Consider the following 57671-nt stretch of genomic DNA (forward strand, 5'->3'; position numbering starts at 1 on the left):
TTAAACTTCGTAATGAATTACGTATGTTCACTCAAGAGACTTGGTATTCATTTTTCGTCTTGCGACGTTAAGAATCCGTATCTTCGAGTGCCCACACAGATTGTCTGATAAATTGTTAAAGAGCAGTGCCGCTTCGCTTTTTCTCAGCGGCGCGGGGTGTGCATATTACGCCATCCCGCTACGAAGTCAAGCATTTAATTTCGCTTTTCTTCGTGAGGTTCTCAGTGGAACCCCGCTGACCCGGCGGCTTGTAATCCGTTGTTCCGTGTCAGTGGAGGCGCATTATAGGGAGTTATTTCAGGCTGACAAGGGGAAATTTAAAATAACTTTCCGAATGCGTATTTTTTCACCAAAACAACCATTAACATGCCATAAAATAAGCAATTTGCCGTTTTTGCAGCCGCAATCACACTCCCTGATGGCATACTAATGAATAAGAAAAAGCGTAAGGAAGAACATTCATGCCTTTAAATGCCCAACAGATAGCTGCCCAAAAGAATCTTTCCTATGTTCTGGCAGAAAAGCTGGCTCAGAGAATATTAAAAGGTGAATACGCACCCGGCGCTATCCTGCCAGGTGAAATTGAGCTGGGCGATCAGTTTGGCGTGAGCCGAACTGCGGTAAGGGAAGCAGTTAAGACATTAACGGCTAAAGGTATGGTATTACCGCGCCCACGTATTGGTACACGCGTTATGCCGCAGGCAAACTGGAACTTCCTCGATCAGGAGCTGCTCACCTGGTGGATGACGGAAGATAATTTCCCACAGGTCATTAAGCACTTTCTGGTGATGCGTATTAGCCTGGAACCTCAAGCTTGTTTACTGGCTGCGACGATTGGTACAGCAGAGCAGAAAGCCCATCTCAATACATTAATGGAAGAGATGGTCGAGCTGAAAAGAAACTTCAGACGCGAACGTTGGATTGAAGTTGATATTGCCTGGCATGAGCACATTTATGAAATGAGCGCGAATCCATTCCTGATATCCTTCGCATCATTGTTCCATTCCGTTTATCAGACCTACTTTACGTCGATTACCTATAACGATGTGGTCAAGCTGGATTTGCACCAGGCCATTGTCGATGCAATAGAAGATAGCGATGGCGAACGCGCATTTGCCGCTTGTCAGGCATTACTGATAGCACCGAACGAGCTCCCGGATAAATAATCTATGTCAGAAAAGAAATCGCGCAGTATGGCTGGATTGCCATGGATAGCCGCCATGGCCTTTTTTATGCAGGCATTAGATGCCACTATCCTCAACACGGCCTTACCCGCAATAGCACATAGTCTTAACCGCTCCCCGCTTGCCATGCAGTCAGCCATTATCAGCTATACCCTGACAGTCGCTATGCTGATCCCGGTGAGTGGATGGTTGGCTGACAGATTCGGGACCCGGCGCGTATTTATGATTGCCGTTAGCCTGTTTACGTTGGGGTCGTTGGCTTGTGCACTTTCCAGCTCATTAAGTGAACTGGTGGTTTTCCGCGTGATACAGGGTATCGGTGGCGCAATGATGATGCCAGTTGCCCGTCTGGCATTATTGCGTGCTTACCCGCGCAGCGAACTACTCCCCGTGCTTAATTTCGTGACCATGCCTGGTCTTGTTGGGCCGATTTTAGGTCCGGTACTGGGTGGTGTGCTGGTAACGTGGGCCAGTTGGCACTGGATCTTCCTGATTAATATTCCCATAGGCATTGCCGGTATCTTCTATGCCCGCAAATATATGCCGAACTTCACCACACCACGCCGCGGCTTCGATATGACCGGTTTCTTTCTCTTTGGTCTAAGCCTGGTGCTGTTTTCCAGCGGTGTTGAATTGTTTGGCGAGAAACTTGTTGCCAGTTGGGTCGCACTTGGCATTATTCTCGCCAGCATTGTGTTACTTCTCGCCTACATCCGTCATGCGCGTCGCCATCCGACACCATTGATTGCGCTTCCCATTTTTAAAACGCGAACCTTTTCTGTTGGCATCGCCGGAAACCTTGCTACTCGCCTGGGGACGGGATGCGTACCTTTCTTAATGCCACTGATGCTGCAGGTAGGCTTTGGATACCCGGCACTCATTGCCGGTTGCATGATGGCTCCGACAGCACTGGGATCAATTCTGGCAAAATCGATGGTGACGCAGGTACTGCGCCGACTCGGCTACCGGACCACACTGGTCGGTATTACAGTGTTTATCGGCCTGATGATTGCACAGTTCTCTTTGCAGTCTCCAGCCATGCCGGTCTGGATGCTAATCCTGCCACTGTTCATTTTAGGTATGGCAATGTCCACCCAGTTTACCTCGATGAATACCATTACTCTGGCAGATTTGACTGATGAGAACGCCAGCAGCGGTAACAGCGTTTTAGCCGTTACGCAGCAGCTGTCTATTAGTTTAGGGGTTGCCATCAGTGCCGCGGTCCTGCGTATCTACGAAGGTATGGAAGGAACCAATACGGTCGAACAGTTCCACTATACCTTTATTACTATGGGCGCGATCACCGTCGTATCGGCGTTGATGTTTATGCTGTTAAGAGCCAAAGATGGGCGCAATCTGATCAAAGAGCGGCATAAGCCTAAACCGACCCCCGCGCCATCAGAACAGGAGTAAGCTGCAAGCGCTGCTGCTGCAATGCGGGCTGTGCCATACGGTGGATTAACACATCAATGGCCAGTTCGCCCAACTCATCTTTCGGTTGGTGAATAGTTGTCAGCGGCGGCGTCATATAGCGCGCCAGTTCTATGTCATCATAACCGACTACCGCCATATCCTGCGGGATACGCAATCCAGACTGATATAAAGCCTGATATGCTCCAACCGCCATCGCGTCATTGCCGGTAAAAACAGCCTGTGGGCGGTCTTTATGCGACAACAGCGTTTGCATAGCTTCAAACCCACCGCCAAACTCGAAGTCACCGGTGATCTCGTAACCGTCCGGGATAGCCAGCCCTGCACGCTTCATTGCCGCACGATACCCCTCCAGACGCAGACGCGCCGGTGTTTTATCCAGAGGGCCCGTGATGCAGGCAATGCGCGTAAACCCTTTTTCGATAAGATGCTGGGTGGCTAAATCCCCACCCAACAGGGAGTTATCCTGAATCAGATCGCTTTCACCATCAAAAGGCGACCAGTCCATCATAACGGTGGGTATAGACGGGTAACGCTGCATGATCTCTCTGGAAGGCTGATGTGTTTCCGTGCAGAGCAGCAGCAAGCCGTCTACCCGCTTTTGCATCAACGTTTCCAGATTACGGTTCATTCGCTGCTCATCACCTTCGGTGTTGCACAACACCAGGCTGTAACCGCGTTCAAAGCAGCTACGTTCAACACCACGAACCAGCTCAGAGTAAAAGGGATTGGTACTGGCTGTGATTAACATGCCAATCGTGCGGGTCTGATTCAGTTTGAGACTACGCGCCAACGCGGAAGGCGCATAGTTAAGCGCTTTGATCGCCGCATCAACTTTGTCAGTGATCGCCTCACTGACAAAGCGATCTTTATTAATGACGTGAGAAACCGTCGACGTGGAAACACCCGCCAGGCGGGCAACGTCCTTCATTGTAGCCAAGCGTTACCTCTGTTGACTTAAAAACGCTTCGATTTCTTCACGCCATGGAACGGAAGGCTGTGCACCTTTACGTGTGACCGCAATCGCCGCGGCAGCATGTGCAAAACGGATGGCTTCCGATAGCGGAGTCTCTTCCAGTAACGCCGTGATTAACGCGCCGTTAAAGGTATCTCCGGCAGCGATAGTATCAACAGCATCCACTTTAAACCCGGGCACTCGACGACCTTCACCGTTTACGCTGGCCCACACACCACGACTACCTAAGGTAATCAGTACAGTATGAATACCCTTCGCGTGCAACGCCTGCGCCGCTTTGGCTGCATCTTCATCGTTTTCTACCCGGATCCCCGTCAGCTTTTCAGCTTCGGTTTCATTTGGGGTAATAATATCCACCAGCGCCAGCAACTCGTCGGATAGTTCACGTGCCGGGGCTGGATTCAGGGCAACCGTAGTCTTGTTTTGCTGCGCTATCTTTGCCGCAGCCAACACGCTTTCGATCGGTGATTCTAATTGCATCAGTAACGCAGACGCCTGAGCAATACGGTCACGCTGTGCTTCGACCAACGCCGGAGAAAGTGCAGCATTCGCGCCGGCATGAATACCGATAACGTTCTCACCTTCAGCATTCACAAAAATCAGCGCCACACCGGTCGATTCACCCGAAATAACGCTAATCGGGGTAATATCAATATTATCGCGGGCTAACTGTTTACGAACACTTTCGCCAATATCGTCATCCCCCGTACAGGCAATGAACGCGATATTCGCGCCACTACGCCCTGCAGCAACCGCTTGATTCGCGCCTTTACCGCCAAACGCCACCTGATATTGGCTACCGGTTACGGTTTCACCCGGTGTCGGGAAAGAGTTAAGGTTGAGGATGTGATCGGCATTAATGCTGCCAAGAACAACGAGGTTGCCTGCGGTTTTCATGTTAGGTATTCCAAGTCAAAGTGCGCCACCGGGTTAGGGTGGCGCGTGCCCTGCTTTTCTTTTTACGCTTTCATCTTCAGAACCAGATCTAACGATGGCGTATTTATGTCTCCATCAGGCCACGAGCGGCCTGAATCGGTATTACTGCTTGATGACCAGCTTCAGGTCAACCGGATATTTAGCCTGAACCTTCTCGCCTTTCAGGACTTTATCCGCAGTCTCAACGCCTTTCGCGCCAATCTGATCCGGCAACTGAGCAATAGTCGCAGCCAGTTTGCCATCATTTACTGCTTTTTCGCCATCAGGTGTGCCGTCAAATCCAACCACCATCACATCAGATTTACCCGCAGTTTGCAGTGCGCGCAATGCACCCAGCGCCATTTCATCGTTCTGGGCAAATACAGCCTGCACATCAGGATGTGCTGTCAGCAGGTTCTGCATAACGTTCAAGCCTTTCGTACGGTCGAAGTCTGCCGGCTGGCTGGCCAGTACGTTAAATTTATGTGCCGCAACGGCCTGCTGGAAACCTTCGCCACGCTCACGCGCCGCAGACGTTCCGGCAATACCCTGCAGTTCGATAACTTTCGCGCCTTCACCGGCTTTTTTCGCGATGTAATCACCCGCAATTTTGCCGCCCAGCACGTTATCAGACGCAATATGGCTTACCACTTCACCTTTAGACGCTACGCGGTCGAGAGTGATAACCGGAATCTTCGCCTGGTTAGCCATCTTCACAGCGTTACCCACGGCATCGGAGTCCGTCGGGTTAATCAGCAGTATTTTAGTACCGCGAACCGTTAAATCCTGAACGTTTGCCAGTTCTTTCGCCGGGTTATTCTGTGAATCCAGAATAACCAGGTTATAGCCCAGCTTATCCGCCTCTTTTTGCGCACCATCTTTCAGGGAGACAAAGAACGGGTTATTAAGCGTGGAGACCACCAGCGCAATGGTATCTTTCGCCATCGCATTCGCGCTCACGGTGGCGCTCAGCGCAACAGCAGAAACCAGGGTAGCCAGTTTTTTCATGTTCATATTTAAGATGTCCTGTAATCGTTGTTACTGCTTTTTGTTGTCTACCAGTACCGCCAGCAAAATCACCACCGCTTTGACGATCATCTGGTAATAGGAGGATACACCTAACAAATTCAAACCATTATTGAGGAAACCAAGAATCAATGCGCCGATCAGCGTCCCAACAATTCGTCCTTTACCACCCGCCAGGCTGGTACCGCCTAATACGACCGCAGCGATAGCATCCAGCTCGTAGCCGGTACCCGCCGTTGGTTGTGCAGAGGAAAGACGTGCCACTTCAATGATACCCGCCAGCGAAGCCAGCAGCCCACAGAGTGAATAGACGATGATTTTGATTTTGCTGACGCTGATACCAGACAGACGCGTTGCCGCTTCGTTACCACCCAGCGCATAGATATAACGGCCCAGACGGGTGTGATGCAGCATGTACCACGCCGCCAGGAAGACAATACCCATAATCCACACCGGCGTCGGGACGCCTAACGGACGACCAATACCAAACCAGCCAAACAGATCGGCATTGTCGGTAAAGCCGGTATTTACCGGACTGCCGTTGGTGTAGACCATGGTTACACCACGCAGCAGCAGCATCATCACCAGCGTAGCGATAAATGCCTGTACGCGACCTTTTGCGACAATCACCCCGGTTAACGCACCAACAGCAGCGCCCAGCGCCAATGCTGCCGCGACGGCGACCAGCGCGTTGACTTCAATTCCTACAATGGAAGCCGCAACCGCACCAGTGAGCGCCAGCAGGGAACCGACGGACAGATCGATACCCGACGTCAGGATGACCAGCGTCATGCCAACGGCCATAATGGCGTTTACCGACGTTTGCTGGAGAATGTTGAACAGGTTATTAACAGTAAAAAAGTTCGGGCTCATGGTGGAAACAATCGCAATCAGCACTAACAGAGCGATGAGCGACTTTTGCTCCAGAAGCCATGCTTTAGTGAAATAACGGCGACCAGAAACAGCCTGGGTTGTCATCTTTTTTACTCCTGATTCACGCGATTAAGCTTGCCCACAGCGGCAGCCATTAATACTTCCTGAGTGGCCTGCTCGCGAGTGAACTCACCGCCGAGATGCCCTTCATGCATAACGATAATTCGATCGCTCATGCCCAATACTTCTGGCATCTCAGAAGAGACCAGAATGATGCTCAGCCCATCGGCTTTAAACTGATTGATAAGCTGGTAGATTTCTTTCTTGGCGCCAACATCAACGCCGCGTGTTGGCTCATCGAGGATCAGCACTTTGGGTCGGGTCATCAAACCGCGTGCAATCGCCACTTTCTGCTGGTTACCGCCAGAAAGCAGGCCGATAGCCTGTTCCATCGATGGCGTTTTCACATTGAACAGACGAATAAAATCACCTACCGCCTGCTGCTCATCTTTATGCTTCAGGCTTCCGCCGGCACGGCTGAAATAGCGCAACGCGGTCAATGACATATTCTCTTTCACCGACATGCCCAGCACTAAACCATCGCGTTTACGGTCTTCAGAAATATAGACGATACCGTTAGCCAGGCCATCCTGCGGCGAACGGGTGACAACTTCATGGCCATCCAGTGTGACGTAACCGCTGGTACGCGGCAGTGCGCCATACAGGACTTTCATCAATTCGGTTCGCCCGGCCCCCATCAGACCCGATACCCCAAGGATCTCGCCTTTGCGCAGCGTGAATGAAACACTGTTCACCCCTGGGCCGCACAGGTTATCGACTTTCAGGCGTACTTCACCCGGCGCTTTATCCAGCCGCGGGTACTGATCTTCCAGCTTACGTCCCACCATCATTTCAATGAGCGAATCTTCGGTTAACGAGGACACTTCACGCTCGGCAATAAACTGTCCATCGCGGAAAACGGTCACGTCATCGCAAATCTCGAAGATCTCTTTCATACGGTGGGAGATATAGACGATACCGCGCCCCTGCGATTTAAGTTCGCGGATCACGCGGAACAGGGATTCCGTTTCGGTATCGGTAAGGGCGTCGGTCGGTTCATCCATAACGATGACCTTCGACTCAAAGCTCAACACTTTGGCAATTTCAACCATCTGCTGATCGCCAATCGACAACTCACCCACCAGCCTGTCGCTTTTAAAACGCAGATTGAGTTTGGCAAGCAGCAGATCGGCTTCGGCATACATCTTCTTCCAGTCTATTTTGCCAAAGCGATTTACAAACTCACGGCCAAGAAAAATGTTCTCAGCGATGGTGAGTTGAGGGATCAGGTTCAGCTCCTGGTGAATAATGCCAATCCCGGCTTCCTGGGAGGATTTTGGGCCGTTGAAGGTGGTTTCTTTCCCCAACCATAATAAAGAACCGGCATCACGGGTATAGATACCGGTCAGTACTTTCATCATGGTGGATTTGCCCGCGCCGTTTTCGCCTACCAGCGCCATTACGCGACCAGGATAGACATTCAATGCGGCGCCAGATAGCGCTTTTACGCCCGGGAACGCTTTATCGATCCCTTTGAGTTGCAGTAATGCGTTCATGATGGCCTCAGAACGTGACGCCAGCACAAAGAATAATATTCGCATACGGAGAACACTCTCCGCTGCGAATTACCGCCTGACTGTCAGCGGTTTGTTTTTTGAAATGCTCATGCGTGGTGTAACGAATTTCTATGGTGTTTCCCTGGTGTTGTTGCAGTTGCTCAATGTGGTTGAGCAACGTTTCGTGGAGTTGCGGATTATGTTGTTTAATTTCCGTCGCGAGAATGGCTGCCTCGACCTGCATTTCACGCGTGACCACATCCAATACCTGCATAAAAGAAGGTACGCCCTGGGTTAATGCCATATCGATACGGGTTGTGCTATTCGGGATGGGTAAACCCGCATCACATACCACCAGCGTATCGGTATGCCCCAGACGGGAGATCACCGATGAAATTTCAGAGTTGAGTACCGTGCCTTTCTTCATTTTCTTTCCCCACTAGCGAAACGTTTCGCTGACGATAAGTTTAGTCTGAAGGGTGCACAGAAAACCACCGCGAGGTTACGAAAATGTGATCGCCATCGAAACGTTTCGCAAGGATTATCATGAGATGAAAAGAAAACTGAGAGGGGTCAAACAAAACGCCCCCTTTCACGATGAAAGAGGGCGTCAACAACATTAAATCTCGACCTGAGTACCGAGTTCAATAACCCGGTTAGGCGGAATTTCAAACTGGTCCGGCGCACGTAGCGCGTTACGCTGCAACAGCAAATACAGCTTACCGCGCAGGCGCAGATACCATGGCCGTTTACCAACAATCAGCGACTCATGCGACATAAAGAAGGAGGTTTCCATCATCCGGCAACTTAAGCCTTCCAGACCACAGCGGTGGAACACTTCCTCAACGTTTGGCGTTTCACGCCAGCCATAACTGGCCACCACGCGCCAGAAGGTAGGCGACAGTTGCTCAATCTGCACTCTACGTACATTGTGTACATAGGGTGCGTCTTCAGTGCGCAACGTCAGCAGAATAACGCGTTCATGCAACACTTTGTTGTGTTTGAGATTATGCAGCAGCGCAAACGGGATGACGTTCAACGCACGGGACATATACACCGCCGTTCCTGGTACACGCACCGGTGGGGATTTCTCCAGCGAGGCAATCATCGCCTCCAGAGAGTTGCCGTGCTCATGCATGCGACGCAGCAGACGGAAGCGTTCGCTTTTCCAGGTCGTCATAATAGTGAACATCACCAGGCCCAGCGAGAGCGGCAACCAGCCGCCTGAAACGAGCTTATCGAGGTTTGCAGAGAATAACGGAACATCGATGCACAGGAACGCGACCAGAATCAGGAAGACGAAGTATTTATTCCAGTGCCAGTTTTGCCGCGCCACAGTCGTCGACAAGATGGACGTCAGCACCATTGTTCCCGTTACCGCAATACCGTACGCAGCAGCCAGATTACTGGAGTGCTCAAAGCTCACTATCACGATAACCACGGCGAAATAAAGCATCCAGTTTACGAAAGGAATATAGATCTGACCCGATTCCATTTCTGAAGTATGGATAATCCGCATCGGCGATAAATACCCCAGACGCACAGCCTGGCGCGTCAGTGAAAATACGCCGGAGATAACCGCCTGAGAGGCGATAACCGTTGCCAGAGCGGCAAGGATCAGCAGTGGAATCAGTGCCCAGTCCGGTGCCAGCAGGAAGAACGGGTTTTTGATCGCTTCGGGATGCTTTAACAACAACGCTCCCTGACCAAAATAATTCAACACCAGCGAAGGCAATACGACGGAGAACCATGCCAGGCGAATCGGTAACTTACCAAAGTGGCCCATATCAGCATACAGCGCTTCAACACCGGTAATCGACAGCACCACCGCGCCCAGCGCAATAAAGGATAGCGTTTTGAATTCCAGGAAGAAATGAACAGCCCAATACGGATTTAGGGCATGCAACACTTCAGGATTCGCAATAATGCTGCGTACACCCAGCACGGCAAGCACGAGGAACCATATCAGCATAATCGGCGCAAACAGCTTACCGACCATGCCGGTACCGTGTTTTTGAATCAAAAACAGCAGGGTAAGTACGATAATAGAGAGAGGAACTATCCAGGTGTCCAGTTGTGGAGCAATAATCTCCAGACCTTCAATCGCCGACATCACCGAAATCGCTGGCGTAATCACCACCTCGCCATAGAAAAAGCTGCCGCCAATCAATCCCATAATCACCAGCATCGAGGTCGTTCGCGCCGACGTATTACGCCCGGCCAACGACATCAACGTCAGGATCCCGCCTTCCCCGGCGTTATCAGCACGCATAACAAATGACAGATATTTAACGGAAACAACCAGGATCAGCAGCCAGAAAATCAGCGAGAGAAAACCAAACACGGCATCACGTTCAACGCCAAAACCAAACTGCCCGGACAAACATTCACGAAGCGTATAAAGTGGGCTGGTACCAATATCACCGTAGACAACCCCAATGGCCGCGAGGGTAATCGCAGACAATGATTGCTTATTATCAGTGCTCATAGACTCGTCTTTCGTTTATACACATCATCGTTCAAGCTACCTCCGCGTTGGCTGCATTCGTTATTCCGCCCATCCCAGGGAATAACTCCATTGCCGCCTTGGTGCAGCTTGATTGATATGGTGTATATATTAGAAATGTGTGCGTCGTCCCTTGGCCCACAAAAAGGCGCACAGTATGCACGATTAATCGCAAAATCGTACCCCTAAATGAGACCAGATTAATCTGGCTCAAAGAAAAATAAACGCGCCTTCAGTCTATTACAGCCCAGGGGCTAAACATCTATACTCGCTGTTTAACGCGGTACATTTGGCGAAAGGACGCCACTTCATTATGGCTCACCCACATTTATTAGCGGAAAGAATTTCCCGTCTGAGCAATGCGCTGGAAAAGGGACTTTATGAACGTAGCCACGCCATTCGCCTGTGTCTGCTGGCCGCACTCAGCGGCGAGAGCGTCTTCTTATTAGGCCCTCCAGGGATCGCGAAAAGCTTAATCGCTCGCCGACTGAAGTTTGCCTTTAAAAATGCCCGAGCTTTCGAATATCTGATGACGCGCTTCTCGACACCTGAAGAGGTCTTTGGCCCGCTATCCATTCAGGCGCTTAAAGACGAAGGTCGCTATGAGCGCTTAACAGCAGGCTACCTTCCGGAAGCCGAAATTGTTTTTCTCGATGAAATCTGGAAAGCAGGCCCGGCCATTCTCAACACCCTGCTTACCGCCATTAACGAACGCCACTTCCGCAACGGTGCACACGAGGAGAAAATCCCGATGCGCCTGCTGGTCGCGGCCTCCAACGAACTACCTGAAGCGGACAGCAGCCTGGAAGCATTGTATGACCGTATGCTGATTCGCCTGTGGCTGGATAAAGTCCAGGACAAGGCTAACTTCCGATCTATGCTGTTAAGCCAGCAGGATGAAAGTGACAACCCTGTTCCAACAACGTTACAAGTGACGGATGAAGAGTACTACCAGTGGCAAAAAGACATTGGCAAAATCACGCTTCCCGATCGTGTATTTGAATTGATTTTCACCCTGCGTCAGCAACTGGATGCGCTACCGAACGCCCCCTACGTCTCTGACCGTCGCTGGAAAAAAGCAATCCGCTTACTCCAGGCCAGCGCCTTCTTTAGCGGGCGCGATGCCGTTGCACCTATCGACCTTATTCTGCTGAAAGATTGCTTATGGTATGACGCGCAAAGCCTGAATCTGATGCAGCAACAAATCGAAATATTGATGACCGGGCACGCCTGGCAGCAGCAGACAATGTTGACTCGCCTTGGGGCAATAATGCAGCGTCGCATCCAGCTACAGCAGCAGCAAAGTGATAAAACAGCGTTCACGGTGATTCGTCAGGGCGGAATGTTCAGCCGCCGTCCTCATTATGATTTACCTCCGGAAGCCAACACTTCCGTACTGACGCTGCTACTGCAAAAACCCCTAAAGCTGCACGATATGGACGTTATCCATATTGCCTTTGAACGCGGCGCTCTGGAGCTGTGGCTGACTAAAGGCGGCGAGATCCGCGGAAAATTAAACGGTATCGGATTTGCCCAGACGCTGAACATGGAAGTCGACAGCGCTCAGCACCTGGTCGTACGCGACGTCAGCTTGCAAGGTTCTCGACTGGCGTTACCCGGTGCATCAGAAGAAGGCATGCCCAGTGAGATAAAACAGCAGCTTGAAGCGCTCGACAACGAATGGCACCAGCAGCACAGCGAATTCAGTGAACAGCAAAAATGTCTGTTTATCCATAGTGACTGGTTAGGCCGCATTGAAGCCAGCCTGCAGGACGTCGGTACACAGATCCGACAGGCACAACAATGCTGACCCTTGATACGCTGAATATCATGCTGGCGGTCGGCGAAGAGGGGATGATCGAAGAGATGATCATCGCACTGCTGGCTTCCCCGCAGATGGCGGTCTTTTTCAAAAAATTTCCCCGGCTAAAAAAAGCGATTACTGACGATGTTCCCCGCTGGCGTGAAGCGTTACGTAGCCGCCTCAAAGATACCCACGTACCGCCGGAGCTAACAGAAGAGGTAATGTGCTATCAGCAAAGCCAGCTCCTCTCCACTCCGCAGTTTATCGTCCAGCTACCGCAAATCTTAGCGCTCCTGCACCGACTCCACTCACCATGGGCTGGGCAAGCGCAGCAACTGGTCGATGACAACAGTACTTTTACGCCCGCACTGCATACACTGTTTCTCCAGCGCTGGCGCCTGAGCCTGGTGGTTCAAACCACCACGCTTAATCAGCAGCTACTGGAAGAAGAACGCGAACAGTTGCTCAGTGAAGTGCAGGAACGGATGACGCTCAGTGGCCAACTGGAACCTGTGCTGGCGGAAAATGACAACGCAGCGGGTCGTTTGTGGGACATGAGCGCAGGTCAAATCAAGCGCGGTGATTATCAGCTGATGGTGAAATACGGTGAGTTTCTAACGCAACAACCCGAACTTCAACGGCTGGCCGAACAGTTGGGGCGCTCCAGAGAAGCGAAATCCGTGCCGCGTAAAGATGCGCCAATGGAAACATTCCGTACGCTGGTGCGTGAACCGGCCACCGTCCCGGAACAGGTGGATGGCATTCAACAAAGCGATGATATCCTGCGTTTACTCCCCCCCGAACTGGCCACGTTGGGTATTACCGAACTGGAATATGAGTTCTATCGGCGGCTGGTGGAAAAGCAGCTCCTGACATACCGCCTGCATGGAGAAGCCTGGCGCGAGAAAGTCACAGAGCGGCCGGTTATACACCAGGATTTTGACGAACAACCTCGTGGACCGTTTATTGTCTGTGTCGATACCTCGGGATCGATGGGCGGATTTAACGAACAGTGTGCGAAAGCCTTTTGCCTCGCACTCATGCGCGTTGCACTCGCCGATAACCGTCGCTGTTTCATCATGCTATTTTCAACAGAAGTCGTGCGCTATGAGCTATCCGGTCCGGAAGGCATTGAGCAGGCAATCCGTTTTTTAAGCCAGCGTTTTCGCGGCGGTACTGACATTGCCAGTTGCTTTCGCGCCATTATTGAACGTATGCAAGGTCGGGAATGGTTTGATGCAGATGCGGTGGTGATTTCGGATTTTATCGCCCAGCGATTACCCGATGAAGTTGTCAACAAAGTGGGGGAATTACAGCGGGTACATCAGCACCGTTTTCATGCGGTCGCGATGTCAGCACACGGCAAACCCGGCATCATGCGCATTTTCGATCATATCTGGCGCTTTGATACCGGGATGCGAAGCCGCCTGCTCAGACGCTGGCGGCGTTAATTTTTTACAGCAGAGAAGCGACGCTTTCACGGACCTGTGCAGGCCACACACCGCACTGAACCTGGCCAATGTGCGGCAACTGCAGCAGCAGCATAGTCAGGCGTGACTGCCCAATACCGCCGCCAATAGTCTGCGGCATTTCGCCACGCAACAGTGCCTGGTGCCACTCCAGACTCAGGCGGTCTTCATCACCGGTCAGAGCAAGCTGGTGTTTCAGCGCATCGGCATCCACGCGGATCCCCATCGAAGACAGTTCAAACGCATCTTCCAGAACAGGGTTCCACACCAGGATATCACCGTTCAGACCAGCATGGCCCAGCTCGGAAGCGGAACTCCAGTCATCATAATCCGGAGCACGAACGTCATGACGGTGACCGTCGCTAAGTTTGCCGCCGATCCCGACCAGGAACACCGCGCCCAGCTCTTTTGCGATCGCACGTTCACGACCTTTTGCATCAAGATCCGGGTAGCGAGATAACAGCTCCTGGCTATGCACAAAGTGGATCTGCTCTGGCAGGAACGGTGCCAGACCAAATTCTTTGCTTACCGCAGCTTCGGTTGCCTTAATTCCCGCCCAGATAGCCTCTACAGTGCTTTTCAGAGTGGAGAATTGACGCTCACCGTCACCCATAACGCGCTCCCAGTCCCACTGGTCAACATAGACCGAGTGAAGCGGAGAGAGACGGTCCTCATCCGGGCGCAGAGCTTTCATATGCGTGTACAGCCCCTCGCCCGCGCTGAAGTCGTGTTGTCCCAGCGTTTGACGCTTCCACTTCGCCAGTGAATGAACCACTTCGAACTGAGCGTCTGGTAATGCTTTCACTTTCACCTGCACCGCTTTTTCACAGCCAGACAAGTTATCCTGCGTGCCATCTCCTACGCGGCTGAGGATCGGTGCCTGAACTTCGATCAGACCTAAACGCTCCTCCAGTTGACGAGAAAAATGAGATTTCACGAAGCTAATTTGACGTTGTTTGGCAATGTAAGCGGTTTTCATTATGTTTACTCCTGTGTCCTGTTGCCTATGATTAAGCAACAGAATGAGGGTAATATTCAATAATCAACAAACAAAAAGCCAGGTTCGATTTTGATTCGTTAAAATTTAACGCTAAAATAGAGTGAATCATCAATCTACATAAGAAAAACCTATGGAAAATTATCAGATCGACAATCTGGACCGCGGCATCCTTGATGCCCTGATGGAAAATGCCCGTACCGCCTACGCCGAACTGGCAAAACAGTTTGGTGTCAGCCCGGGTACCATCCACGTACGCGTTGAAAAGATGAAGCAGGCTGGGATCATTACCGGCGCACGTATTGATGTCAGTCCAAAACAACTGGGTTATGACGTCGGCTGCTTTATTGGCATCATCCTGAAAAGTGCTAAGGATTATCCATCTGCATTAGCCAGACTGGAAAGTCTCGATGAAGTGACCGAGGCGTATTACACCACCGGACATTACAGCATCTTTATTAAGGTGATGTGTAAATCTATCGATGCTCTGCAACAAGTACTTATCAACAAGATCCAAACAATTGATGAAATTCAATCCACAGAAACCTTGATCGTCTTGCAGAACCCGATCATGCGTACTATCAAGCCCTGATCGCTTTTTTTAATCCCCTATTTTTCCACAGGTAGATCCCAGCTCGCTCACAGCGTACAATGCTGCCTCTTCATCGAGGTAGCGATCAATGGCAGATATCACTCTTATCAGCGGCAGCACGCTTGGCAGTGCGGAATATGTAGCAGAACATTTGGCTGAACAGCTGGATGACGCTGGTTTTTCCAGCGAAATACTGCATGGACCGATGCTCGACGAGGTTCCAACTCAAGGGGTCTGGCTGGTAATCAGCTCAACGCACGGTGCGGGAGACATTCCTGATAACCTGCAACCTTTATATGACGCATTGCGCGAGCAGAAACCGGATCTTTCGCAGGTACGCTTTGGTGCCATCGGCATTGGTAGCCGTGAATATGACACGTTCTGCGGTGCGATTGACAAGCTGGAAGCTGAACTGAAGGCCTGCGGGGCGAAACAGATCGGTGAAACGCTCAGGATCAACGTACTGGAACATGAGATTCCGGAAGATCCGGCTGAAATTTGGTTGGGATCCTGGCATCCATTGCTCAGAGATTTGTAAAGATCGTACTTTTTTATGTGGATAACTCTGGTTAAAAGCTTGGATCAACCGGTAGTTATCCAAAGAATAACTGTTGTTCAGTTTTTGAGTTGTGTATAACCCTTCATTCTGATCCCAGCTTATACGGACCAGGATCACCGATCATTCACAGCTAATGATCCTCAACAACCCGTTGATCTTATTCAAAGGATCGCCCTTATCCACAGATAGTTGCGATCCTAATAAGAGATCACAATAAAACAGATCTCTAAATAAAAAGATCTTCTTTTTAATACCCAGGATCCGAGGTCTTTCTCCATCGACTAAAGTTGAGTAGAATCCACGGCCCGGGCTTCAATCCATTTTCACACCGCGTTATGCGAGGCAATTACCATGTTTTATCAGGATCCTTTTGACGTCATCATCATTGGCGGGGGTCATGCAGGCACCGAGGCCGCAATGGCCGCGGCGCGAATGGGTCAACAGACTCTGCTTTTGACACACAATATCGACACTCTGGGGCAAATGAGCTGCAACCCAGCGATTGGCGGCATTGGGAAGGGACACCTGGTAAAAGAAGTGGATGCGCTTGGCGGCCTGATGGCAACCGCGATCGACCATGCCGGTATCCAGTTTAGGATACTAAACGCCAGCAAAGGCCCGGCAGTTCGCGCCACTCGTGCTCAGGCGGATCGCGTGCTCTATCGTCAGGCGGTACGTACTGCGTTGGAGAACCAGCCGAATCTGATGATCTTCCAGCAAGCGGTTGAAGATCTGATTGTTGAAAACGATCGTGTTGTGGGTGCGGTGACTCAGATGGGTCTGAAGTTCCGTGCCAAAGCGGTTGTATTAACCGTAGGGACCTTCCTCGACGGGAAAATTCACATTGGTTTGGACAACTACAGCGGTGGCCGTGCTGGCGATCCGCCGTCTATTCCACTGTCACGTCGCCTGCGTGAGCTTCCGCTGCGCGTTAGTCGTTTGAAAACAGGTACACCGCCGCGTATTGATGCGCGTACCATCGATTTCAGCGTACTTGGCCAGCAAAACAGCGATAACCCGATGCCGGTCTTTTCGTTCCTTGGCGATGTTTCTCAACATCCGCGCCAGATGCCGTGCTACATCACGCATACTAACGAGAAAACCCATGACGTGATCCGTAATAACCTCGATCGTAGCCCGATGTATGCTGGCGTGATCGAAGGTATAGGCCCACGTTACTGCCCGTCGATCGAAGACAAAGTGATGCGCTTTGCCGATCGTAACCAGCACCAGATCTTCCTTGAACCGGAAGGTCTGACGTCTAACGAAATTTACCCGAACGGTATTTCCACCAGCCTGCCGTTTGACGTGCAGATGCAAATTGTCCGCTCCATGCAGGGGATGGAAAACGCCAAAATTGTTCGTCCTGGCTATGCTATTGAATATGATTTCTTCGATCCACGCGACCTGAAGCCAACTCTGGAAAGTAAATTCATTCAGGGTCTGTTCTTTGCCGGTCAGATTAACGGTACAACCGGTTACGAAGAAGCCGCCGCGCAAGGTTTGCTGGCGGGTCTGAACGCCGCACGCCTGTCCGCTGACAAAGAGGGGTGGGCTCCTGCGCGTTCTCAGGCCTATCTTGGTGTGCTGGTGGATGACCTGTGTACGTTGGGCACTAAAGAACCGTACCGCATGTTTACTTCGCGCGCAGAATACCGTTTGATGCTGCGCGAAGATAACGCCGATCTCCGTCTGACCGAAATTGGTCGTGAACTGGGTCTGGTGGGGGATGAACGCTGGGCGCGCTTCAATGAAAAACTGGAACGCATCGAACAAGAACGTCAGCGTTTGAAATCAACCTGGGTGAACCCGCTTGCTGAATCTGCTGCGGAAGTGAACGCGCACCTGGCAACGCCGCTGTCACGCGAGGCCAGTGGTGAAGATCTGCTGCGTCGTCCGGACATGACCTATGCGCAGCTGACATCATTGTCCGCATTTGCACCAGCGCTTGATGATCCTCAGGCGGCTGAACAGGTTGAGATTCAGGTTAAGTACGAAGGTTATATTGCCCGTCAGCAGGATGAAATCGAAAGACAACAGCGCAATGAGAACACGTTGCTGCCTGCGACTCTGGATTATCGTCAGGTTTCCGGTTTGTCGAATGAAGTTATTGCCAAGCTGAACGATCACAAACCTGTGTCAATCGGCCAGGCATCGCGCATTTCTGGTGTCACGCCTGCCGCCATCTCCATTCTGCTGGTTTGGCTGAAAAAACAAGGTATGCTGCGCCGTAGCGCTTAATCACACTATTTGGGCGGGGGCGCTACGCTTGCCCGCCCTGCAAATTTGTCGACCCGATAAGCTATAGCGCAGCGGGTAATTGATTATTAACAGGTAACGACCGTGCTCAACAAACTCTCTCGTCTGCTGGCTGATGCTGGTATTTCTCTTACCGATCACCAGAAAAATCAGCTGATTGCGTATGTCGATATGCTGCACAAATGGAATAAAGCGTACAACCTGACATCGGTGCGGGACCCCAACGAAATGCTGGTGCGCCATATTCTGGACAGCATTGTGGTCGCACCCCATCTGCAGGGCGAACGTTTTATTGATGTCGGCACGGGACCGGGCTTACCGGGAATTCCACTTTCTATCGTGCGTCCTGAGGCGCATTTTACTCTGCTGGATAGTCTGGGAAAACGCGTACGCTTTCTGCGTCAGGTACAACATGAGCTTAAACTGGACAACATCACTCCAGTACAAAGCAGGGTAGAAGAATTCCCTTCTGAGCCACCTTTTGATGGTGTGATAAGCCGTGCTTTTGCGTCTCTTAACGACATGCTGAGCTGGTGCCACCATTTACCCGGTCAAAATGGACGTTTTTATGCTTTAAAAGGGCAATTACCGGAAGATGAGATCGCCACACTGCCTGCGGCGTTCAGCGTAGAATCAGTTGTAAAATTACGGGTTCCACAACTGGATGGTGAGCGCCATTTGGTGGTTATTAAGCCAAACAAAATTTAATATTTATCAAAAAAAACAGAAAAAAAGCGGGCCTTCAGGTGTTAAATACCGGGGGGTATAGGGGGGGGAAGTGGTGTTACATTTCACCTCTGTCTTACTGTTTTGCATCATAACTATAACGTACCGTTTTTTGTTAAAAACGAAACAAGTCAACTGTGAAAATATCAGTCTGCTAAAAATAGAACCTAAGAATCACCGTTTTGTGTTAATTATTTATTATAAATGTCAATGAGCGGTTTTTTTGTTGTTAGGGGCTATTTCTAAAATAGTGACGGTTTTTACGCTTAAATATCAAAAAGATGAAAAGGCATCATTTGCCACGTAAATTAATTGAGCGAAGGTGAATATGTTCAATATGTGATCTGGTGCACGCTTTGTCGCCAGTGTTTACGCGGTATTTGCAGTTTTGCATGATCGTTCACAGTTTGCCAAAAAGTAATAAATGTGGCCTGGAGAAAAATATTTAAACATTTATTCACTTTTTAGCTACTTATTGTTTGAAATCACGAAGGCGCACCGTATAATTTGACCGCTTTTTGATGCTTGACTCTAAGCCATAAAGAACGTTTTATACGACACGCGGCATACCTCGAAGGGAGCAGGAGTAAAAACGTGATGTCTATGTCGCTCTTGAGTCGAAACGTTGCTCGTAAGCTTCTGCTCACACAGCTTCTGGCGGTAATAGCAAGTGGATTGCTGTTTAGCCTCAAAGACCCTTTCTGGGGCATCTCCGCATTATGCGGGGGATTGGCAGTGTTACTGCCTAATATGTTGTTTATGATATTTGCCTGGCGTCACCAGGCACATACACCAGCAAAGGGCCGAGTGGCCTGGTCGTTCGCTTTCGGCGAAGCCTTCAAGGTGTTAGCGATGCTGGTTTTGCTTGTGGTGGCGTTGGCGGTTTTGAAGGCGGTGTTCTTACCGCTGATCGTTACGTGGGTTTTGGTGCTGGTGGTTCAGATACTGGCACCGGCTGTAATTAACAACAAAGGGTAAAAGGCATCATGGCTTCTGAAAATATGACGCCGCAGGAATACATAGGGCACCATCTGAATAACCTTCAGTTGGACCTGCGTACTTTCTCGCTGGTAGATCCGCATAACCCCCCAGCCACCTTCTGGACGCTCAATATTGACTCCATGTTCTTCTCGGTGGTGCTGGGTCTGTTGTTCCTGCTTATGTTCCGTAGCGTGGCCAAAAAGGCAACCAGCGGCGTACCAGGGAAATTTCAGACCGCGATTGAGCTGGTAATCGGCTTTGTTCATGGCAGTGTCAAAGACATGTACCATGGCAAAAGCAAGGTTATCGCACCGCTTGCCCTGACGATCTTCGTCTGGGTCTTCCTGATGAACCTGATGGATTTACTGCCAATCGACCTGCTGCCGTATATTGCTGAGCATATACTGGGCCTGCCGGCGCTGCGCGTAGTTCCGTCTGCGGACGTAAACATCACCCTGTCGATGGCGCTGGGCGTGTTTATCCTGATTCTGTTCTACAGCATCAAAATGAAAGGCATCGGCGGCTTCGCGAAAGAGTTGACGCTGCAGCCGTTCAATCACTGGGCGTTCATTCCTGTCAACTTAATCCTTGAAGGGGTAAGCCTGCTGTCCAAACCAGTTTCTCTTGGTCTGCGACTGTTCGGCAACATGTACGCTGGTGAGCTGATTTTCATTCTGATTGCTGGTCTGTTGCCGTGGTGGTCACAGTGGATTCTGAATGTGCCGTGGGCCATTTTCCACATACTGATTATCACGCTGCAAGCCTTCATCTTCATGGTTCTGACGATTGTCTATCTGTCGATGGCGTCTGAAGAGCATTAATTTACCAACACTACTACGTTTTAACTGAAACAAACTGGAGACTGTCATGGAAAACCTGAATATGGATCTGCTGTACATGGCTGCCGCTGTGATGATGGGTCTGGCGGCAATCGGTGCTGCGATCGGTATCGGCATCCTCGGGGGTAAATTCCTGGAAGGCGCAGCGCGTCAACCTGATCTGATTCCTCTGCTGCGTACTCAGTTCTTTATCGTTATGGGTCTGGTGGATGCTATCCCGATGATCGCTGTAGGTCTGGGTCTGTACGTGATGTTCGCTGTCGCGTAGTAAGCGTTGCTTGAATTAAGAGCAATATCAGAACGTTAACTAGATAGAGGCATTGTGCTGTGAATCTTAACGCAACAATCCTCGGCCAGGCCATCGCGTTTGTCCTGTTCGTTCTGTTCTGCATGAAGTACGTATGGCCGCCATTAATGGCAGCCATCGAAAAACGTCAAAAAGAAATTGCTGACGGTCTTGCTTCTGCTGAACGAGCACATAAGGATCTTGACCTTGCAAAGGCCAGCGCGACTGACCAGCTGAAAAAAGCGAAGGCGGAAGCTCAGGTAATTATCGAGCAGGCAAACAAACGCCGCGCTCAGATCCTGGACGAAGCTAAAACTGAAGCAGAGCAGGAACGTACTAAAATCGTGGCACAAGCGCAGGCGGAAATTGACGCCGAGCGTAAACGTGCTCGCGAAGAGCTGCGTAAGCAAGTTGCTGTCCTGGCTGTTGCTGGCGCCGAGAAGATCATCGAACGTTCCGTGGATGAAGCTGCTAACAGCGACATCGTGGACAAACTTGTCGCTGAACTGTAAGGAGGGAGGGGCTGATGTCTGAATTTATTACGGTAGCTCGCCCCTACGCCAAAGCAGCTTTTGACTTTGCCGTTGAGCACCAAAGCGTTGACCGTTGGCAGGATATGCTGACGTTTGCCGCTGAGGTGACGAAGAACGAACAAATGGCAGAGCTTCTCTCTGGCGCGCTGGCGCCGGAAACGCTCGCTGAGTCGTTTATCGCAATCTGCGGTGAGCAGTTGGACGAAAGCGGTCAAAACCTGATTAAGGTAATGGCTGAAAATAACCGTCTTAATGCGCTCCCGGATGTTCTTGAGCAGTTTATTCACCTGCGTGCAGCCAGTGAGGCTATCTCTGAGGTAGAAGTCACTTCTGCCAATGCACTGAGTGATGAACAGCTTACGAAGATTAGTGCAGCGATGGAAAAACGTCTGTCACGCAAAGTTAAGCTGAATTGCAAAATCGATAAGTCTGTAATGGCAGGCGTAATCATCCGTGCGGGTGATATGGTCATTGATGGCAGCGTACGCGGCCGTCTTGAGCGCCTTGCAGACGTCTTGCAGTCTTAAGGGGACTGGAGCATGCAACTGAATTCCACCGAAATCAGCGAACTGATCAAGCAGCGCATTGCTCAGTTCAGTGTTGTGAGTGAAGCTCACAACGAAGGTACTATTGTTTCTGTAAGTGACGGTGTTATCCGCATCCACGGTCTTGCTGACTGTATGCAGGGGGAAATGATCTCTCTGCCGGGTAACCGTTACGCTATCGCACTGAACCTGGAGCGCGACTCCGTAGGTGCAGTTGTGATGGGTCCATACGCTGACCTCGCCGAAGGCATGAAGGTTAAGTGTACGGGTCGTATTCTGGAAGTTCCGGTTGGCCGTGGCCTGCTGGGTCGTGTGGTGAACACTCTGGGTTCCCCAATTGACGGTAAAGGTCCGGTTGATAACGATGGCTTCTCGCCAATCGAAGTTATCGCACCAGGCGTAATCGAACGTCAGTCCGTAGATCAGCCGGTACAGACCGGTTATAAATCCGTTGATGCCATGATCCCAATCGGTCGTGGCCAGCGTGAGTTGATCATCGGTGACCGTCAGACCGGTAAAACCGCGATGGCAATCGATGCCATCATCAACCAGCGTGACTCCGGCATCAAATGTGTGTACGTGGCTATCGGCCAGAAAGCGTCCACCATTTCTAACGTGGTTCGTAAACTGGAAGAACATGGCGCACTGTCCAACACCATCGTTGTTGTGGCGACCGCGTCTGAATCTGCTGCACTGCAATACCTGGCACCTTATGCCGGTTGCGCAATGGGCGAATACTTCCGTGACCGCGGTGAAGATGCACTGATCGTTTATGATGACCTGTCCAAACAGGCTGTTGCTTACCGTCAGGTTTCCCTGCTGCTCCGTCGTCCACCAGGACGTGAAGCATTCCCAGGCGACGTATTTTACCTCCACTCTCGTCTGCTGGAACGCGCATCCCGCGTTAACGCGGAATACGTTGAGAAATTCACCAATGGTGAAGTCAAAGGTAAAACCGGCTCCCTGACCGCACTGCCGATTATCGAAACCCAGGCGGGTGACGTTTCTGCGTTCGTTCCGACCAACGTAATTTCCATTACCGATGGTCAGATCTTCCTGGAAACCAACCTGTTCAACTCCGGTATTCGTCCGGCAGTTAACCCGGGGATCTCCGTATCTCGTGTAGGTGGTGCAGCGCAGACCAAGATCATCAAGAAACTGTCCGGTGGTATCCGTACCGCTCTGGCACAGTATCGTGAACTGGCAGCGTTTTCTCAGTTCGCTTCCGACCTTGACGAAGCTACGCGTAAGCAGCTGAGCCACGGTCAGAAAGTAACTGAACTGCTGAAGCAGAAACAGTATGCCCCAATGTCTGTTGCACAGCAGGGTGTGGTGCTGTTTGCGGCTGAACGCGGTTACCTCGAAGATGTGGAACTGGCGAAAATCGGTAGCTTCGAAGCGGCTCTGCTGGCTTACGTTGACCGTGATCACGCTCCGCTGATGCAAGAGATTAACCAGTCCGGTGGCTATAACGATGAAATCGAAGGCAAGCTGAAAGCTATCCTCGATTCCTTCAAAGCAACCCAGTCCTGGTAACGTCTGGCGGTCTGTCTTAGGGCGGACCGCAAGGCATTGAGGAGAAGCTCATGGCCGGCGCAAAAGAGATACGTAGTAAGATCGCAAGCGTCCAGAACACGCAGAAGATCACTAAAGCGATGGAGATGGTCGCCGCTTCCAAAATGCGTAAATCGCAGGATCGCATGGCGGCCAGCCGTCCTTATGCAGAGACCATGCGCAAAGTGATTGGTCACCTTGCGAATGGTAATCTGGAATATAAGCACCCTTACCTGGAAGAACGCGACGTTAAGCGCGTGGGCTACCTGGTGGTGTCGACCGACCGTGGTCTGTGCGGTGGCTTGAACATTAACCTGTTTAAAAAGCTGCTGGCGGATATGAAAACATGGTCCGATAAAGGCGTTCAGTGCGACATCGCAATGATCGGCTCAAAGGGCGTGTCTTTCTTTAATTCCGTAGGCGGTAACGTGGTTGCTCAGGTAACCGGTATGGGGGATAACCCTTCCCTGTCCGAACTGATCGGCCCGGTTAAAGTGATGCTGCAGGCCTACGATGAAGGTCGTCTGGACAGACTGTACGTTGTCAGCAACAAATTTATTAACACCATGTCTCAGGTTCCGACTCTCACTCAGCTGCTGCCTTTACCGGCTTCAGAAGATGAAGAGTTAAAACAAAAAGCCTGGGATTACCTGTATGAACCAGACCCGAAACCGCTGCTGGATACCCTGCTGCGTCGTTACGTTGAATCTCAGGTTTATCAGGGCGTGGTAGAAAACCTGGCCAGCGAGCAGGCCGCACGTATGGTGGCGATGAAAGCCGCGACCGACAATGGCGGCAGCCTGATTAAAGAGCTGCAGTTGGTATACAACAAAGCTCGTCAGGCCAGCATTACTCAGGAACTCACCGAAATCGTCGGTGGTGCATCCGCGGTATAACCAGGTTAATTCGTAGAGGATTCAAGATGGCTACTGGAAAAATTGTCCAGGTAATCGGCGCCGTGGTTGACGTCGAATTCCCTCAGGATGCCGTACCGCGCGTGTACGATGCTCTTGAGGTTATGAATGGTAAAGAGAGCCTGGTGCTGGAAGTTCAGCAGCAGCTCGGCGGCGGTATCGTACGTACCATCGCCATGGGTTCTTCCGACGGTCTGCGTCGTGGTCTGGAAGTTAAAGACCTCGAACACCCGATCGAAGTCCCGGTAGGTAAAGCAACTCTGGGTCGTATCATGAACGTTCTGGGTCACCCGATCGACATGAAAGGCGATATCGGTGAAGAAGAGCGTTGGGCTATCCACCGCGCAGCACCTTCCTATGAAGAGCTGTCCAGCTCTCAGGAACTGCTGGAAACCGGCATCAAAGTTATCGACCTGATGTGTCCGTTCGCTAAGGGCGGTAAAGTTGGTCTGTTCGGTGGTGCGGGTGTAGGTAAAACCGTAAACATGATGGAGCTGATCCGTAACATCGCGATCGAGCACTCCGGTTACTCTGTGTTTGCGGGTGTGGGTGAACGTACTCGTGAGGGTAACGACTTCTACCACGAAATGACCGACTCCAACGTTCTGGATAAAGTATCCCTGGTTTATGGCCAGATGAACGAGCCGCCGGGAAACCGTCTGCGCGTTGCGCTGACCGGTCTGACCATGGCTGAGAAATTCCGTGACGAAGGTCGTGACGTACTGCTGTTCGTCGATAACATCTATCGTTACACCCTGGCCGGTACGGAAGTATCCGCACTGCTGGGTCGTATGCCATCAGCGGTAGGTTACCAGCCGACCCTGGCGGAAGAGATGGGTGTTCTGCAGGAACGTATCACTTCTACCAAAACCGGTTCTATCACCTCCGTTCAGGCGGTATACGTACCTGCGGATGACTTGACTGACCCATCCCCAGCAACCACCTTTGCTCACCTGGATGCAACCGTGGTACTGAGCCGTCAGATCGCTTCTCTGGGTATTTACCCGGCAGTTGATCCGCTGGACTCCACCAGCCGTCAGCTGGATCCGCTGGTTGTTGGTCAGGAACACTATGACACTGCGCGTGGCGTACAGTCCCTGCTGCAGCGTTATCAGGAACTGAAAGACATCATCGCCATCCTGGGTATGGATGAACTGTCTGAAGAAGATAAACTGGTGGTAGCTCGTGCGCGTAAGATCCAGCGCTTCCTGTCCCAGCCGTTCTTCGTTGCGGAAGTATTCACCGGTTCTCCAGGTAAGTACGTTTCCCTGAAAGACACCATCCGTGGCTTTAAAGGCATCATGGAAGGCGAATACGACCACCTGCCAGAGCAGGCGTTCTACATGGTTGGTTCTATCGACGAAGCCGTAGAAAAAGCCAAAAAACTTTAACGCCTTAATCGGAGGGTGATATGGCAATGACTTACCACCTGGACGTCGTCAGCGCAGAGCAACAAATGTTCTCTGGTCTGGTCGAAAAAATCCAGGTAACGGGTAGTGAAGGTGAACTGGGTATTTTCCCGGGTCACGCACCGCTGCTCACCGCCATTAAGCCTGGTATGATCCGCATCGTTAAACAGTTCGGTCATGAAGAGTTTATCTATCTGTCCGGCGGCATTCTTGAAGTGCAGCCTGGCAACGTGACCGTACTGGCTGATACCGCGATTCGCGGTCAGGATCTCGATGAAGCGAGAGCCCTGGAAGCGAAACGCAAGGCTGAAGAGCATATTAAGAGCTCTCATGGTGACGTGGATTACGCTCAGGCATCTGCGGAACTGGCCAAAGCGATCGCGAAACTGCGCGTTATCGAGTTGACCAAAAAAGCGATGTAACACCGGCTTGAAAATACGAAAACCAGTCTGCTAGCAGGCTGGTTTTTTTTTGCCTGAGTTTTAGATATTTTGAAACTGAAAAGGTGTTTTGATTTTATGTGATCTGCATCACATAACTATTGATCGATTAAAAAATGAAGCGTAGACTTGTTTTTGTGATGTATGTCACATAATTAACTCAGATAAAAACAGGATACCAACATGAAATTGTTCAACAAAATCATCGCCCTTTTCAGCAGTATGGACGTTTAGTCATACCTGTCTGTTATGTGGCGCGAGGCTTCACATCGTTGAGAGCAAGCGCCATTTATTTAGCTCCTTACCCTCTTGTTTGTACACTCCTCCTCTCCCCCTAATTGTTACCTTCTCCATTTTTCTGCTTGTCACTGAATCATATAAAAAAATCGTGCGTTGCTTACCCAATTCTTTATTCATGGGGCAAAAAAATAGCAAAAACATTAACCTAAGGCTTTAATAAGAGCATGCTCCTGGTTTTTGGGAGACAAAAGGCGCCGATATAGTCGAAAATAGTGAGTTAATAGTTAGGGATTTTCCCCTATTGAACGTTTTATCTTCGGCCCATTTCATGATGAAAAAAATGTAGTATTTTCAATGTGAAAGGGTATAAATTCGTTCTCAAATGACAGTCAGGATGTGTATGTTGAATAATGCTATGAGCGTCGTGATCCTTGCCGCAGGCAAAGGTACACGTATGTATTCCGATCTTCCTAAAGTGCTGCACACTCTCGCAGGTAAAGCGATGGTGCAGCATGTTATTGATGCCGCTAATGAATTAGGCGCAACTCATGTACACCTGGTCTACGGGCATGGTGGTGATTTGCTTCAGCAGACGTTGAAAGATGGCAATCTGAACTGGGTTCTGCAGGCAGAGCAGTTGGGAACCGGTCATGCAATGCAGCAGGCTGCACCGTTCTTTGGTGATGACGAGGACATTTTAATGCTTTATGGCGATGTGCCGTTAATCTCCACCGAAACGTTACGCCGCCTGCGCGATGCTAAACCTCAGGGTGGTATTGGCTTATTAACCGTAAAACTGGACGACCCAACCGGCTATGGGCGCATTACGCGTGATAACGGCAAAGTTACTGGCATCGTTGAGCACAAAGATGCGACCGACGAGCAACGCCAGATCCAGGAAATTAACACCGGCATCCTGATTGCCAATGGCGCTGATATGAAGCGCTGGTTGTCTAAACTGACCAACAACAACGTGCAGGGTGAATATTACATCACCGATATCATTGCGATGGCGTACCAGGAAGGTCGCGAAATTGCTGCGGTACATCCGGCACGTATTAGCGAAACCGAAGGGGTGAATAACCGTCTTCAGTTATCCCGTCTTGAACGTGTCTATCAGTCCGAACAAGCAGAGAAACTGCTCTTAGCAGGCGTTATGCTGCGCGATCCAGCACGTTTTGATCTTCGCGGTTCGCTTATTCACGGGCGCGATGTTGAAATTGATACTAACGTTATCATTGAAGGCAATGTAACCCTTGGCGATCGCGTCAAGATTGGTACTGGCTGCATTATCAAAAACAGCGTAATTGGCGATGGCTGTGAGCTTAGCCCGTACAGCGTGGTGGAAGATGCCCATCTGGAAGCGGCCTGTACAATCGGGCCTTTTGCGCGTCTGCGCCCAGGCGCTGAGCTGCTGGAAGGTGCGCACGTGGGTAACTTCGTCGAAATGAAAAAAGCGCGTCTGGGTAAAGGTTCTAAAGCGGGTCATCTGACGTATCTCGGCGACGCTGAAATTGGCGATAACGTGAATATCGGCGCGGGTACGATTACCTGTAACTACGATGGCGCTAATAAGTTTAAAACCATTATTGGCGATGATGTTTTTGTCGGTTCTGATACTCAGCTGGTGGCTCCCGTCACCGTGGGTAAAGGCGCGACGATCGCTGCCGGAACCACAGTGACGCGTAATATTGCTGATAACGAACTCGTATTAAGCCGTGTACCTCAGGTCCATAAGCAGGGCTGGCAGCGCCCGGTGAAGAAGAAGTAATAATTTTTGCCTGATGGCGGTTTTGCCTTATCCGGCCTACGTGCGGCGACGTTTTGTAGGTTAATAAGTGCTTACGCTATCAGGCAGACAGGAGATGAGGGGATAACATAATCCTCCACTCTAAAAGCAGTACCTATAAAAATAACCCCACTCTCTACAAGGCTCGGGGCACCCGGAATACGGGGATTACCCAAAGTTTTTCGTGCTGTAGCAAGCGTAACCAACGTAGCTACGGAGTGAAAGACGAAGGGGAAACAGGTTGACCGACAACGACAGGCACAATGCCTAAATTCGGAATCAAAAAATATGTGTGGAATTGTTGGCGCTATCGCGCAGCGTGATGTAGCTGAAATCCTTCTCGAAGGTTTACGTCGTCTGGAATATCGTGGTTATGACTCAGCCGGCCTGGCTGTTGTTGATGCTGAAGGTAACATGACCCGTCTGCGTCGTCTGGGTAAAGTTCAGATGCTGACTGCTGCAGCGGAAGAACATCCGTTACACGGTGGTACGGGTATCGCCCACACCCGCTGGGCAACACATGGCGAACCTTCAGAAGCGAACGCGCATCCGCATGTTTCTGAGCACATTGTGGTGGTGCATAACGGCATCATCGAAAACCATGAACCGCTGCGTGAAATGTTGAAAGCGCGTGGTTACACCTTCGTATCTGAAACGGACACCGAAGTGATTGCTCACCTGGTGCACTGGGAGCTGGAACAGGGCGGTACACTGCGTGAAGCGGTACTGCGTACTATTCCGCAATTGCGCGGCGCATACGGTACGGTGATTATGGATACCCGTAATCCTGAAACACTGCTGGCGGCGCGTTCTGGTAGCCCGCTGGTTATCGGTCTGGGCATGGGTGAGAACTTTATCGCTTCCGACCAGCTGGCGCTGCTGCCGGTAACCCGTCGCTTTATCTTCCTGGAAGAAGGTGATATCGCCGAGGTAACGCGTCGTTCAGTCTCTATTTTTGACAAGACTGGCGCTGAAGTAAAACGCCAGGATATTGAATCTAATCTGCAATATGACGCGGGCGAAAAAGGTATTTATCGCCACTACATGCAGAAAGAGATCTATGAGCAACCGAACGCGATTAAAAATACGCTGACCGGGCGTATCAGTCATGGCGAAGTGGATTTAAGTGAGCTTGGCCCTAATGCCAACGCGTTGCTGTCTCAGGTTGAGCATATCCAGATTATTGCCTGCGGTACGTCATACAACTCAGGCATGGTATCCCGTTACTGGTTTGAGTCGCTGGCTGGCATTCCCTGTGATGTGGAAATCGCTTCTGAGTTCCGTTATCGCAAATCCGCTGTGCGTCGTAACAGTCTGATGATTACCCTGTCTCAGTCCGGTGAAACGGCGGATACCCTGGCGGGTCTGCGCTTATCTAAAGAGCTGGGCTATCTGGGGTCGCTGGCAATCTGTAACGTTCCTGGCTCTTCTCTGGTTCGTGAATCTGACCTGGCGATGATGACAAATGCCGGGACCGAAATCGGCGTGGCCTCAACGAAAGCATTTACCACCCAGCTGACAGTTCTGTTGATGCTGGTGGCGAAGCTGTCTCGTCTGAAAGGGCTGGATGCGTCTATTGAACAAGAGATTGTTCACGGGTTGCAGGCGCTGCCGAGCCGTATTGAGCAGATGCTGTCACAGGACAAACGTATTGCTGCATTGGCGGAAGACTTCTCTGACAAACACCATGCACTGTTCCTTGGTCGTGGTGATCAGTACCCTATTGCGCTGGAAGGCGCCCTGAAGCTGAAAGAGATTTCTTATATTCACGCAGAAGCGTATGCCGCTGGTGAACTGAAGCATGGTCCGCTGGCGCTGATTGACGCTGATATGCCGGTTATCGTGGTTGCACCGAACAATGAGTTGCTGGAAAAACTGAAATCCAACATTGAAGAAGTGCGTGCCCGTGGCGGCCAGTTGTACGTCTTCGCTGATCAGGATGCAGGATTTATCAGTAATGAAAATATGCACATCATCGAGATGCCGCATGTGGAAGAGGTGATTGCACCGATCTTCTATACCGTTCCGCTGCAGTTGCTTGCGTATCACGTCGCGCTGATTAAAGGTACTGACGTGGATCAGCCGCGTAACCTGGCAAAATCGGTTACTGTGGAATAAGCAATACCTCGCTGAACTGAAAATGCCCTGCTCAAAGCGGGGCATTTTTTTAAACGTGTTCTGTTTTTAATCAATTATCCCGCCTGTTTTATGTGACAGTCCGTCATCTTCAGCTACTGTTTTCAGTGTCATAAAAAGAAAATTTTGCCGAAATATGATTGTCGTACAATCAGTTAATTTGCTGTTTCTATGAGATTTTTAATTGTTCCTGGCGCATTATTTTTCATTGTCATAAAACTGTCATATTTCGTACATTTAACTGTCACCTGTTTGTCCTATTTTGCTCATCGTAGCCACTAAACAATGATTTACGAAAATCTTGCAGGAGACATTATGAAAGTTATGCGTACCACTGTCGCAACTGTTGTCGCCGCGACCTTATCTATGAGCGCGTTCTCTGCCTTTGCTGCAGCGAGCCTGACAGGTGCTGGTGCAACTTTTCCTGCGCCAGTGTATGCCAAATGGGCTGATACTTATCAGAAAGAGACCGGTAGCAAAGTAAACTACCAGGGTATCGGCTCCTCCGGTGGTGTAAAACAAATTACCGCAAATACCGTTGATTTCGGTGCATCAGATGCGCCGTTATCTGACGAGAAGTTGGCTCAGGAAGGCCTGTTCCAGTTCCCGACAGTGATCGGCGGTGTGGTGCTGGCGGTGAATATCCCTGGCCTGAAGTCCGGTGAGCTGGTGCTTGACGGTAAAACCTTGGGCGATATCTACCTCGGCAAAATTAAGAAGTGGGATGATGAGGCCATCACCAAACTGAACCCGGGTCTGAAGCTGCCTTCTCAGAACATTGCCGTTGTGCGTCGTGCAGATGGTTCCGGTACCTCCTTCGTCTTCACCAGCTACCTGGCGAAAGTGAACGAAGAGTGGAAATCTAAAATTGGCGCAGGCTCTACTGTGAACTGGCCGACCGGTCTGGGCGGTAAAGGTAATGACGGTATCGCTGCGTTCGTACAGCGTCTGCCAGGCTCTATTGGCTACGTTGAGTATGCTTATGCTAAGCAGAACAACCTGGCATACACCAAACTGGTTTCTGCTGATGGCAAACCGGTAAGCCCGACAGAAGAAAACTTTGCCAATGCGGCTAAAGGTGCTGACTGGAGCAAAACCTTCGCTCAGGATCTGACGAACCAGAAAGGTGACAATGCGTGGCCAATCACTTCCACCACCTTCATCCTGGTTCATAAAGAGCAGAAGAAACCAGAGCAAGGCGTTGAAGTGCTGAAATTCTTTGACTGGGCATATAAAAATGGCGGCAAACAGGCTAACGACCTGGATTACGCCAGCTTGCCGGATAGCGTGGTTGAGCAGATTCGTGCTGCATGGAAGACCAACGTGAAAGACAGCAGCGGTAAAGCGCTGTACTAACAGGATATTTTTGACGAAGATGGCGGGTGGCGCTGGCGCTTTCCCGCCCTACGGTTCATCCTGTAGGCCCGGTAAGCGCCAGCGCCACCGGGCATATTCGTAAGACGTCTCAAACAGAAGAGTGATTTATGGCTGCAACCAAGCCTGCTTTTAACCCACCGGGTAAAAAGGGTGACATGATATTCAGCGCGCTGGTAAAACTGGCTGCGCTGATTGTGCTATTGATGTTGGGTGGCATTATTGTCTCTCTGATCATCTCCTCCTGGCCAAGCATCCAGAAATTTGGTTTCTCATTCCTTTGGACCAAAGACTGGGATGCGCCAAATGATATCTACGGCGCACTGGTACCGATTTACGGTACGTTGGTCACCTCACTTATCGCACTGCTGATCGCAGTTCCGGTGAGTTTCGGTATTGCTTTGTTCCTGACGGAACTTGCACCTGGCTGGCTGAGACGCCCGCTGGGTATCGCTATTGAACTGCTGGCGGCGATCCCGAGTATCGTTTACGGCATGTGGGGTCTGTTTATCTTTGCCCCGCTGTTTGCGACGTATTTCCAGGAGCCGGTCGGTAATATTCTTTCCAACATTCCGTTTGTTGGCGCACTGTTCGCTGGCCCGGCATTTGGTATCGGTATTCTGGCTGCTGGCGTGATCCTCGCCATCATGATCATCCCGTACATTGCGGCGGTTATGCGTGATGTATTCGAGCAAACGCCGGTACTGATGAAAGAGTCAGCCTACGGTATTGGCTGTACTACCTGGGAGGTTATCTGGCGTATCGTTCTGCCGTTCACCAAAAACGGTGTGATTGGCGGCGTAATGCTGGGTCTGGGTCGCGCGCTGGGTGAAACCATGGCGGTGACCTTTATCATCGGTAACACCTACCAACTCGACAGCGCATCGCTGTATATGCCGGGCAACAGTATCACCTCTGCGCTGGCAAACGAATTTGCTGAAGCGGAATCGGGTCTGCATGTTGCGGCACTGATGGAACTGGGTCTGATCCTGTTTGTGATCACCTTCATCGTACTGGCAGCGTCTAAGTTCATGATTATGCGCCTTGCGAAAAACGAGGGGGCACGCTAATGGCTACGCTGGAAATGCAAAACACCGCCGCACTGGCAGAATCACGCCGTAAAATGCAGGCGCGTCGCCGTCTGAAGAACCGCATCGCGCTGACGCTCTCGATGGCGACGATGGCATTTGGTCTGTTCTGGCTTATCTGGATCCTGATGTCCACGATTACCCGTGGCATTGACGGTATGTCGCTGGCACTGTTCACCGAAATGACTCCGCCGCCGAACACCGCGGGTGGTGGTCTGGCGAACGCGCTTGCCGGGAGTGGGCTGTTGATTCTGTGGGCGACCGTATTTGGTACACCGCTCGGTATTATGGCGGGCATCTACCTGGCGGAATACGGGCGTAAGTCCTGGCTGGCTGAAGTCATCCGCTTTATCAACGATATCCTGTTGTCTGCACCATCGATTGTGGTCGGTCTGTTCGTTTACACCATCGTGGTGGCAAAAATGGAACACTTCTCCGGCTGGGCGGGCGTGATTGCGCTGGCGCTGCTGCAGGTACCTATCGTTATTCGTACCACTGAGAACATGCTCAAACTGGTGCCGGATAGTCTGCGAGAAGCCGCCTATGCGTTGGGTACACCAAAGTGGAAGATGATTTCCGCGATCACCCTGAAGGCGTCTGTGTCGGGCATTATTACCGGCATTCTGCTGGCAATTGCCCGTATTGCTGGTGAAACGGCTCCGCTGCTGTTTACGTCGCTCTCCAACCAATTCTGGAGCACTGACATGATGCAGCCAATCGCCAACCTGCCGGTCACTATCTTTAAGTTTGCGATGAGCCCGTTTGCTGAGTGGCAACAACTGGCCTGGGCTGGGGTACTGATTATTACCCTGTGCGTACTGCTGCTGAACATTCTGGCGCGCGTGATTTTCGCGAAGAAGAAACACGGTTAATTTTTACGGCGTGGCTGATGCGGCGCCGGATGAGGAAGAGATTGAAATGAGTATGGTTGATACTGCCCCAGGTAAGATTCAGGTTCGTGATTTGAACTTCTACTATGGCAAATTCCATGCCCTGAAGAACATCAACCTGGATATTGCGAAGAACCAGGTAACGGCGTTTATCGGGCCGTCAGGCTGTGGTAAATCAACGCTGCTGCGTACCTTCAACAAAATGTTTGAACTGTACCCGGAGCAGCGTGCGGAAGGTGAAATCCTGTTGGATGGTGACAATATTCTCACCAATACCCAGGATATCGCGCTGCTGCGTGCCAAAGTCGGCATGGTTTTCCAGAAGCCAACGCCGTTTCCGATGTCTATCTACGACAACATCGCGTTTGGCGTGCGTCTGTTTGAGAAGCTTTCCCGTGCCGATATGGACGAGCGCGTGCAGTGGGCGTTGACCAAAGCCGCATTGTGGAATGAAACCAAAGATAAATTACACCAGAGCGGATACTCTCTCTCCGGTGGTCAGCAGCAGCGTTTGTGCATTGCGCGTGGTATCGCCATTCGCCCGGAAGTGCTTCTGCTTGATGAACCGTGTTCAGCGCTTGACCCGATCTCCACCGGGCGTATTGAAGAGCTGATCACTGAGCTGAAAGAGGATTACACCGTCGTTATCGTCACCCACAACATGCAGCAGGCTGCGCGTTGTTCTGACCATACGGCGTTTATGTACCTGGGCGAGTTGATTGAGTTCAGCAACACGGACGATCTGTTCACCAAACCCGCGAAGAAACAAACAGAAGACTACATTACTGGCCGCTACGGTTGATATGCCCGGGCATCTGGAGAAATGATGGATAACCTTAACCTTAATAAACATATTTCCGGTCAGTTCAACGCTGAACTGGAGAGCATTCGTACCCAGGTGATGACCATGGGCGGCATGGTTGAGCAGCAGCTTTCTGATGCGATTACCGCCATGCACAATCAGGACAGCGATCTGGCGAAGCGCGTCATTGAGGGCGATAAAAACGTCAACATGATGGAAGTGGCGATTGATGAAGCCTGCGTGCGTATCATCGCCAAACGTCAGCCGACAGCGAGCGACCTGCGCCTGGTGATGGCGATCATCAAAACCATCGCTGAGCTGGAGCGTATTGGTGACGTCGCGGATAAAATCTGCCGTACTGCGCTGGAGAAATTCTCCCAGCAGCATCAACCGCTGTTGGTCAGTCTGGAGTCACTGGGCCGTCACACCGTGCAGATGTTGCACGATGTGTTGGATGCCTTTGCGCGTATGGATCTGGATGAAGCGGTACGTATCTACCGTGAAGATAAGAAAGTCGACCAGGAATATGAAGGCATTGTGCGCCAGCTGATGACCTACATGATGGAAGATCCGCGCACTATTCCAAGCGTGCTGACCGCGCTGTTTTGCGCGCGTTCTATCGAGCGTATCGGTGACCGTTGCCAGAATATCTGCGAATACATTTTCTACTTCGTGAAGGGGCAAGATTTCCGTCACGTGGGCGGGGATGAGCTGGATAAGCTGCTGGCGGGTAAAGATCCGAAGGAATAAGCGGCTTGTTGCGTTCGCCGGGATCCCCCGGCGTCGCTATTGTAGGCCGGATAAGGCGTTAAGCCGCATCCGGCATTCTGCGCCATTCGCCCGGTGGCGCATGCTTACCGGGCCTACAAAAAATTACCGCGTAATATCCCAACCCCGCGCCTTCCACAATTCCGGCAACTGTGCCAAATCGGTAAAGGTCGTCACTTTAGGATGATCGATCGGTTTGTTGTGCGGATCGGCGCAGAAGTAAAAAACCTCCATTCCTGCAGCAATCCCCGCCTGGGCACCCGCACTGGAGTCATCGACCAGGATACAGTTCTCAACGTTGACGTTCATCGCTTTCGCCGCATGGAACATCAGTGCCGGGTCAGGCTTCCAGCGCTGAATATCATAACCGCTGAACAGTAAATCAGGAAAATGATGCAACATGCCCAGCTTACCCAATGAATGCTGCATTTTGCTGACCGGACCGTTAGACACCACGCACATTGGCACAGCCATGCTGTCCAGCAGTGTGTTCGCACCAGCAATGACTTCCAGCTCGGTATCGAACAGACGTGCGACCTCAGCACGGTAAACCGGTTCTAACTCGGTTTTTGCCAGTTCGACACCGTGTTCTTCGTTAATAATGTCGATGATTTCGTAGAGCTTTACCCCCTTGAAGCGTTTAAACGTCTCTTCAAGATCGAGCGTAATGCCGAACGCCTGGAACATGCTGACATACGCGCGAGAACAAATTACTTCACTGTCGACAAGGGTACCGTCACAGTCAAAAAATACGGCTTCTATCTGGGACATGTCATTTCCATTTTAACAAGTTTAACGTTTTCGTAATGCATATTGGGGGGACGCAATCGTTGCCGTATAAGCAAAATCAATGAAAAAAGTTGCTCATAACCCAACCCTATTGTCGCATTTTGGTATAGGATAGCGACGAATTTTCCCTCCTTGTTCGGAAATTGATAATGAGTCAACAACACACAACCCAGGCTTCTGGCCAGGGGATGCTGGAACGCGTGTTCAAACTGCGCGAGCATGGCACGACGGCACGGACCGAAGTGATCGCCGGTTTAACCACCTTCCTGACGATGGTGTATATCGTTTTTGTTAACCCGCAAATTCTTGGCGTAGCTGGCATGGACACCAGCGCCGTCTTTGTTACCACCTGTCTTATTGCTGCATTTGGTAGCATCCTGATGGGGCTGTTTGCCAACCTGCCGGTTGCGCTGGCACCTGCTATGGGTCTGAACGCATTCTTTGCCTTCGTGGTGGTCGGTGCGATGGGGCTGCCATGGCAGATTGGTATGGGCGCGATCTTCTGGGGCGCAATTGGTCTGCTGCTGCTGACGATTTTCCGCGTACGCTACTGGATGATTGCGAATATCCCGGTCAGTCTGCGCGTGGGCATCACCAGTGGTATCGGCCTGTTCATCGGCATGATGGGGCTGAAAAATGCCGGTGTTATTGTTGCGAACAAAGACACGCTGGTTTCCATCGGTAACCTGACTTCCCATAGCGTGCTGTTGGGGATTCTGGGCTTCTTTATCATCGCGATTCTGGCATCACGCAACATTCACGCGGCAGTGCTGATCTCCATTATTGTGACCACGCTGTTAGGGTGGATGTTGGGTGATGTTCATTACAGCGGTATCGTTTCTGCGCCGCCGAGCGTCACGTCTGTTATTGGTCATGTTGACCTGGCGGGGTCATTTAACATTGGTCTGGCGGGCGTTATTTTCTCGTTCATGCTGGTGAACCTGTTTGACTCCTCCGGTACGTTGATTGGCGTCACAGATAAAGCGGGTTTGGCAGATGCCAAGGGCAAGTTCCCGCGCATGAAGCAGGCTCTGTTTGTCGATAGCGTGTCGTCTGTTACCGGTGCGTTTATCGGCACTTCTTCCGTTACCGCATATATTGAATCCTCTTCCGGGGTTTCTGTCGGTGGACGTACAGGTCTGACAGCCGTGGTTGTCGGTCTGCTGTTCCTGCTGGTTATCTTCCTGTCACCGTTGGCGGGAATGGTGCCGGGCTATGCCGCAGCGGGTGCGCTGATTTACGTGGGCGTATTGATGACGTCCAGCCTGTCGCGCGTGAAGTGGGATGATCTGACTGAAGCTGTTCCGGCGTTTATTACCGCTGTGATGATGCCGTTTAGCTTCTCCATCACTGAAGGCATCGCGCTGGGCTTTATTTCCTACTGCGTGATGAAAATTGGTACTGGCCGTTTCCGCGATCTCAGCCCGTGCGTCATCGTTGTTGCGCTGCTGTTTGTGTTGAAGATTGTGTTTATCGACGCGCATTAATCGCTGTCTATTCGACCATAGCAAAACAAGCCCAGCATATCGCTGGGCTTTTTCTTTTACGCTTTTACGCGCTGAATATAATCACCGAACGCGGTCAGTTGGCCAGTCAGATGGTCCAGCGTGCTTTGGTCGATCACTTCGCCGGTCTGCGGGTCTACTTTATTCTGAATAACGCCGCCCATAAACTCTGGCTTGTTCATCACCATCGCATCAAGGAATACCAGAATTTGGCGCAGATGATACTGACAGCGAGCGCCGCCAATGGCGCCCATTGAGCTGGTCTGGATTAGCACCGGTTTGCCTGATAATGGTTGATCGGGCAGACGAGACAGCCAGTCGATGGCGTTTTTCAGCCCGCCAGGAACAGAATAGTTGTATTCCGGCGTGACGATAACGACGCCATCAGCCTTCCTGATTTGTTCCGCCAGCGCTTCTACACTTGCCGGAAACCCCTCTTCCTGCTGAAGGTCGGCATCGTACAGAGGAATATCCCCAATCGACGGTAACGCATTCACTTCCATCCCCGCGGGGGCAATTTTTGGCAGCGTACGGGCAACCATTCCATTAAACGAACCCTTGCGCAGGCTCCCCAGTAACGTAACAACATTCAATGTTTCAGACATGGTTACTCCTGTTTCATCATGAAGGTCAAATCAGTTAAGCGTATGGCTTTTTGCTGCGGATAATTGTGAAAACCGGATCAGGCGACCCGTTGGCTCATTCGCGCGGGTCTGGATATCAGGCAAGCTTTTCCAGTCCTGTTTACCATCAAACTCCCAAACCTTGAGTTTTTCAATGGTTGGCGTGACCGCGACCGACCACACCAGCACATCTTCGGCATCGCAAATGGCTTCTATCTGCGTAACGTGAGCACATCTCAGACGGCCCGCACCCGGTAATAGCTGGAGTTCACGTGGATCGTCATTGCACACGTCGCCAGTGAGCTTGAGAACGCTCTGGCGTAACGTAATGAGTTGAGCACGTGCTTCATTGGGGTCGTTTTGGTTATTGATCCACAGATTTTCGTTGCTGGAAAAGCGGTAGGTTTCTGTAGCATTCGGGGTATGGAACCCGCGGGTTGCTCGCTGAAGCTCCATATCCAGGCCGCATGAACCCTCTGTGGTAATCGCGACGCCGACGATATTCCCGGCATAGGAAATCGAAAAACCAGGCAGGTTTTTATCGCGAAAAATGGGTTTCCCTTTCGCCTCGGTAACAATCTCAGGCAATGTGCTGGTGCCGTAAAGCATAAACATCAGTTCAGCGAGAAGGCTTCGGGAGGCCAGAAAGCGTGTTCGGCGGTGAGTGGGTAGATTTCTTGCTTCAAAATGACATGGAGTAGGGAGACGAACTGAAACCAGGTGTCCCTCCGTAAGAATCCCTCTGGCAAAATGTGTCGCCATTTTTCGCTCCGTGATTAATGGTCCGTGATTATTATCAGAGTAACATTTACGCAGCTTATAGGCAGGCTTTACTGCCCAAAAAGTAAACGGAATCGGGATACATTACGCGACATTTACATTTCCACAGCCAGGGAGGTCAATAAAACAACAATATAGCAAAGGATCTTCATGACATCTCGCGATAGAGTGCCTTGATCGTCTCTTTCAGCCATACGATCTTAGGATTGTGGCTGTTGCGTTTATGCCAAAGGAGGGTGAACGGTACGCGCATTTTCTCCAGTTGCGCAGCATCAAAAGGCATTGGACGTGCCACGAGCGGAAGCTGGTGGAGTTGGTTGTAACGCTGACAATAGACCGGGGCGGTGGCTATTAATGCGTGATCGGGCTGCGCGGCCATAAACAGCGACTGCTCAAAGCCCGGGAGACACAATGCGATGTTACGCGCACGCCCCATCTCCTGAAGCACATCGTCCAGTGCCCAGGTGTCGCTCTGCTCCCAGCTAATGCTGATATGGGGATAGCGCAGGAATGTTTCCAGATTCCACTCTTCCTGCAATGCCGGATGGTCTTCACGTAACCAGACGCAGGGGAGATCGGAAAACAGGACCTCGTGGTCGATCGATAACGGTAGCAGACTCAGCAATTCTCGTGAGCGCGGGTGACTTTCACGCCCGGTAAAGCCGATATCGACCTCGCCACGGATAATGGCATCCAGCGAATCGTAATCCCAGTTGCGCACTTTGATCGTTGCCTGTGGATAACGCTGGTAGATCTGTTGGGAGAGCGCGTTAAACATGATCATCACCAGCGGCGTTTCAGCCACCAAATCAAACTTCAGCCCACGTGGTGCTTCATGGTGTGGCTTATCGAGCAATTGATTGCCCATCTGCATCCACTCCGCCAGGCTCTGTTCCATGTTGAGCATCAGCGGCGTTGGTGTTAGCCCCAGCGGGGTGTTAACAAACAACGGATCGTCAAACCAGGCTCTCAGCTTCGACAGCGATTTGCTGACCGCCGACGGCGTGACGTTCATCCGTTTGGCGGTTTTAGTGACACTGCGTTCCTGCATCAACAACTGCAGGCAGAGCAGCAAATTAAGATCGAGACTGCTGAGGGATTTCTTCATGAGTTGGCGTGGACCGGTTTGGTGCAACAGTGATAATCAGCATGATACTCACTATGCTACAGCCAATCAGAATCCCGATCAGCATATTCAGCGCATCGAGACCGAGGATGGCGGCCAACCAAATCCATAACGATGAACCGCAAACCTGGGCAATGCCTAATGCCGAGCTGGCGACGCCTGCGCGCAGCGAGAATGGCCCCAGCGCCTGGCTCATGGCAACGCCGAAACCGACTGAGAATCCGGCGCAGATTAAGGTTAACCCGAACAACGTTACAGCGTGCGTACTGGCAAGAGTTAACACGATGCCCGCAGCCAGGAACAATACCTGTGAAGTCAGCATCAGGATGCGGGGTTTAAAAATGCTCAGTGCGAATGGCGTTGAGAAGGAGACCGCCATACTGACACCCGCGGTCATCGCCATTGTCGTGGCGTACTCACCGCGGTCAAAACCCATCACTTCCATCAGCTGCACCGGAGAGGTATTCACAAAGGTCAGGATGACCGACACACTGAGGGTGGTAATTGCCAGGCGGCTAAGGAAAAAGCGGTTTACCAGTGATTCGGTAGTTTGGTTCTTTTGCACCGATGCCGGGAGCGTCGTTGGGCGCGATTCTCGCAGGATAAACACTGATAGCAGGCAAACGACCACACCCATACCCATCATCGTGTAGAACAGGCTCTGCCAGGGGTATTTGAGCATAATCAGATGCCCCATCACCGGAGCCAGTACCGGCACGATACAAGTGATACCGTTTAGCAGCGACAGCACCTTCGCACGGCGGCGATCGTCGAGTGTATCGCGCAGGATGGCGAAGGCCACCACGTAGCAGCAACCTGCCCCGATGCCCTGAACAAAACGGCCGACCAGGAACGGCGTACCGCTCTCGGCGAATGAACATAAGGCCGAGGCGATAATAAAGATCACCGCACCGACAATGGCGACCGGTTTACGACCCGACTGGTCAGCAATTTTACCGGCGAACAACATTGCCGTCGCCATCCCCGCCAGGTAGACCGAGAACGCGATATGCAACTGAGCCTCGCTGGCTTGTAAATCGGCAGCAATACGGGGCAATCCCACCAGATACATATCAATCCCGGCGGGATAAAGGAGAACAAGGGCAAAACTGCAGATTAGAAAGCGTGTCATAGCGGCCTCATGAGGAAAGTGGCGCTAAGAATACGGGGAGAGGAATGTCTGTGCGAGTTGCCATTTGGACAACAGTGATTTCCTTATGGGAAATTACTTGTTGCCGTATCCGGCCTACGGGGCCTGTAGGCCCGGTAAGCATCGTGCCACCGGGTAACACATCGTTATTTACCAATACAGAAGCTGGAGAAAATCCGCCCCAGCAGATCGTCGGAAGTAAACTCTCCGGTGATTTCACTGAGGTTTTGCTGTGCAAGGCGCAGCTCTTCCGCCAGCAATTCTCCGGCCCATGCTCCGAGTAGTTGGGCTTTGCCCTGCTGAAGATGTTCCGCTGCTTCTGCCAGTGCCTGCAGATGACGACGACGCGCCAGGAAGCCGCCTTCCATATTGGTTTCAAAGCCCATGCTCTGTTTGAGATGGTTGCGCAATACGTCAACACCTTCGCCGGTACGCGCAGAGAGGCGAACCAGTGAGTGGCCATTTACTTCGCTGAGACCCAGCGTTTCACCCGTGATATCCGCTTTGTTACGCACGACGGTAATCGGCAGTTTTGCAGGTAAACGCGCAATAAAGTCTGGCCAGATGTCTGCCGGGTCAACCGCGTCGGTGGTGGTGCCATCAACCATAAACAGTACGCGGTCAGCCTGTTCGATCTCCTGCCAGGCGCGTTCAATACCAATGCGTTCAACTTCGTCACTGGCGTCGCGCAGACCGGCGGTATCGATGATGTGCAACGGCATACCGTCGATATGGATATGCTCACGCAGCACGTCGCGGGTGGTGCCGGCGATATCGGTGACAATAGCTGCTTCACGGCCAGCGAGGGCGTTCAACAGACTTGATTTACCGGCGTTAGGACGCCCGGCAATCACCACTTTCATGCCTTCGCGTAGCAGGCTGCCCTGACGTGCTTCGGCACGCACGGCATCAAGATCGGCTATTACGCTATTGAGCTGGGCTTCAATCTTGCCGTCAGACAGGAAGTCAATTTCCTCATCAGGAAAATCAATCGCAGCCTCCACATAGATGCGCAGGTGAGTGAGTGCTTCCACAAGATGATTGACTCGTGCAGAAAACGCACCCTGTAAGGAATTTAGCGCCGAGCGTGCCGCCTGCTCAGAGCTGGCGTCGATCAGATCGGCAATTGCTTCAGCCTGGGCTAAATCGAGCTTATCGTTAAGAAATGCGCGCTCGGAGAACTCACCTGGTCTGGCAATGCGCAGGCCGGGAATGGTCAGAATACGTTTAAGCAGCAGATCGAGAATGACCGGACCGCCGTGACCCTGAAGCTCAAAGACGTCTTCACCGGTAAAGGAGTTCGGGCCAGGGAACCACAGCGCAATCCCCTGATCCAGCACGCTGCCATCCGCGTCTTTAAATGGCAGGTAGTCGGCATAACGCGGTTTTGGCAGTTTACCCAGTACGGTTTCGGCGACCTCGCGGGCTTTCAGGCCGGAGATGCGCAGAATACCCACACCACCACGTCCCGGTGGGGTTGCCTGAGCGACGATGGTGTCGTTATGGCTCATGATATGTCTCTTTGTCATGCAATAAAAAAGGCGGTCTAATGACCGCCCTTTGCTTTATGTTCCGTTTGCCGGATGGCGGTTTCGCCTAATCCGGCCTACACCGAATCAGGAGTTTTTCTTCTCGCGGCTATGCAGGCCACGTTTCTCCAGACCACGGTAAATCAGCTGTTGCTGAATAATGGTTACCAGGTTGCTGACGATATAGTACAGCACCAGACCTGATGGGAACCACAGGAAGAACACGGTGAAGATGACCGGCATAAAGGTCATGATCTTCTGCTGCATCGGGTCGGTCACGGTGGTCGGAGACATCTTCTGGATGAAGAACATCGTCACGCCCATCAGGATCGGCAGGATGTAGTACGGGTCCTGTGCAGACAGGTCATGGATCCACAGTGCGAACGGCGCATGGCGCAGTTCAATGGAGCCCATCAGCATGTAGTACAACGCCAGGAAGATTGGCATCTGGATGATCAGCGGGAAGCAGCCACCCAGCGGGTTAACCTTCTCAGCTTTGTACAGGGCCATCATTTCCTGGCTCTGACGCTGTTTGTCATCGCCCAGACGCTCACGCATTGCCTGAATCTTCGGCTGCAGCATACGCATCTTCGCCATGGAGGTGTACTGCGCTTTGGTCAGCGGGTACATGATGCCACGAACGATAAAGGTGATAACGATGATGGAGAAGCCCCAGTTACCCAGGAAGCTATGGATCCATTTCAGCAGTTTGAACAGCGGCTGAGAGATAAACCACAACCAGCCGTAATCCACGGTCAGATCCAGGTGCGGTGCAACGGCCGCCATTTTATCCTGAATTTCCGGGCCGACCCATAGGGTGCTGGTCATCGCGCCAGTCTGACCTGGCTGTACCAGTACCGGCTGAGATTTATAACCGATAGCGGCAATGCCATTACCCAGATTAGCGGTGTAGAAATTATTGGTGCCGTCGTTACGCGGAACCCATGCCGTTGCGAAATACTGTTGCAGCATTGCAACCCAGCCGTCTTTAGCATTGACGTTCAGGTTTTCGTTATCAGCAATGGTGTCGAATTTGTATTTCTCATACTTCTCATCAGGCGTGGAGTACGCTGCGCCACGGAAGGTATGCAGTGCAAAGTTGCTGCTACCGGTGTCGCGATGAGAGGGCAGATTGATGGATTGCTTCAACTGACCAAAGGTGGAGACTTCCAGCGGTTTCTCGCCGGCGTTCTGCACGCTGTAGTTAACGTTGACAGCATATTCACCACGTTTGAGGACAAACGTCTTCGTGAATGTGTTACCCGCTGCGTCAGTATAGGTCATCGGGATCTGCAGTTCGTTCTGACCATCAGCCAGTACAAAGGCGTCTTTTTCGACGTTGTACAGCGGACGCGGGCCGTTAGCCGGATTATCCGGGCCGTCACGACCTGTCAGGCCACTTTGTGCCTGGTAGATGAACTGTGGCGTGGTTTCCAGTAACTGGAACGGTTCGGTTGAACCCAGTTCTTTCGGGTACGCTGGCAGTGAAGCCTGTTCCACATCACCACCACGGGTGTTGATGGTCAGATCAAGCACGTCAGTTTTAACCGTAATCAGTTTCCCCTGGCCACTGGCCGGTACGCCCTGGTCGGCGGCGCTACCCGCTGCGGTGGTCGTTGTCTGCGTGGTCTGTTGGGCCTGAGGTTGCGGATTTTTATCCTGCTCCCAAGCTTGCCAGATCATGAAAGACACGAACAGCAAAGCGATGACTAAAAGATTGCGTTGCGAATCCATCGTTAGTGTTCTCTGGTATCAAATGGTCCGGGCGGGACGGGATCGTCACCACCAGGGTGTAAAGGGTGGCATTTTAATACGCGTTTCACCGTCAACCAACTGCCTTTTATCACTCCAAACCTGCGCAATGCCTCAATTCCGTAGCTCGAACAGGTTGGAGTGAAACGGCAATGCGGCCCAAGCAGCGGACTGATAAGGCGTTGATAGACCCGAATGAGGGCTATCAGGACCCGCGAGCCAGGCGACAATGGCGACGCCATAATTTTTCCAACGCTTCCGAGAGAGCACGGTTATCGAGGTCGGCAACCCCTTTTTTAGCCACCACCACGAAATCCATTGCTGGAAGCTCGTGCTGACGTAAACGAAAGCTTTCACGCGTCAGACGTTTAATCCGATTACGTTCATGCGCACGTTTAACATTTTTTTTGGCGACTGTAAGACCGATACGGGGATGCCCCAGCGAATTCAGGCGGCCGAGGATGGTGATTTGCGGCGTGCCAGCCCGTTGTGGCTGCTGGAAGACGAATGTGAAATGAGTGGGAGTTAACAAACGTAACTCCCTGGGAAATGCGAGCTTAACCACTCAGGGGCTAGCTTTTATTACTTAGAAACGGTCAGACGAGAACGGCCTTTAGCACGACGACGTGCCAGAACCTGACGACCATTTTTATTTGCCATACGAGCACGGAAGCCGTGAGAACGGTTGCGCTTCAGTACAGACGGTTGAAAAGTGCGTTTCATGGCGATTTCTACCTAAACTTGAATAAATTCACTGACTTTTGCGTATACCCGAACGAATTTCGAACGACTTACGCCACAGTGTGGGTGATTAAAGAGGCCGGATTGTAATAATTGTACACTCCGGAGTCAATTCTCTTTCCTTATATCCCGTTTTTTTTCACGTGGTTTTGTGTAAAAAACAGGCAGCGTTGACGCCGTAAGGCGACCGTTACTCGCTGGGGGTAAGAATTATACGGGCTGGTGGATAAAGCGCAAGGATCGCTCGGGATCTTTATTAGATCGATTAAGCAGTAAAGCATCTTTACTCATTAATTTTTTCAATATGCGCGCGAAAACCTGCAGCACTTCTCCAGGATCGTTTACACTTAGCCGATTCTGGATCATCCTGTGGATAAATCGGGAAGAATCTGTGAGAAACAGAAGATCTCTTTCTCAGTTTACGCTATGATCCGCGGTCCTGATCGTTTCATTGGATCCTGATCGGGTAAAAATTGCAGATAGCAATTCGCACGTCACCCTTTGCATAGGGTCTTGTCGATGTGCGTCAACAATCATGAATGTTTCAGCCTTTGTCATTTATCGACTTTTGTTCGAGTGGAGTCCGCCGTGTCACTTTCGCTTTGGCAGCAGTGTCTTGCCCGATTGCAGGATGAGTTACCAGCCACAGAATTCAGTATGTGGATACGCCCGTTGCAGGCGGAACTGAGCGATAACACGCTGGCTTTGTATGCGCCAAACCGTTTTGTGCTCGATTGGGTAAGGGATAAATACCTCAATAATATTAATGGATTGCTGAATAGTTTCTGCGGAGCAGATGCCCCACAGCTGCGTTTTGAGGTTGGCACTAAACCTGTCACGCAAACGCTGAAGACGCCGGTGAATAACATCGTTACACCTGCGCATGTGGCTCAACAAGTGCAACCGCAACGAGTCGCTCCGGCGGCGCGTCCCGGCTGGGATAACGTACCAGCCCCGGCAGAACCTACCTATCGCTCTAACGTCAACGTCAAACATACGTTTGATAACTTCGTTGAAGGTAAATCTAACCAACTGGCGCGCGCGGCGGCACGTCAGGTGGCGGACAATCCTGGCGGCGCCTACAATCCGTTATTCCTTTATGGTGGTACAGGTCTGGGTAAAACCCACCTGCTGCACGCTGTAGGTAACGGCATTATGGCGCGTAAGCCGAACGCAAAAGTGGTGTATATGCACTCCGAGCGTTTTGTGCAGGACATGGTTAAAGCCCTGCAAAACAATGCGATCGAAGAGTTTAAACGCTATTACCGTTCCGTTGATGCGTTGCTGATTGACGATATTCAATTCTTTGCCAATAAAGAACGTTCGCAGGAAGAATTTTTCCACACCTTTAATGCCCTGCTGGAAGGTAATCAGCAGATCATCCTGACATCGGATCGCTATCCGAAGGAGATCAACGGCGTTGAGGATCGTCTGAAATCCCGCTTCGGCTGGGGGCTGACCGTCGCGATCGAACCGCCTGAACTGGAGACGCGCGTAGCGATCCTGATGAAAAAAGCAGATGAAAACGACATTCGTCTGCCGGGTGAGGTGGCGTTCTTTATTGCCAAGCGCCTACGCTCTAACGTGCGTGAACTGGAAGGCGCACTGAACCGCGTGATTGCCAACGCTAACTTTACTGGCCGGGCGATTACTATCGATTTCGTGCGTGAAGCGCTGCGCGATTTGCTGGCATTGCAGGAAAAACTGGTCACCATCGACAATATTCAAAAGACGGTGGCGGAGTATTACAAAATCAAAATTGCGGATCTGCTTTCTAAGCGTCGATCTCGCTCGGTAGCTCGTCCGCGCCAGATGGCGATGGCGCTGGCAAAAGAGCTCACTAACCACAGTCTGCCGGAAATTGGCGATGCGTTTGGTGGGCGTGACCATACTACCGTGCTTCATGCCTGTCGCAAGATTGAGCAGTTGCGTGAAGAAAGCCATGATATTAAAGAAGATTTCTCCAATTTAATCAGAACATTATCTTCGTGACGCTATGAAATTTACCGTTGAACGTGAACATTTATTAAAACCGCTTCAGCAGGTCAGCGGCCCGCTGGGTGGTCGTCCTACACTGCCGATCCTCGGAAACCTGTTGCTACAGGTTGCGGATGGAACGCTTTCTCTGACCGGTACCGATCTCGAAATGGAGATGGTGGCACGCGTGGCGCTGATCCAGGCTCATGAGCCTGGTGCAACCACCGTTCCGGCGCGTAAATTCTTCGACATTTGTCGTGGGTTGCCGGAAGGTGCGGAAATTGCCGTTCAACTGGAAGGCGACCGTATGCTGGTGCGTTCTGGCCGCAGCCGTTTTTCGCTGTCCACATTACCTGCTGCTGACTTTCCGAATCTGGATGACTGGCAGAGCGAAGTCGAATTCACCTTGCCGCAGGCAACGATGAAGCGTCTGATTGAAGCCACGCAGTTCTCAATGGCGCATCAGGACGTGCGTTATTACTTAAACGGTATGTTGTTTGAAACTGAAGGCGAAGAGCTGCGTACCGTGGCGACCGATGGTCACCGTCTGGCTGTTTGTTCTATGCCGGTTGGTCAGTCCCTGCCTAACCATTCGGTGATCGTACCGCGTAAAGGTGTGATTGAATTGATGCGTATGCTCGACGGCGGCGACAATCCGCTGCGTGTGCAGATCGGCAGCAACAACATTCGCGCACACGTGGGCGATTTCATCTTTACCTCCAAACTGGTGGATGGCCGCTTCCCGGATTACCGTCGTGTACTGCCGAAGAACCCGGACAAACATCTGGAGGCGGGCTGCGATATTCTCAAACAGGCGTTTGCCCGAGCGGCAATTCTTTCTAACGAGAAATTCCGCGGCGTGCGTCTGTATGTCAGTGAAAATCAGCTCAAAATCACGGCCAACAACCCGGAACAGGAAGAGGCGGAAGAGATCCTCGACGTCACCTATCCGGGCACTGAACTGGAAATCGGTTTTAACGTCAGCTACGTGCTGGACGTACTTAATGCGCTGAAGTGCGAAAATGTGCGCATTATGCTGACCGATTCCGTATCCAGCGTACAGATTGAAGATGCAGCGTCACAATCCGCAGCCTATGTCGTCATGCCTATGAGATTGTAGAATCTGCAAAGGGGCTGGTTTACTTGCCATTTCGCCTTCCGGCAGTGCTCGAAATGCTCACGTACTTCGTGTACGCTCCGCTTTCTGCGCGCTGGCGGTAGACGAACTGGCTGCGACACCCACGCCCCTTGAATGATGACGAGTTGATATGTCGCTATCCCGACTACTAATCAAAGACTTCCGCAATATCGAAAACGCGGATCTCGCTTTATCTCCCGGCTTTAACTTTCTGGTTGGCGCTAACGGCAGTGGCAAAACCAGCGTGCTGGAGGCCATCTATACACTCGGCCATGGCCGGGCGTTTCGCAGTTTGCAGATTGGCCGTGTGATTCGCCACGAGCAGGAATCGTTTGTCCTCCACGGGCGTTTACAGGGTGAGGAACGCGAGACCTCGATTGGCCTGACGAAAGACAAACAGGGCGACAGTAAAGTACGCATTGATGGCACTGACGGGCATAAGGTCGCAGAACTGGCGCACCTGATGCCGATGCAGCTGATAACGCCTGAAGGGTTTACTTTACTCAACGGCGGCCCCAAATACAGAAGAGCATTCCTTGACTGGGGATGCTTTCACAATGAAGCCGGATTTTTCACCGCCTGGAGCAACCTGAAGCGACTGCTCAAGCAGCGCAATGCGGCACTGCGCCAGGTGAGTCGTTATGAGCAACTGCGCCCGTGGGATAGAGAACTTATCCCGCTGGCGGAACAAATCAGCACCTGGCGCGCGGAGTACAGCGCCGGTATCGCGCAGGATATGGCGGATACCTGCCAGCAGTTTCTTCCCGAATTCTCTCTCTCGTTCTCTTTCCAGCGTGGCTGGGAGAAGGAGACAGATTATGCTGAGGTGCTGGAACGCAGTTTTGAACGCGACCGCATGTTGACCTACACCGCGCACGGCCCGCACAAGGCGGATTTCCGCATTCGCGCCGACGGTGCGCCGGTGGAAGACACGTTGTCGCGTGGGCAGCTAAAGCTGCTGATGTGCGCCTTACGACTGGCGCAAGGGGAGTTCCTGACCCGTGAAAGCGGACGGCGCTGCCTGTACCTGATAGATGATTTTGCCTCTGAACTGGATGATGCGCGTCGCGGGCTGCTGGCCAGCCGCTTAAAAGCCACGCAATCTCAGGTCTTTGTCAGCGCAATCAGCGCTGAACACGTTATAGACATGTCCGATGAAAATTCGAAGATGTTTACCGTGGAAAAGGGTAAAATAACGGATTAACCCAAGATAAAATGAGCGAGAAACGTTGATGTCGAATTCTTATGACTCCTCCAGTATCAAAGTCCTGAAAGGGCTGGATGCGGTGCGTAAGCGCCCGGGTATGTATATCGGCGACACGGATGACGGCACCGGTCTGCACCACATGGTATTCGAGGTGGTAGATAACGCTATCGACGAAGCGCTCGCGGGTCACTGTAAAGATATCGTTGTGACGATTCACGCTGACAACTCCGTGTCCGTTACCGATGATGGCCGTGGTATCCCAACCGGTATTCACCCGGAAGAGGGCGTTTCGGCGGCAGAAGTTATCATGACCGTTCTGCATGCAGGCGGTAAGTTCGATGATAACTCTTATAAAGTGTCTGGTGGTCTGCACGGCGTAGGTGTATCCGTCGTTAACGCCCTGTCGCAAAAACTGGAGCTGGTGATTCGTCGTGAAGGCAAAGTGCATCAGCAAACTTACGTGCACGGTGTGCCGCAGGCACCGCTGGCGGTAACCGGTGAAACAGAATTGACGGGTACCCAGGTTCGTTTCTGGCCAAGCCACGAAACCTTCACCAATGTCGTTGAGTTCGAATACGACATTCTGGCGAAGCGTCTGCGCGAGCTGTCCTTCCTGAACTCCGGCGTATCCATCCGCCTGCGCGACAAACGTGACGGCAAAGAAGATCATTTCCACTACGAAGGCGGTATCAAGGCGTTCGTTGAGTATCTGAATAAAAACAAAACGCCGATCCACCCGAATATCTTCTACTTCTCCACCGAAAAAGACGGCATTGGCGTTGAAGTTGCGCTGCAGTGGAACGATGGCTTCCAGGAAAATATCTACTGCTTTACCAACAATATTCCGCAGCGTGACGGCGGTACTCACCTTGCAGGCTTCCGTGCGGCGATGACCCGTACTCTGAATGCCTACATGGACAAAGAAGGTTACAGCAAAAAAGCGAAAGTTAGCGCCACCGGTGACGACGCCCGTGAAGGCCTGATTGCCGTCGTATCGGTAAAAGTACCGGATCCTAAATTCTCCTCTCAGACCAAAGACAAACTGGTTTCTTCAGAGGTGAAATCGGCGGTAGAACAGCAGATGAACGAACTGCTGAGCGAATACCTGCTTGAGAACCCGTCCGACGCGAAAATCGTTGTCGGCAAAATTATTGACGCTGCGCGTGCCCGTGAAGCGGCACGCCGTGCGCGTGAAATGACCCGCCGTAAAGGCGCGCTGGACTTAGCGGGCCTGCCGGGCAAACTGGCAGACTGTCAGGAACGTGACCCGGCACTGTCTGAACTGTACCTTGTGGAAGGGGACTCCGCGGGCGGTTCTGCGAAGCAGGGCCGTAACCGTAAGAACCAGGCGATCCTCCCGCTGAAGGGTAAAATCCTCAACGTTGAGAAAGCGCGTTTCGACAAGATGCTCTCTTCCCAGGAAGTGGCGACGCTGATCACCGCGCTGGGTTGTGGTATTGGCCGTGACGAGTACAACCCGGATAAACTGCGTTATCACAGCATCATTATCATGACCGATGCGGATGTCGACGGCTCGCATATCCGTACGCTGCTGTTGACCTTCTTCTATCGCCAGATGCCAGAAATCGTGGAACGCGGTCACGTCTACATTGCGCAGCCACCGCTGTACAAAGTGAAAAAAGGCAAGCAGGAACAGTATATTAAAGACGATGAAGCGATGGATCAGTACCAGATCTCCATCGCTCTGGATGGCGCAACGCTGCATACCAACGCTAATGCGCCGGCCCTTTCCGGTGAGTCGTTAGAAAAACTGGTTTCTGAGTACAATGCGACGCAGAAAATGATCGGCCGTATGGAACGCCGCTTCCCGAAAACGCTGCTGAAAGAGTTGGTTTATCAGCCAACGTTGACAGAAGCCGACTTGGCGAGCGAGCAGACCGTTACCCGTTGGGTTAATGCGCTGGTGACGGAACTGAATGAAAATGAACAGCACGGTAGCCTGTGGAAGTTCGACATTCAGGAAAACACTGAACAAGGGCTGTTCGAACCGATTATTCGCGTGCGTACGCACGGCGTGGATACCGATTACGCACTGGACCACGAGTTTGTGACCGGCGGCGAATATCGTCGTATCTGCACGCTGGGTGAGAAACTGCGTGGCCTGATCGAAGACGATGCGTTTATCGAACGTGGCGAGCGTCGTCAACCGGTTGCCAGCTTCGAGCAGGCGCTGGACTGGCTGGTGAAAGAGTCCCGTCGCGGCCTCGCTATTCAGCGCTATAAAGGCCTGGGCGAGATGAACCCGGAACAGCTGTGGGAAACCACTATGGATCCGGAAAGCCGCCGTATGCTGCGCGTTACGGTGAAGGATGCGATTGCCGCTGACCAGCTTTTCACCACCCTGATGGGTGATGCTGTTGAACCACGTCGTGCATTTATCGAAGAAAACGCCCTGAAAGCGGCGAATATCGATATTTAAGCCAATCTGTAGGCCGGATAAGGCGGTTTACGCCGCCATCCGGCAAGACGTTGTATTGTGCCTGATGGCGCCTTGCTTATCAGGCCTACAAACGACAACCCATCTACAAAAAGGGGAATCCCGATTCCCCTTTCTATCCCCCTTTTCGTAGCTGTTTTTTGAGCGGAATCGCGTTAGCATGAGGACGGACTCATTTAATCCGGGGAACTCATGGCTATCAAACTTATTGCTATCGACATGGATGGCACACTTCTGCTGCCCGATCACACCATTTCACCTGCGGTCAAAACGGCCATTGCCGCGGCGCGCGCGCGAGGTGTGAATGTGGTGCTGACCACGGGGCGCCCGTATGCTGGCGTCCACAGCTATCTGAAAGAACTGCATATGGAAAAACCCGGTGATTACTGCATTACCTACAATGGTGCACTGGTGCAGAAAGCCGGAGACGGAAGTACCGTCGCGCAAACCGCGCTGAGCTATGATGATTACCGTTTCCTGGAGCAACTCTCCAGGGAGGTCGGCTCGCATTTCCACGCACTCGATCGAAATACGCTGTATACCGCCAACCGTGACATCAGTTACTACACGGTACATGAGTCTTTCGTCGCGACCATCCCACTGGTGTTCTGTGAAGCAGAGAAAATGGACCCGGCGACCCAGTTCCTGAAAGTGATGATGATTGATGAACCAGAGATCCTCGATAAAGCTATCTCGCGTATTCCAGCAGAGGTAAAAGAGAAGTACACCGTGCTGAAAAGTGCGCCGTACTTCCTCGAAATTCTGGATAAACGCGTCAATAAAGGGACGGGCGTAAAATCACTGGCCGATGCGCTGGGAATTAAAGCTGAAGAGATTATGGCGATAGGCGATCAGGAAAATGATATCGCGATGATCGAATACGCAGGCGTAGGTGTTGCAATGGATAATGCTATTTCGTCGGTGAAAGAAGTGGCTAACTTCGTGACGAAATCCAATCTTGAAGACGGCGTTGCCTGGGCAATTGAGAAATACGTTCTCTCCTGATACACGTTGTGCCTGGCTTCGGCCAGGCATAGAACATTAAGAATGTTATAAAAATCATGTTTGTATTATCAGATGTGAAATCGCACATTAATCCCCCCACTTAGCACGTAACTTCTATACTCTCCCCCCTTCTTTTATATTCGGGCGATTCCTGCCTGCAACTATGTTTCCTTATGACTAACACACGCATCCGCCTGGTGTTGATGACGTCTTCCTGTTTGGCTTTTCAAGCCTGGGCTGCGACGGATTCTGGCTCAACATTGACACCGCTGTATGACTATCAGGACGATGGTCAGGCTACTTCTTTGCCAACAAAACCCGCGGCTAAACCAACCGCAAGCCACTCTGTTTTGCCGTTTTTAGGTGAGGAGGCACGTAAACGTGGCTACGACCTGCCTGAGCCGTTTGGCGTGAATATTAACTACATGAATATCAGGCAAAATATTAATGTAGACAGTATTAATTTCAACGGTCTCTCCCTGCGCGGTCACTCATTGGATAACGCGTTTAAAATCAACGTTGGCAATACCCGAGAGAGAAGTAAAACCGAAACCTTAAAACTGGATGCCTGGCTACTGCCTTTTATGAACGTCTATGGCCTGATTGGCTATACCGACGGGCACTCTGTTTCGCAGATAGGTGTAGGAGTCAAAGGACCACGTAAATACCGCACACCAGCTAATTTGCAGAATCTGGCATTTCAGCTCGACTTTAAAGGTACAACCTACGGTGTAGGAACGACTCTGGTTGGCGGAGTGGGCAACTGGTTTACGGCTTTTGATGCCAACTATACGCAAACGCAGTTCGATATCCTTGATGGCAGTATTAATGCCTTTACCGTCTCCCCGCGTGTAGGTTATCGCTTTACCACTCCCGGCGTGGAGGCCCTGCACATGCCATCCGGCAAGTTAAATCTGTGGGTGGGCAGCATGTATCAGGATGTGCAGCAAGAATTTAGCGGCAGCCTGAACGATCTCACAATGCCTTCTGCCGCACTGCAAAAAATGGTGGATATTGCGAACAAGGATGGCAATGGTCGCTTCGATGTTAAACAGCACCTGCAATCACCCTGGAATGTGCTGGTAGGCGCGCAATATGAGTTGACCCGCAACTTTAATATCACCACCGAAATTGGCTTTGCCGATCGTAATAGCTTCTTTGCTGCGGGAGAGTATCGTTTTTGACGCGCATCGGCCTGCTTCTGTTTTTCTGCCTGTTTGCCGGATACGTTCAGTCGGCGCTGCCGACCCGCAACGAGGTTGACGGCTGGCTGAATAAACTGGGTGCCAGCGATAACTTTAACGCCAGTAAAGGTATCGACTGGGGAGTGATGCCTGGGCCGTTTTATACCCCGGAACTGGGGCTGGGGATCGGGACGGCGGTGGTGGGGATGTATCGACCCGATCCGAACGATACGGTGAGTCAAAACTCGACGCTGACGCTGAGTGGTTACTTTAGCTCAACGGGGGCTTTCGGCATAACGATGCAAAATTATGCATTTTTCGCCGACGATCGCTGGCGTTTCTTTCTTAATGGCGCATTAACAGATACCCCAACCTACTACTGGGGACAGGGTTTTAGTGCCGGAGATAAAGATAGCCAAAAACAGCAATATACCGCTCAGGTCCTGGATTTGCGTCCAACGCTATACCGGCGGTTAGCACCTAACATCTATCTGGGACTCGGCTGGTCGCTGAATACTCAGCATGCTGCGCAAATGGACGACAACGACCCTCCGAAAATTGAAAACACGCCGCAGGGGGCATCGGTTCTCAGTTCCGGGAGCAGCGTAGAATTGAGTTGGGACGATCGTGATTTCGTCCCTAATCCGCGTAAAGGACAGTATGCCGATGTACGCTACACCCGCTTTAATCCGGAGGTGGGGAGTGATACCCGGTTTGATGAATACCAGTTGCATTACAGTCGTTACCACTCGCTGGACGATAAAAACGTGCTGGCATGGGAGGCGGATGGCACGTTTACCCAGGGATCAGTGCCGTGGAGCATGATGCCGCTGCTCGGTAGCAATCAACGCATGCGCGGTTATTACGAAGGGCGCTATCGGGATAAGAATGTCGTTAGCGGACAACTTGAGTATCGCCGCAAGCTCGATTGGCGGCACGGCGTGGTCGGTTGGCTGGGCGCAGGTACTATGGGGCCATCATTTAGTGCGCTGGACGACGGACGTTGGCTGCCCTCGGCAGGAGTCGGTTATCGCTTTGAATTCAAGCCGCGCGTCAACGTACGCCTGGATTACGGCATCGGCAAAGGCAGCAGTGGTTTCTATTTTCAGGTCGGAGAGGCATTTTGAGCAGGTTGCTGAAAACCATGTCATTACTGGCATTACTTCTCGCAGGCAGTGCTGGGGCGGTACTGCCGGTGGCATTAGATCTGGCTCCGCAGGCAACAGCGAGGGCAACCACCGCGTGGCCTGCTATGCCGCCACAGCCACTACCTAAAGGGTTACGTCCTTGCTGTGCATTTGGCTACAACTTGCATGCGGAATTTCTGGGCATGCCGGTACCGTTTTATCAGCTGGGTAACGTGGTCCCGGCAGGCCACCTTGGATTGCATCAGTACAACGATAGCATGCTGGCCGGGCTGGAAAACCTGAGCGGTTTAAGCCGTGAGAATAACGGTATTCTCTATACCGCCCGTGGCGGTTTTATTGATACCGCCCACGTTCGTGATACCGCTGATATGACGGTCTATATCTTTAGTCAGATCCTGCCGAAACTGGGGCAGGCTTTTACGCTCGATCTGGATACCGAGCTGGCCCAGCGCCGGTTGGTGTTTAATGCCTTTACACCACCAACCGATCCAGTCGCGCGTTATACGCTGGCAGCCTGGCTGGCCGCTCATCTGGCTTTTCAGGTCGCGGAGTGGCATGAAATTGCGCAATGGTACGGTTTTGAGTCTGTTCCCGGATTTTCTGAAGGTGTTTCTGCTTTTTCGCCAGAAGATCTTTACTCCAACCTGCTTGGTGCCCGCCTGGCGGTGTCACTGATTCTGGAGGGGCAAACGGTTTCTCAGGGGGTTTACGAGGTGGCGATGGGAACGGCGCTTCGGCAGGCACTTGTCCATCTTGGCGCTCAGTCGCCGGAACTCACCCGTTTCCATTTCGATATGCTGGACGGTCGCTGGTGGAACAGTCGGCGTCGGGTGCCGGAAAAATATCTGGTACTGCGGCGTAACTATCAGATGGGGGATAATCGTTTGCCGACACGCGTGCCCGGCGAGCAAGCTGTTCTGCAGCGACTGGCGCTGCCGCACCACTGGCAGGGCGTTGATCTTAATGCTGTCGGAGAGCTGCAACTGTGGCCGGGTACAGCAATGGAGCGGTTACCGCCGCCCATTCGTTACTACACCTTCGAGGACTTCCCCGCTTTGGCAGTGAACGCTCAGCAAGCTGATGCGCTTGCGGCCCGCTAAAGGCTTATGGGATATGCGCTGTGCATGGTAAAAAGGAGCGGTATTTTTTGTCCGGGACACCGCCATGAAACAAATCACCTTTGCAGCGCGTAATCATCAGCTTACCAATATCAACACCTGGACACCGGACAGCCAGTGGCTGGTCTATGATGTGCGTCCTTCCGGCGCGTCATTTACGGGTGAAACCATTGAGCGAGTGAATGTGCAGGATGGTGAGGTTGACGTCATTTACCGTGCTACACAAGGCGCACATGTCGGCGTGGTGACCGTTCATCCTAAGTCTGAGCAGTATGTCTTTATTCATGGACCAGAAAACCCAGATGAAACATGGCATTACGACTTTCATCATCGCCGTGGTGTGATTGCAACCCAGACCGCAGTGGCGAATCTGGATGCGATGGATATTACCGCGCCATATACCCCAGGCGCGCTGCGTGGCGGTAGTCATGTGCATGTCTTTAGTCCGAACGGTGAGTTTGTTAGCTTCACCTACAACGACCATGTGCTGCATGAGCGTTCTCCGGCACTGGATTTACGTAACGTTGGCGTGGCTGTTCCCTGTGGCCCGGTGACTGTGTCAGCAGATCACCCGCGTGAGTACAGCGGTAGCCACTGGTGTGTGCTGGTCAGTCAGACTACACCGGAACCCAAACCGGGCAGCGATGAGATTAACCGTGCTTATGAAGAGGGTTGGGTAGGAAATCATACGCTGGCCTTTATCGGCGATACGTTGTCTGTCAGTGGCGAAAAAGTACCGGAACTGTTTATCGTTGATTTGCCACGCAATGAAAGCGGCTGGAAACAGCCTGGCGATGCGCCTCTGGAGGGAACGGAAGCAACGATGCCTGCGCCACCAGCCGGCATCGTTCAGCGACGCCTGACGTTTACTCACGATCGCGCCTTCCCGGGGCTGGTGAATCAACCGCGCCATTGGGTAC

At 51.7% G+C, this 57671-nt stretch carries 52 protein-coding genes (1 of these 52 running past the window's edge); 34 read left to right on the forward strand and 18 right to left on the reverse strand.

Annotated elements, in window-relative coordinates:
* The first annotated feature begins 461 nt into the window (after nt 1-461).
* Together NNO03_RS13285 and mdtD are read left to right on the forward strand one after the other, a co-directional pair.
* A complete protein-coding gene (locus NNO03_RS13285) occupies nt 462-1166 on the forward strand; it encodes a FadR/GntR family transcriptional regulator (RefSeq protein WP_101742141.1) in 705 nt (234 codons plus the stop codon).
* A gap of 3 nt (nt 1167-1169) precedes the next feature.
* The gene (gene mdtD / locus NNO03_RS13290) at nt 1170-2597 is read left to right on the forward strand and encodes a multidrug transporter subunit MdtD (RefSeq protein ID WP_271442576.1); all 1428 of its coding nucleotides are present in this window, start codon (nt 1170-1172) and stop codon (nt 2595-2597) included.
* On the opposite strand, the gene rbsR is transcribed toward mdtD, so the two are convergent.
* The 7 genes from rbsR to kup form a co-directional block, all read right to left on the reverse strand.
* Complete coding sequence (gene rbsR, locus NNO03_RS13295; RefSeq protein ID WP_137381323.1) at nt 2563-3555, reverse strand: ribose operon transcriptional repressor RbsR; 993 nt, start codon at nt 3553-3555, stop codon at nt 2563-2565. The two genes, mdtD and rbsR, sit on opposite strands and share 35 nt — an antisense overlap.
* A gap of 3 nt (nt 3556-3558) precedes the next feature.
* Nucleotides 3559-4488 (reverse strand): ribokinase, encoded by a 930-nt coding sequence (rbsK, locus tag NNO03_RS13300; RefSeq protein WP_271442575.1) that lies wholly within the window; start codon nt 4486-4488, stop codon nt 3559-3561.
* A gap of 141 nt (nt 4489-4629) precedes the next feature.
* Entirely contained in the window at nt 4630-5520 is an 891-nt protein-coding gene (gene rbsB, locus NNO03_RS13305) for a ribose ABC transporter substrate-binding protein RbsB (RefSeq protein ID WP_003023760.1), read from the reverse strand.
* 24 nt (nt 5521-5544) lie between these two features.
* Nucleotides 5545-6510, reverse strand: coding sequence for a ribose ABC transporter permease (gene rbsC / locus NNO03_RS13310; RefSeq protein WP_137381321.1), 966 nt, complete (start codon nt 6508-6510; stop codon nt 5545-5547).
* Nucleotides 6511-6515: 5 nt separating this feature from the next.
* Nucleotides 6516-8021, reverse strand: coding sequence for a ribose ABC transporter ATP-binding protein RbsA (gene rbsA / locus NNO03_RS13315; protein WP_271449739.1), 1506 nt, complete (start codon nt 8019-8021; stop codon nt 6516-6518).
* 7 nt (nt 8022-8028) lie between these two features.
* Nucleotides 8029-8448 (reverse strand): D-ribose pyranase, encoded by a 420-nt coding sequence (gene rbsD, locus NNO03_RS13320; RefSeq protein ID WP_271449740.1) that lies wholly within the window; start codon nt 8446-8448, stop codon nt 8029-8031.
* Nucleotides 8449-8640: 192 nt separating this feature from the next.
* Nucleotides 8641-10509, reverse strand: coding sequence for a low affinity potassium transporter Kup (kup, locus tag NNO03_RS13325; RefSeq protein WP_048213793.1), 1869 nt, complete (start codon nt 10507-10509; stop codon nt 8641-8643).
* A gap of 331 nt (nt 10510-10840) precedes the next feature.
* Between kup and ravA the strand changes: the two genes are divergently transcribed.
* A complete protein-coding gene (gene ravA / locus NNO03_RS13330) occupies nt 10841-12337 on the forward strand; it encodes an ATPase RavA (RefSeq protein WP_271442571.1) in 1497 nt (498 codons plus the stop codon).
* The gene (gene viaA, locus NNO03_RS13335) at nt 12331-13782 is read left to right on the forward strand and encodes an ATPase RavA stimulator ViaA (RefSeq protein ID WP_137381317.1); all 1452 of its coding nucleotides are present in this window, start codon (nt 12331-12333) and stop codon (nt 13780-13782) included. The genes ravA and viaA overlap by 7 nt, the downstream gene beginning before the upstream one ends.
* A gap of 4 nt (nt 13783-13786) precedes the next feature.
* On the opposite strand, the gene asnA is transcribed toward viaA, so the two are convergent.
* On the reverse strand, nt 13787-14779 hold the full coding sequence (gene asnA, locus NNO03_RS13340; protein WP_005121446.1) for an aspartate--ammonia ligase: 993 nt from the start codon (nt 14777-14779) through the stop codon (nt 13787-13789).
* 151 nt (nt 14780-14930) lie between these two features.
* On the opposite strand from asnA, the gene asnC reads away from it, so the two are divergent.
* From asnC to phoU, 20 genes are all read left to right on the forward strand, one after another.
* Nucleotides 14931-15389 carry a transcriptional regulator AsnC gene (gene asnC, locus NNO03_RS13345; RefSeq protein ID WP_003023780.1) on the forward strand — a complete coding sequence of 153 codons (459 nt, stop codon included), beginning with the start codon at nt 14931-14933 and terminating at the stop codon, nt 15387-15389.
* A gap of 88 nt (nt 15390-15477) precedes the next feature.
* Entirely contained in the window at nt 15478-15927 is a 450-nt protein-coding gene (gene mioC, locus NNO03_RS13350; RefSeq protein ID WP_271442570.1) for an FMN-binding protein MioC, read from the forward strand.
* Between the two features lie 372 nt (nt 15928-16299).
* A complete protein-coding gene (gene mnmG / locus NNO03_RS13355) occupies nt 16300-18189 on the forward strand; it encodes a tRNA uridine-5-carboxymethylaminomethyl(34) synthesis enzyme MnmG (protein ID WP_271442569.1) in 1890 nt (629 codons plus the stop codon).
* A gap of 102 nt (nt 18190-18291) precedes the next feature.
* Complete coding sequence (gene rsmG / locus NNO03_RS13360; protein WP_048213788.1) at nt 18292-18915, forward strand: 16S rRNA (guanine(527)-N(7))-methyltransferase RsmG; 624 nt, start codon at nt 18292-18294, stop codon at nt 18913-18915.
* A gap of 615 nt (nt 18916-19530) precedes the next feature.
* Nucleotides 19531-19911: a F0F1 ATP synthase subunit I gene (gene atpI / locus NNO03_RS13365; protein ID WP_045449005.1), complete on the forward strand. Its 381-nt coding sequence runs from the start codon at nt 19531-19533 to the stop codon at nt 19909-19911.
* A gap of 8 nt (nt 19912-19919) precedes the next feature.
* Complete coding sequence (atpB, locus tag NNO03_RS13370) at nt 19920-20735, forward strand: F0F1 ATP synthase subunit A (RefSeq protein ID WP_005121454.1); 816 nt, start codon at nt 19920-19922, stop codon at nt 20733-20735.
* A gap of 46 nt (nt 20736-20781) precedes the next feature.
* Entirely contained in the window at nt 20782-21021 is a 240-nt protein-coding gene (gene atpE / locus NNO03_RS13375) for a F0F1 ATP synthase subunit C (protein ID WP_000429386.1), read from the forward strand.
* A gap of 59 nt (nt 21022-21080) precedes the next feature.
* A complete protein-coding gene (gene atpF, locus NNO03_RS13380) occupies nt 21081-21551 on the forward strand; it encodes a F0F1 ATP synthase subunit B (protein ID WP_040232304.1) in 471 nt (156 codons plus the stop codon).
* A 14-nt stretch (nt 21552-21565) separates the two neighbouring features.
* Nucleotides 21566-22099 carry a F0F1 ATP synthase subunit delta gene (atpH, locus tag NNO03_RS13385; protein WP_005121457.1) on the forward strand — a complete coding sequence of 178 codons (534 nt, stop codon included), beginning with the start codon at nt 21566-21568 and terminating at the stop codon, nt 22097-22099.
* 12 nt (nt 22100-22111) lie between these two features.
* Entirely contained in the window at nt 22112-23653 is a 1542-nt protein-coding gene (gene atpA, locus NNO03_RS13390) for a F0F1 ATP synthase subunit alpha (RefSeq protein WP_003827026.1), read from the forward strand.
* 50 nt (nt 23654-23703) lie between these two features.
* Nucleotides 23704-24567: a F0F1 ATP synthase subunit gamma gene (atpG, locus tag NNO03_RS13395; RefSeq protein WP_005121458.1), complete on the forward strand. Its 864-nt coding sequence runs from the start codon at nt 23704-23706 to the stop codon at nt 24565-24567.
* 26 nt (nt 24568-24593) lie between these two features.
* Complete coding sequence (atpD, locus tag NNO03_RS13400) at nt 24594-25976, forward strand: F0F1 ATP synthase subunit beta (protein ID WP_003023806.1); 1383 nt, start codon at nt 24594-24596, stop codon at nt 25974-25976.
* Nucleotides 25977-25996: 20 nt separating this feature from the next.
* Nucleotides 25997-26416, forward strand: a complete 420-nt coding sequence (locus NNO03_RS13405; RefSeq protein WP_005121460.1) for a F0F1 ATP synthase subunit epsilon — start codon at nt 25997-25999, stop codon at nt 26414-26416.
* A 658-nt stretch (nt 26417-27074) separates the two neighbouring features.
* Nucleotides 27075-28445: a bifunctional UDP-N-acetylglucosamine diphosphorylase/glucosamine-1-phosphate N-acetyltransferase GlmU gene (gene glmU, locus NNO03_RS13410; protein ID WP_271442714.1), complete on the forward strand. Its 1371-nt coding sequence runs from the start codon at nt 27075-27077 to the stop codon at nt 28443-28445.
* Between the two features lie 306 nt (nt 28446-28751).
* Complete coding sequence (gene glmS / locus NNO03_RS13415) at nt 28752-30581, forward strand: glutamine--fructose-6-phosphate transaminase (isomerizing) (protein ID WP_005121462.1); 1830 nt, start codon at nt 28752-28754, stop codon at nt 30579-30581.
* A 333-nt stretch (nt 30582-30914) separates the two neighbouring features.
* A complete protein-coding gene (gene pstS / locus NNO03_RS13420; protein ID WP_005121464.1) occupies nt 30915-31955 on the forward strand; it encodes a phosphate ABC transporter substrate-binding protein PstS in 1041 nt (346 codons plus the stop codon).
* Between the two features lie 128 nt (nt 31956-32083).
* A complete protein-coding gene (pstC, locus tag NNO03_RS13425) occupies nt 32084-33043 on the forward strand; it encodes a phosphate ABC transporter permease PstC (RefSeq protein ID WP_048213782.1) in 960 nt (319 codons plus the stop codon).
* Entirely contained in the window at nt 33043-33933 is an 891-nt protein-coding gene (pstA, locus tag NNO03_RS13430) for a phosphate ABC transporter permease PstA (RefSeq protein ID WP_271441445.1), read from the forward strand. Before pstC ends, pstA begins: the two co-directional genes overlap by 1 nt.
* 46 nt (nt 33934-33979) lie before the next feature.
* A complete protein-coding gene (pstB, locus tag NNO03_RS13435; protein ID WP_003023821.1) occupies nt 33980-34753 on the forward strand; it encodes a phosphate ABC transporter ATP-binding protein PstB in 774 nt (257 codons plus the stop codon).
* A 24-nt stretch (nt 34754-34777) separates the two neighbouring features.
* The gene (gene phoU / locus NNO03_RS13440; protein ID WP_006687755.1) at nt 34778-35503 is read left to right on the forward strand and encodes a phosphate signaling complex protein PhoU; all 726 of its coding nucleotides are present in this window, start codon (nt 34778-34780) and stop codon (nt 35501-35503) included.
* A gap of 123 nt (nt 35504-35626) precedes the next feature.
* On the opposite strand, the gene yieH is transcribed toward phoU, so the two are convergent.
* Nucleotides 35627-36292, reverse strand: coding sequence for a 6-phosphogluconate phosphatase (gene yieH, locus NNO03_RS13445; protein WP_271449741.1), 666 nt, complete (start codon nt 36290-36292; stop codon nt 35627-35629).
* A 167-nt stretch (nt 36293-36459) separates the two neighbouring features.
* On the opposite strand from yieH, the gene adeP reads away from it, so the two are divergent.
* Nucleotides 36460-37797, forward strand: coding sequence for an adenine permease AdeP (gene adeP / locus NNO03_RS13450; protein ID WP_271449742.1), 1338 nt, complete (start codon nt 36460-36462; stop codon nt 37795-37797).
* Between the two features lie 56 nt (nt 37798-37853).
* Here the strand turns inward: adeP and NNO03_RS13455 are convergent, their stop codons facing one another.
* The 9 genes from NNO03_RS13455 to rpmH form a co-directional block, all read right to left on the reverse strand.
* Nucleotides 37854-38420, reverse strand: a complete 567-nt coding sequence (locus NNO03_RS13455) for an NADPH-dependent FMN reductase (RefSeq protein WP_003827046.1) — start codon at nt 38418-38420, stop codon at nt 37854-37856.
* 30 nt (nt 38421-38450) lie between these two features.
* Nucleotides 38451-39200, reverse strand: a complete 750-nt coding sequence (locus tag NNO03_RS13460) for a 4'-phosphopantetheinyl transferase superfamily protein (protein WP_271449743.1) — start codon at nt 39198-39200, stop codon at nt 38451-38453.
* Nucleotides 39201-39366: 166 nt separating this feature from the next.
* Nucleotides 39367-40326: an HTH-type transcriptional regulator YidZ gene (gene yidZ, locus NNO03_RS13465; protein WP_101742130.1), complete on the reverse strand. Its 960-nt coding sequence runs from the start codon at nt 40324-40326 to the stop codon at nt 39367-39369.
* Nucleotides 40295-41476, reverse strand: a complete 1182-nt coding sequence (locus tag NNO03_RS13470; protein WP_271449744.1) for an MFS transporter — start codon at nt 41474-41476, stop codon at nt 40295-40297. The genes yidZ and NNO03_RS13470 overlap by 32 nt, the downstream gene beginning before the upstream one ends.
* 164 nt (nt 41477-41640) lie before the next feature.
* A complete protein-coding gene (mnmE, locus tag NNO03_RS13475; RefSeq protein WP_271449745.1) occupies nt 41641-43005 on the reverse strand; it encodes a tRNA uridine-5-carboxymethylaminomethyl(34) synthesis GTPase MnmE in 1365 nt (454 codons plus the stop codon).
* A gap of 105 nt (nt 43006-43110) precedes the next feature.
* Complete coding sequence (gene yidC, locus NNO03_RS13480; protein ID WP_048213774.1) at nt 43111-44757, reverse strand: membrane protein insertase YidC; 1647 nt, start codon at nt 44755-44757, stop codon at nt 43111-43113.
* 2 nt (nt 44758-44759) lie between these two features.
* A complete protein-coding gene (gene yidD / locus NNO03_RS13485; protein ID WP_003023846.1) occupies nt 44760-45017 on the reverse strand; it encodes a membrane protein insertion efficiency factor YidD in 258 nt (85 codons plus the stop codon).
* Entirely contained in the window at nt 44981-45340 is a 360-nt protein-coding gene (rnpA, locus tag NNO03_RS13490; protein WP_003844432.1) for a ribonuclease P protein component, read from the reverse strand. The genes yidD and rnpA overlap by 37 nt, the downstream gene beginning before the upstream one ends.
* Before the next feature lie 17 nt (nt 45341-45357).
* Nucleotides 45358-45498 carry a 50S ribosomal protein L34 gene (gene rpmH / locus NNO03_RS13495; protein WP_003023858.1) on the reverse strand — a complete coding sequence of 47 codons (141 nt, stop codon included), beginning with the start codon at nt 45496-45498 and terminating at the stop codon, nt 45358-45360.
* A gap of 606 nt (nt 45499-46104) precedes the next feature.
* Between rpmH and dnaA the strand changes: the two genes are divergently transcribed.
* The 9 genes from dnaA to NNO03_RS13540 form a co-directional block, all read left to right on the forward strand.
* Nucleotides 46105-47508 carry a chromosomal replication initiator protein DnaA gene (dnaA, locus tag NNO03_RS13500; protein WP_271449746.1) on the forward strand — a complete coding sequence of 468 codons (1404 nt, stop codon included), beginning with the start codon at nt 46105-46107 and terminating at the stop codon, nt 47506-47508.
* Nucleotides 47509-47512: 4 nt separating this feature from the next.
* On the forward strand, nt 47513-48613 hold the full coding sequence (gene dnaN, locus NNO03_RS13505; protein ID WP_137382192.1) for a DNA polymerase III subunit beta: 1101 nt from the start codon (nt 47513-47515) through the stop codon (nt 48611-48613).
* Between the two features lie 148 nt (nt 48614-48761).
* Nucleotides 48762-49835 carry a DNA replication/repair protein RecF gene (gene recF, locus NNO03_RS13510; protein ID WP_271441438.1) on the forward strand — a complete coding sequence of 358 codons (1074 nt, stop codon included), beginning with the start codon at nt 48762-48764 and terminating at the stop codon, nt 49833-49835.
* 28 nt (nt 49836-49863) lie between these two features.
* Nucleotides 49864-52278 (forward strand): DNA topoisomerase (ATP-hydrolyzing) subunit B, encoded by a 2415-nt coding sequence (gyrB, locus tag NNO03_RS13515; protein ID WP_271441437.1) that lies wholly within the window; start codon nt 49864-49866, stop codon nt 52276-52278.
* Nucleotides 52279-52488: 210 nt separating this feature from the next.
* Nucleotides 52489-53301: a sugar-phosphatase gene (gene yidA, locus NNO03_RS13520; RefSeq protein ID WP_271449747.1), complete on the forward strand. Its 813-nt coding sequence runs from the start codon at nt 52489-52491 to the stop codon at nt 53299-53301.
* A 173-nt stretch (nt 53302-53474) separates the two neighbouring features.
* The gene (locus NNO03_RS13525) at nt 53475-54485 is read left to right on the forward strand and encodes a hypothetical protein (protein WP_271449748.1); all 1011 of its coding nucleotides are present in this window, start codon (nt 53475-53477) and stop codon (nt 54483-54485) included.
* A gap of 5 nt (nt 54486-54490) precedes the next feature.
* Nucleotides 54491-55612: a BamA/TamA family outer membrane protein gene (locus NNO03_RS13530; protein WP_271449770.1), complete on the forward strand. Its 1122-nt coding sequence runs from the start codon at nt 54491-54493 to the stop codon at nt 55610-55612.
* The gene (locus NNO03_RS13535) at nt 55609-56733 is read left to right on the forward strand and encodes a DUF4056 domain-containing protein (RefSeq protein ID WP_271449749.1); all 1125 of its coding nucleotides are present in this window, start codon (nt 55609-55611) and stop codon (nt 56731-56733) included. Before NNO03_RS13530 ends, NNO03_RS13535 begins: the two co-directional genes overlap by 4 nt.
* A gap of 64 nt (nt 56734-56797) precedes the next feature.
* Nucleotides 56798-57671, forward strand: partial view of a DUF3748 domain-containing protein gene (locus NNO03_RS13540; RefSeq protein WP_271449750.1) — the 5' portion only. The gene runs 353 nt beyond the window's last position; the window shows 874 of its 1227 coding nt (coding positions 1-874); the start codon lies at nt 56798-56800; the stop codon falls past the right edge of the window.

The organism is Citrobacter sp. Igbk 16, from assembly GCF_028069755.1.
Classification (GTDB): domain Bacteria; phylum Pseudomonadota; class Gammaproteobacteria; order Enterobacterales; family Enterobacteriaceae; genus Citrobacter.

Bases quoted from the DNA above. Each gene is read 5' to 3' on its own strand.
- NNO03_RS13285 (WP_101742141.1), top strand. From the start codon at position 462: ATGCCTTTAAATGCCCAACAGATAGCTGCCCAAAAGAATCTTTCCTAT.
- mdtD (WP_271442576.1), top strand. From the start codon at position 1,170: ATGTCAGAAAAGAAATCGCGCAGTATGGCTGGATTGCCATGGATAGCC.
- rbsK (WP_271442575.1), bottom strand. From the start codon at position 4,488: ATGAAAACCGCAGGCAACCTCGTTGTTCTTGGCAGCATTAATGCCGAT.
- rbsB (WP_003023760.1), bottom strand. From the start codon at position 5,520: ATGAACATGAAAAAACTGGCTACCCTGGTTTCTGCTGTTGCGCTGAGC.
- rbsC (WP_137381321.1), bottom strand. From the start codon at position 6,510: ATGACAACCCAGGCTGTTTCTGGTCGCCGTTATTTCACTAAAGCATGG.
- rbsA (WP_271449739.1), bottom strand. From the start codon at position 8,021: ATGAACGCATTACTGCAACTCAAAGGGATCGATAAAGCGTTCCCGGGC.
- rbsD (WP_271449740.1), bottom strand. From the start codon at position 8,448: ATGAAGAAAGGCACGGTACTCAACTCTGAAATTTCATCGGTGATCTCC.
- kup (WP_048213793.1), bottom strand. From the start codon at position 10,509: ATGAGCACTGATAATAAGCAATCATTGTCTGCGATTACCCTCGCGGCC.
- ravA (WP_271442571.1), top strand. From the start codon at position 10,841: ATGGCTCACCCACATTTATTAGCGGAAAGAATTTCCCGTCTGAGCAAT.
- viaA (WP_137381317.1), top strand. From the start codon at position 12,331: ATGCTGACCCTTGATACGCTGAATATCATGCTGGCGGTCGGCGAAGAG.
- asnA (WP_005121446.1), bottom strand. From the start codon at position 14,779: ATGAAAACCGCTTACATTGCCAAACAACGTCAAATTAGCTTCGTGAAA.
- asnC (WP_003023780.1), top strand. From the start codon at position 14,931: ATGGAAAATTATCAGATCGACAATCTGGACCGCGGCATCCTTGATGCC.
- mioC (WP_271442570.1), top strand. From the start codon at position 15,478: ATGGCAGATATCACTCTTATCAGCGGCAGCACGCTTGGCAGTGCGGAA.
- mnmG (WP_271442569.1), top strand. From the start codon at position 16,300: ATGTTTTATCAGGATCCTTTTGACGTCATCATCATTGGCGGGGGTCAT.
- atpI (WP_045449005.1), top strand. From the start codon at position 19,531: ATGTCTATGTCGCTCTTGAGTCGAAACGTTGCTCGTAAGCTTCTGCTC.
- atpB (WP_005121454.1), top strand. From the start codon at position 19,920: ATGGCTTCTGAAAATATGACGCCGCAGGAATACATAGGGCACCATCTG.
- atpE (WP_000429386.1), top strand. From the start codon at position 20,782: ATGGAAAACCTGAATATGGATCTGCTGTACATGGCTGCCGCTGTGATG.
- atpH (WP_005121457.1), top strand. From the start codon at position 21,566: ATGTCTGAATTTATTACGGTAGCTCGCCCCTACGCCAAAGCAGCTTTT.
- atpA (WP_003827026.1), top strand. From the start codon at position 22,112: ATGCAACTGAATTCCACCGAAATCAGCGAACTGATCAAGCAGCGCATT.
- atpG (WP_005121458.1), top strand. From the start codon at position 23,704: ATGGCCGGCGCAAAAGAGATACGTAGTAAGATCGCAAGCGTCCAGAAC.
- atpD (WP_003023806.1), top strand. From the start codon at position 24,594: ATGGCTACTGGAAAAATTGTCCAGGTAATCGGCGCCGTGGTTGACGTC.
- NNO03_RS13405 (WP_005121460.1), top strand. From the start codon at position 25,997: ATGGCAATGACTTACCACCTGGACGTCGTCAGCGCAGAGCAACAAATG.
- glmU (WP_271442714.1), top strand. From the start codon at position 27,075: ATGTTGAATAATGCTATGAGCGTCGTGATCCTTGCCGCAGGCAAAGGT.
- glmS (WP_005121462.1), top strand. From the start codon at position 28,752: ATGTGTGGAATTGTTGGCGCTATCGCGCAGCGTGATGTAGCTGAAATC.
- pstS (WP_005121464.1), top strand. From the start codon at position 30,915: ATGAAAGTTATGCGTACCACTGTCGCAACTGTTGTCGCCGCGACCTTA.
- pstC (WP_048213782.1), top strand. From the start codon at position 32,084: ATGGCTGCAACCAAGCCTGCTTTTAACCCACCGGGTAAAAAGGGTGAC.
- pstA (WP_271441445.1), top strand. From the start codon at position 33,043: ATGGCTACGCTGGAAATGCAAAACACCGCCGCACTGGCAGAATCACGC.
- pstB (WP_003023821.1), top strand. From the start codon at position 33,980: ATGAGTATGGTTGATACTGCCCCAGGTAAGATTCAGGTTCGTGATTTG.
- phoU (WP_006687755.1), top strand. From the start codon at position 34,778: ATGGATAACCTTAACCTTAATAAACATATTTCCGGTCAGTTCAACGCT.
- yieH (WP_271449741.1), bottom strand. From the start codon at position 36,292: ATGTCCCAGATAGAAGCCGTATTTTTTGACTGTGACGGTACCCTTGTC.
- adeP (WP_271449742.1), top strand. From the start codon at position 36,460: ATGAGTCAACAACACACAACCCAGGCTTCTGGCCAGGGGATGCTGGAA.
- NNO03_RS13455 (WP_003827046.1), bottom strand. From the start codon at position 38,420: ATGTCTGAAACATTGAATGTTGTTACGTTACTGGGGAGCCTGCGCAAG.
- NNO03_RS13460 (WP_271449743.1), bottom strand. From the start codon at position 39,200: ATGGCGACACATTTTGCCAGAGGGATTCTTACGGAGGGACACCTGGTT.
- yidZ (WP_101742130.1), bottom strand. From the start codon at position 40,326: ATGAAGAAATCCCTCAGCAGTCTCGATCTTAATTTGCTGCTCTGCCTG.
- NNO03_RS13470 (WP_271449744.1), bottom strand. From the start codon at position 41,476: ATGACACGCTTTCTAATCTGCAGTTTTGCCCTTGTTCTCCTTTATCCC.
- mnmE (WP_271449745.1), bottom strand. From the start codon at position 43,005: ATGAGCCATAACGACACCATCGTCGCTCAGGCAACCCCACCGGGACGT.
- yidC (WP_048213774.1), bottom strand. From the start codon at position 44,757: ATGGATTCGCAACGCAATCTTTTAGTCATCGCTTTGCTGTTCGTGTCT.
- yidD (WP_003023846.1), bottom strand. From the start codon at position 45,017: ATGGCGTCGCCATTGTCGCCTGGCTCGCGGGTCCTGATAGCCCTCATT.
- rpmH (WP_003023858.1), bottom strand. From the start codon at position 45,498: ATGAAACGCACTTTTCAACCGTCTGTACTGAAGCGCAACCGTTCTCAC.
- dnaN (WP_137382192.1), top strand. From the start codon at position 47,513: ATGAAATTTACCGTTGAACGTGAACATTTATTAAAACCGCTTCAGCAG.
- recF (WP_271441438.1), top strand. From the start codon at position 48,762: ATGTCGCTATCCCGACTACTAATCAAAGACTTCCGCAATATCGAAAAC.
- gyrB (WP_271441437.1), top strand. From the start codon at position 49,864: ATGTCGAATTCTTATGACTCCTCCAGTATCAAAGTCCTGAAAGGGCTG.
- yidA (WP_271449747.1), top strand. From the start codon at position 52,489: ATGGCTATCAAACTTATTGCTATCGACATGGATGGCACACTTCTGCTG.
- NNO03_RS13525 (WP_271449748.1), top strand. From the start codon at position 53,475: ATGACTAACACACGCATCCGCCTGGTGTTGATGACGTCTTCCTGTTTG.